This window comes from Mycobacterium sp. 3519A, assembly GCF_900240945.1.
In the GTDB taxonomy this organism is placed as follows: domain Bacteria; phylum Actinomycetota; class Actinomycetes; order Mycobacteriales; family Mycobacteriaceae; genus Mycobacterium.
The window spans coordinates 1,483,881-1,541,551 of record NZ_OESG01000013.1; the positions used below are offsets into that span (position 1 = coordinate 1,483,881).

55 protein-coding genes (2 of these 55 cut by a window edge) are annotated in these 57,671 nt (G+C 65.9%); 33 read left to right on the forward strand and 22 right to left on the reverse strand.

Annotation, left to right across the window (positions count from 1 at the left end; all coding sequences use genetic code 11):
- The 4 genes in view from C1A30_RS15030 to C1A30_RS15045 are tightly spaced (at most 8 nt apart) and all read right to left on the reverse strand, a layout consistent with a single transcriptional unit that may run on beyond the window.
- Positions 1-336 carry the beginning of an acyl-CoA synthetase gene (locus C1A30_RS15030; protein ID WP_101949045.1) on the reverse strand. Its footprint begins 1,323 nt before the window's first position, so 336 of the gene's 1,659 nt are visible here — the first part of the coding sequence; the start codon lies at positions 334-336; its stop codon lies beyond the left edge, outside the window.
- Positions 337-344: 8 nt separating this feature from the next.
- Positions 345-959, reverse strand: a complete 615-nt coding sequence (locus C1A30_RS15035; RefSeq protein WP_101950214.1) for a PaaI family thioesterase — start codon at positions 957-959, stop codon at positions 345-347.
- Complete coding sequence (locus C1A30_RS15040) at positions 956-1,567, reverse strand: cysteine hydrolase (protein ID WP_101949046.1); 612 nt, start codon at positions 1,565-1,567, stop codon at positions 956-958. The genes C1A30_RS15035 and C1A30_RS15040 overlap by 4 nt, the downstream gene beginning before the upstream one ends.
- The gene (locus C1A30_RS15045) at positions 1,564-2,562 is read right to left on the reverse strand and encodes a Rieske 2Fe-2S domain-containing protein (RefSeq protein WP_101949047.1); all 999 of its coding nucleotides are present in this window, start codon (positions 2,560-2,562) and stop codon (positions 1,564-1,566) included. Before C1A30_RS15045 ends, C1A30_RS15040 begins: the two co-directional genes overlap by 4 nt.
- Positions 2,563-2,780: 218 nt before the next feature.
- Between C1A30_RS15045 and C1A30_RS15050 the strand changes: the two genes are divergently transcribed.
- Positions 2,781-3,701: an acyl-ACP desaturase gene (locus C1A30_RS15050; protein WP_101949048.1), complete on the forward strand. Its 921-nt coding sequence runs from the start codon at positions 2,781-2,783 to the stop codon at positions 3,699-3,701.
- Between the two features lie 103 nt (positions 3,702-3,804).
- On the opposite strand, the gene C1A30_RS15055 is transcribed toward C1A30_RS15050, so the two are convergent.
- The 4 genes from C1A30_RS15055 to C1A30_RS15070 are packed head-to-tail and all read right to left on the reverse strand — an operon-like array spanning position 3,805 to position 8,150.
- Positions 3,805-4,587 (reverse strand): IclR family transcriptional regulator, encoded by a 783-nt coding sequence (locus C1A30_RS15055; protein ID WP_101949049.1) that lies wholly within the window; start codon positions 4,585-4,587, stop codon positions 3,805-3,807.
- Positions 4,588-4,596: 9 nt separating this feature from the next.
- Positions 4,597-5,535: a hydroxymethylglutaryl-CoA lyase gene (locus C1A30_RS15060; RefSeq protein ID WP_101949050.1), complete on the reverse strand. Its 939-nt coding sequence runs from the start codon at positions 5,533-5,535 to the stop codon at positions 4,597-4,599.
- A complete protein-coding gene (locus C1A30_RS15065) occupies positions 5,532-6,743 on the reverse strand; it encodes a CaiB/BaiF CoA-transferase family protein (RefSeq protein ID WP_101949051.1) in 1,212 nt (403 codons plus the stop codon). The genes C1A30_RS15060 and C1A30_RS15065 overlap by 4 nt, the downstream gene beginning before the upstream one ends.
- A 15-nt stretch (positions 6,744-6,758) precedes the next feature.
- Positions 6,759-8,150 carry a GntP family permease gene (locus tag C1A30_RS15070; RefSeq protein WP_101949052.1) on the reverse strand — a complete coding sequence of 464 codons (1,392 nt, stop codon included), beginning with the start codon at positions 8,148-8,150 and terminating at the stop codon, positions 6,759-6,761.
- A gap of 213 nt (positions 8,151-8,363) precedes the next feature.
- Here C1A30_RS15070 and C1A30_RS15075 point away from each other — a divergent pair, with 213 nt between their 5' ends.
- The 4 genes from C1A30_RS15075 to C1A30_RS15090 all read left to right on the forward strand — a co-directional run bounded on the left by C1A30_RS15075 (position 8,364) and on the right by C1A30_RS15090 (position 13,785).
- Positions 8,364-9,404 carry a TIGR03857 family LLM class F420-dependent oxidoreductase gene (locus C1A30_RS15075; protein WP_369974128.1) on the forward strand — a complete coding sequence of 347 codons (1,041 nt, stop codon included), beginning with the start codon at positions 8,364-8,366 and terminating at the stop codon, positions 9,402-9,404.
- Between the two features lie 347 nt (positions 9,405-9,751).
- Positions 9,752-11,248: an aldehyde dehydrogenase family protein gene (locus tag C1A30_RS15080; RefSeq protein ID WP_235009914.1), complete on the forward strand. Its 1,497-nt coding sequence runs from the start codon at positions 9,752-9,754 to the stop codon at positions 11,246-11,248.
- 12 nt (positions 11,249-11,260) lie between these two features.
- Positions 11,261-12,724, forward strand: coding sequence for a cytosine permease (locus tag C1A30_RS15085; protein WP_101949053.1), 1,464 nt, complete (start codon positions 11,261-11,263; stop codon positions 12,722-12,724).
- A gap of 8 nt (positions 12,725-12,732) precedes the next feature.
- On the forward strand, positions 12,733-13,785 hold the full coding sequence (locus C1A30_RS15090) for an alcohol dehydrogenase catalytic domain-containing protein (protein WP_101949054.1): 1,053 nt from the start codon (positions 12,733-12,735) through the stop codon (positions 13,783-13,785).
- A 136-nt stretch (positions 13,786-13,921) separates the two neighbouring features.
- Here C1A30_RS15090 and C1A30_RS15095 read toward each other — a convergent pair whose 3' ends face one another.
- A complete protein-coding gene (locus tag C1A30_RS15095) occupies positions 13,922-15,418 on the reverse strand; it encodes an acyl-CoA carboxylase subunit beta (RefSeq protein ID WP_101949055.1) in 1,497 nt (498 codons plus the stop codon).
- Positions 15,419-15,592: 174 nt separating this feature from the next.
- Here C1A30_RS15095 and C1A30_RS15100 point away from each other — a divergent pair, with 174 nt between their 5' ends.
- Together C1A30_RS15100 and C1A30_RS15105 are read left to right on the forward strand one after the other, a co-directional pair.
- Complete coding sequence (locus C1A30_RS15100; protein ID WP_101949056.1) at positions 15,593-16,639, forward strand: LLM class F420-dependent oxidoreductase; 1,047 nt, start codon at positions 15,593-15,595, stop codon at positions 16,637-16,639.
- An 11-nt stretch (positions 16,640-16,650) separates the two neighbouring features.
- Positions 16,651-17,871, forward strand: a complete 1,221-nt coding sequence (locus C1A30_RS15105; protein WP_101950217.1) for a cytochrome P450 — start codon at positions 16,651-16,653, stop codon at positions 17,869-17,871.
- Between the two features lie 1,216 nt (positions 17,872-19,087).
- On the opposite strand, the gene C1A30_RS35620 is transcribed toward C1A30_RS15105, so the two are convergent.
- Both C1A30_RS35620 and C1A30_RS15120 read right to left on the reverse strand, forming a co-directional pair.
- Positions 19,088-19,804, reverse strand: a complete 717-nt coding sequence (locus C1A30_RS35620) for a chitin-binding protein (protein WP_101949058.1) — start codon at positions 19,802-19,804, stop codon at positions 19,088-19,090.
- Positions 19,805-19,908: 104 nt separating this feature from the next.
- A complete protein-coding gene (locus C1A30_RS15120; RefSeq protein ID WP_101949059.1) occupies positions 19,909-21,201 on the reverse strand; it encodes an amidohydrolase family protein in 1,293 nt (430 codons plus the stop codon).
- Between the two features lie 161 nt (positions 21,202-21,362).
- Here C1A30_RS15120 and C1A30_RS15125 point away from each other — a divergent pair, with 161 nt between their 5' ends.
- Entirely contained in the window at positions 21,363-22,763 is a 1,401-nt protein-coding gene (locus C1A30_RS15125) for an adenylate/guanylate cyclase domain-containing protein (RefSeq protein WP_160112751.1), read from the forward strand.
- Positions 22,764-22,770: 7 nt separating this feature from the next.
- On the opposite strand, the gene C1A30_RS15130 is transcribed toward C1A30_RS15125, so the two are convergent.
- The 5 genes from C1A30_RS15130 to C1A30_RS15150 form a co-directional block, all read right to left on the reverse strand.
- The gene (locus C1A30_RS15130) at positions 22,771-22,962 is read right to left on the reverse strand and encodes a YbdD/YjiX family protein (protein ID WP_101949061.1); all 192 of its coding nucleotides are present in this window, start codon (positions 22,960-22,962) and stop codon (positions 22,771-22,773) included.
- Positions 22,908-25,199, reverse strand: coding sequence for a carbon starvation CstA family protein (locus tag C1A30_RS15135; RefSeq protein ID WP_101950218.1), 2,292 nt, complete (start codon positions 25,197-25,199; stop codon positions 22,908-22,910). Before C1A30_RS15135 ends, C1A30_RS15130 begins: the two co-directional genes overlap by 55 nt.
- A 92-nt stretch (positions 25,200-25,291) precedes the next feature.
- Positions 25,292-26,839: an ATP-dependent DNA ligase gene (locus tag C1A30_RS15140; RefSeq protein WP_101949062.1), complete on the reverse strand. Its 1,548-nt coding sequence runs from the start codon at positions 26,837-26,839 to the stop codon at positions 25,292-25,294.
- Positions 26,840-26,860: 21 nt separating this feature from the next.
- On the reverse strand, positions 26,861-27,223 hold the full coding sequence (locus C1A30_RS15145) for a glutamyl-tRNA amidotransferase (protein WP_101949063.1): 363 nt from the start codon (positions 27,221-27,223) through the stop codon (positions 26,861-26,863).
- Between the two features lie 102 nt (positions 27,224-27,325).
- Positions 27,326-28,882 carry a molybdopterin-dependent oxidoreductase gene (locus C1A30_RS15150; RefSeq protein WP_101949064.1) on the reverse strand — a complete coding sequence of 519 codons (1,557 nt, stop codon included), beginning with the start codon at positions 28,880-28,882 and terminating at the stop codon, positions 27,326-27,328.
- A 136-nt stretch (positions 28,883-29,018) separates the two neighbouring features.
- On the opposite strand from C1A30_RS15150, the gene C1A30_RS15155 reads away from it, so the two are divergent.
- Together C1A30_RS15155 and poxB are read left to right on the forward strand one after the other, a co-directional pair.
- Complete coding sequence (locus tag C1A30_RS15155; RefSeq protein WP_101949065.1) at positions 29,019-29,786, forward strand: SDR family NAD(P)-dependent oxidoreductase; 768 nt, start codon at positions 29,019-29,021, stop codon at positions 29,784-29,786.
- A gap of 23 nt (positions 29,787-29,809) precedes the next feature.
- On the forward strand, positions 29,810-31,546 hold the full coding sequence (gene poxB / locus C1A30_RS15160) for a ubiquinone-dependent pyruvate dehydrogenase (protein WP_101949066.1): 1,737 nt from the start codon (positions 29,810-29,812) through the stop codon (positions 31,544-31,546).
- Positions 31,547-31,631: 85 nt separating this feature from the next.
- Here the strand turns inward: poxB and C1A30_RS15165 are convergent, their stop codons facing one another.
- On the reverse strand, positions 31,632-32,306 hold the full coding sequence (locus tag C1A30_RS15165) for a helix-turn-helix domain-containing protein (protein WP_101949067.1): 675 nt from the start codon (positions 32,304-32,306) through the stop codon (positions 31,632-31,634).
- 102 nt (positions 32,307-32,408) lie between these two features.
- On the opposite strand from C1A30_RS15165, the gene C1A30_RS15170 reads away from it, so the two are divergent.
- Positions 32,409-33,236, forward strand: a complete 828-nt coding sequence (locus C1A30_RS15170; RefSeq protein ID WP_101949068.1) for a class I SAM-dependent methyltransferase — start codon at positions 32,409-32,411, stop codon at positions 33,234-33,236.
- 12 nt (positions 33,237-33,248) lie between these two features.
- Positions 33,249-34,316, forward strand: a complete 1,068-nt coding sequence (locus C1A30_RS15175) for a phosphotransferase family protein (protein WP_101949069.1) — start codon at positions 33,249-33,251, stop codon at positions 34,314-34,316.
- Here C1A30_RS15175 and C1A30_RS15180 read toward each other — a convergent pair.
- Positions 34,313-35,062: an IclR family transcriptional regulator gene (locus C1A30_RS15180; protein ID WP_101949070.1), complete on the reverse strand. Its 750-nt coding sequence runs from the start codon at positions 35,060-35,062 to the stop codon at positions 34,313-34,315. The genes C1A30_RS15175 and C1A30_RS15180 overlap by 4 nt on opposite strands.
- Positions 35,063-35,131: 69 nt before the next feature.
- Between C1A30_RS15180 and pcaH the strand changes: the two genes are divergently transcribed.
- Genes pcaH through C1A30_RS15210 form a run of 6 tightly spaced genes read left to right on the forward strand, consistent with a single transcriptional unit; the run spans position 35,132 to position 40,076 of the window.
- Entirely contained in the window at positions 35,132-35,878 is a 747-nt protein-coding gene (pcaH, locus tag C1A30_RS15185) for a protocatechuate 3,4-dioxygenase subunit beta (RefSeq protein WP_101949071.1), read from the forward strand.
- Positions 35,875-36,432 (forward strand): protocatechuate 3,4-dioxygenase subunit alpha, encoded by a 558-nt coding sequence (pcaG, locus tag C1A30_RS15190; RefSeq protein WP_101949072.1) that lies wholly within the window; start codon positions 35,875-35,877, stop codon positions 36,430-36,432. Before pcaH ends, pcaG begins: the two co-directional genes overlap by 4 nt.
- The gene (gene pcaB / locus C1A30_RS15195) at positions 36,429-37,631 is read left to right on the forward strand and encodes a 3-carboxy-cis,cis-muconate cycloisomerase (RefSeq protein WP_101949073.1); all 1,203 of its coding nucleotides are present in this window, start codon (positions 36,429-36,431) and stop codon (positions 37,629-37,631) included. The genes pcaG and pcaB overlap by 4 nt, the downstream gene beginning before the upstream one ends.
- A complete protein-coding gene (gene pcaC / locus C1A30_RS15200) occupies positions 37,628-38,773 on the forward strand; it encodes a 4-carboxymuconolactone decarboxylase (RefSeq protein ID WP_101949074.1) in 1,146 nt (381 codons plus the stop codon). The genes pcaB and pcaC overlap by 4 nt, the downstream gene beginning before the upstream one ends.
- Complete coding sequence (locus C1A30_RS15205; RefSeq protein ID WP_101949075.1) at positions 38,770-39,438, forward strand: 3-oxoacid CoA-transferase subunit A; 669 nt, start codon at positions 38,770-38,772, stop codon at positions 39,436-39,438. The genes pcaC and C1A30_RS15205 overlap by 4 nt, the downstream gene beginning before the upstream one ends.
- Positions 39,435-40,076: a 3-oxoacid CoA-transferase subunit B gene (locus tag C1A30_RS15210; RefSeq protein WP_101949076.1), complete on the forward strand. Its 642-nt coding sequence runs from the start codon at positions 39,435-39,437 to the stop codon at positions 40,074-40,076. The genes C1A30_RS15205 and C1A30_RS15210 overlap by 4 nt, the downstream gene beginning before the upstream one ends.
- A 4-nt stretch (positions 40,077-40,080) precedes the next feature.
- Here C1A30_RS15210 and C1A30_RS15215 read toward each other — a convergent pair whose 3' ends face one another.
- A complete protein-coding gene (locus C1A30_RS15215; RefSeq protein ID WP_101949077.1) occupies positions 40,081-40,836 on the reverse strand; it encodes a sulfite exporter TauE/SafE family protein in 756 nt (251 codons plus the stop codon).
- A 95-nt stretch (positions 40,837-40,931) separates the two neighbouring features.
- Between C1A30_RS15215 and C1A30_RS15220 the strand changes: the two genes are divergently transcribed.
- Entirely contained in the window at positions 40,932-42,440 is a 1,509-nt protein-coding gene (locus C1A30_RS15220) for an MFS transporter (protein WP_101949078.1), read from the forward strand.
- Here the strand turns inward: C1A30_RS15220 and C1A30_RS15225 are convergent.
- Positions 42,348-43,103 carry a 2,3-diphosphoglycerate-dependent phosphoglycerate mutase gene (locus tag C1A30_RS15225; protein ID WP_235010075.1) on the reverse strand — a complete coding sequence of 252 codons (756 nt, stop codon included), beginning with the start codon at positions 43,101-43,103 and terminating at the stop codon, positions 42,348-42,350. The genes C1A30_RS15220 and C1A30_RS15225 overlap by 93 nt on opposite strands.
- Positions 43,091-43,546, reverse strand: coding sequence for an RpiB/LacA/LacB family sugar-phosphate isomerase (locus tag C1A30_RS15230; RefSeq protein ID WP_101949080.1), 456 nt, complete (start codon positions 43,544-43,546; stop codon positions 43,091-43,093). The genes C1A30_RS15225 and C1A30_RS15230 overlap by 13 nt, the downstream gene beginning before the upstream one ends.
- Before the next feature lie 125 nt (positions 43,547-43,671).
- On the opposite strand from C1A30_RS15230, the gene C1A30_RS15235 reads away from it, so the two are divergent.
- The gene (locus tag C1A30_RS15235; RefSeq protein ID WP_101949081.1) at positions 43,672-43,992 is read left to right on the forward strand and encodes a 2Fe-2S iron-sulfur cluster-binding protein; all 321 of its coding nucleotides are present in this window, start codon (positions 43,672-43,674) and stop codon (positions 43,990-43,992) included.
- A gap of 2 nt (positions 43,993-43,994) precedes the next feature.
- On the forward strand, positions 43,995-45,248 hold the full coding sequence (locus C1A30_RS15240; RefSeq protein WP_101950219.1) for an NAD(P)/FAD-dependent oxidoreductase: 1,254 nt from the start codon (positions 43,995-43,997) through the stop codon (positions 45,246-45,248).
- A 67-nt stretch (positions 45,249-45,315) separates the two neighbouring features.
- On the opposite strand, the gene C1A30_RS15245 is transcribed toward C1A30_RS15240, so the two are convergent.
- On the reverse strand, positions 45,316-46,227 hold the full coding sequence (locus C1A30_RS15245; protein WP_101950220.1) for a 4,5-dihydroxyphthalate decarboxylase: 912 nt from the start codon (positions 46,225-46,227) through the stop codon (positions 45,316-45,318).
- A gap of 86 nt (positions 46,228-46,313) precedes the next feature.
- On the opposite strand from C1A30_RS15245, the gene C1A30_RS15250 reads away from it, so the two are divergent.
- From C1A30_RS15250 to C1A30_RS15305, 12 genes are all read left to right on the forward strand, one after another.
- Positions 46,314-47,438, forward strand: a complete 1,125-nt coding sequence (locus C1A30_RS15250) for a zinc-binding dehydrogenase (protein WP_101949082.1) — start codon at positions 46,314-46,316, stop codon at positions 47,436-47,438.
- Positions 47,435-48,133, forward strand: a complete 699-nt coding sequence (locus C1A30_RS15255; protein WP_235009915.1) for a 4-carboxy-4-hydroxy-2-oxoadipate aldolase/oxaloacetate decarboxylase — start codon at positions 47,435-47,437, stop codon at positions 48,131-48,133. The genes C1A30_RS15250 and C1A30_RS15255 overlap by 4 nt, the downstream gene beginning before the upstream one ends.
- On the forward strand, positions 48,130-49,149 hold the full coding sequence (locus C1A30_RS15260; RefSeq protein WP_101949084.1) for an amidohydrolase family protein: 1,020 nt from the start codon (positions 48,130-48,132) through the stop codon (positions 49,147-49,149). The genes C1A30_RS15255 and C1A30_RS15260 overlap by 4 nt, the downstream gene beginning before the upstream one ends.
- Before the next feature lie 4 nt (positions 49,150-49,153).
- A complete protein-coding gene (locus C1A30_RS15265; protein WP_101950221.1) occupies positions 49,154-50,140 on the forward strand; it encodes a 4,5-dihydroxyphthalate decarboxylase in 987 nt (328 codons plus the stop codon).
- Positions 50,141-50,326: 186 nt separating this feature from the next.
- Positions 50,327-51,433 carry an ABC transporter substrate-binding protein gene (locus tag C1A30_RS15270; RefSeq protein ID WP_142392613.1) on the forward strand — a complete coding sequence of 369 codons (1,107 nt, stop codon included), beginning with the start codon at positions 50,327-50,329 and terminating at the stop codon, positions 51,431-51,433.
- Between the two features lie 42 nt (positions 51,434-51,475).
- Positions 51,476-52,543 carry a cupin domain-containing protein gene (locus C1A30_RS15275; RefSeq protein ID WP_101949086.1) on the forward strand — a complete coding sequence of 356 codons (1,068 nt, stop codon included), beginning with the start codon at positions 51,476-51,478 and terminating at the stop codon, positions 52,541-52,543.
- Positions 52,534-53,436 (forward strand): AAA family ATPase, encoded by a 903-nt coding sequence (locus tag C1A30_RS15280; protein WP_101949087.1) that lies wholly within the window; start codon positions 52,534-52,536, stop codon positions 53,434-53,436. Before C1A30_RS15275 ends, C1A30_RS15280 begins: the two co-directional genes overlap by 10 nt.
- Positions 53,437-53,455: 19 nt before the next feature.
- Positions 53,456-54,559, forward strand: a complete 1,104-nt coding sequence (locus C1A30_RS15285) for an extracellular solute-binding protein (protein ID WP_101949088.1) — start codon at positions 53,456-53,458, stop codon at positions 54,557-54,559.
- Positions 54,560-54,597: 38 nt separating this feature from the next.
- Positions 54,598-55,458, forward strand: coding sequence for a dienelactone hydrolase family protein (locus C1A30_RS15290; protein ID WP_101949089.1), 861 nt, complete (start codon positions 54,598-54,600; stop codon positions 55,456-55,458).
- 30 nt (positions 55,459-55,488) lie between these two features.
- Positions 55,489-56,118, forward strand: coding sequence for an isochorismatase family protein (locus tag C1A30_RS15295; RefSeq protein WP_101949090.1), 630 nt, complete (start codon positions 55,489-55,491; stop codon positions 56,116-56,118).
- Positions 56,119-56,181: 63 nt separating this feature from the next.
- Entirely contained in the window at positions 56,182-57,210 is a 1,029-nt protein-coding gene (locus C1A30_RS15300) for a cupin domain-containing protein (RefSeq protein ID WP_101949091.1), read from the forward strand.
- 342 nt (positions 57,211-57,552) lie between these two features.
- Positions 57,553-57,671, forward strand: the start of a protein-coding gene (locus tag C1A30_RS15305) for an ABC transporter substrate-binding protein (RefSeq protein ID WP_101949092.1). 988 nt of this gene lie beyond the right edge of the window; 119 of the gene's 1,107 nt are visible here — the first part of the coding sequence; the start codon lies at positions 57,553-57,555; the stop codon falls past the right edge of the window.

Sequence of the window (57,671 nt, forward strand, 5' to 3'; positions counted from 1 at the left end):
ATAATGCAGTTCGTTCTTGACGTACCGGTAGTTGACGTTGAACGGGGCCACCCTGGCCCGCCATGAGCCGAGCATCCCCTCGACGTACTGCGGCCCGTTGTAGGCGTAGATGCCCAACAGATCCTGGCCGACCTCGTGGCCCGCGAGTTCCGAGCGCTCGGTGTGACAGCCCAGCCCGCGGGAGTGCAGGTAGGCCGCGAGGCGGTTGGAGCGTTCGACGATCTGCGCGAAGGTGTACCGGCGATCGCCTTGAATGATGAACTCCCGATCGCCGATCGCTGCGGCCACCGCGTCGGCGGCGGCCGGGACGGTGAATTGCGTCGTGGACTCAGACATCGTGCCTCTCAGGGCTGGTGCGGGAGCAGTTTGATCATCAGGCCGTTGGCCTCGGATAGTACGTTGCCCGCCGAGTCGGTCATCGCCGCCCTGACGACCAGCTTGCGGCCCTCTGCGCGCTCGATCCACGCCCGAGACGACAACACCTCGTCAGTGGGGGTTACCCGCCGGTAGTCGACGTGCAGGAATGCGGTTCGGCTGTCGGGTCGCCCGGCGGCGGAAACCACCATGCCGAAATGCCAGTCGTAGAAGAGCGGGATGACCCCGCCGTGCACTGCGCCGTTGCCGCCGACGTGGAAGCGGGTGAAGTGCCCGCGCATGGTGACCTCGTCGGGGCTCGACTCGACGACCTGCCACGGCGGCATGAGCGGATGTCCGTTGCCGGGAAGGTTGGTGGCCCGTCCCGCGGGTGCGACGCCCTCGGGTGCGCGGTGCTTCTCGAGTCGGGCGCAGACATCTTCGATTCGGCCCGCCGCGTCATTCCACACCGACCTGTCGGGATCCGTGGCTACCGCGATGTCTTGCAGTCGGCGCATCGCCGCCATGAACCGGTCCATTTCCGGTGTCGCCAGCAGCGGTGTGACTTTTGCGAATTCGCGGATGCCGTCCTCGGTATCGGTCATGTCCACGCCTCGATGAGGTCGTCGGTGGTGGTGAGGGTGGCGAGCAGCGACAGCGTGTTGTCGATGATCGATGTCGCGTACTCGGTGGGGATTCCCGCGACCGCATCGCGTGGTACGACGACGCGGTAAGCGAGGTTCACCGCGTCCATGACGAGATTCGTGATCGCGATGTTGACCGAGACGCCGACGGCGACGATCGTCGAGACGCCCAGATTGCGCAGCGTCGCGTCCAGGTCCGTGCCGCCCATCGGACCGATGCCGTGGGACCGCCGCAACACCACATCGGTTGGCGCAGGGCCGAGTTCGGGCAACAGGGCGGCACCGGGACTGCCCGGCGCGATGTCGACACCGCTTCCGATGGTGAAGATCTTCGCGTTGTGATTGGCGCCCAGTCCGTCGGGCCGCCGCCGCACCAGGCAGTGCACGATCTTCACGCCTGCGTCGCGGGCGGCGGGCAACATGCGTGCGATGTTGGGCACGGCTTCCCGACGCGCTTCCTGCGCAAGCACCGCAAGCCCGGCGTCGGGGCCGACTACCGCGCCTTGACATTCCTGCGTGACGATCGCGGTGTGTGCCGGCGCCGCGATCTCGGCGAGATTCTTCGTCATGCGGTGGCGGGAACTTCGTAGAACTGTGTGGCCCACTTGCGCATGGCCATATACGGTTTCGCGTCGACTATGGACAGGGCGGGGTGCTCGACGTACTCCTGATGACGCCAGATGTTGAGGTCATCCCATACGGTGCCCATGAACTGGCGCTCGACCTGTGCGCGCACCGGATCGGGCGGCACCTCCGACGTGTCGCCGGGCAGCCGTGGCCACCAGATCGAATAGAACATGTCGGAGAACCCGTCTTCGACGGGCGTGCAGGCGAAGATCAGACGATGGTTCGACGAGCCCTCGAAAGCGCTGATCGCGAAGCCGAGGCCGGAGAAGTGACTGTGGATGTAGAGCGCCATCTTGCCCGGATCGTCGCTGCGCACGTCGGGCCAGCCGGTCAGGAATCGCCATTCCTCGTCGACCGCTTCCCACTCGAGACACACCGGCGTCACCGTCGCGCCGTGCACGTAGTGGAAATGCGCGCTGTCGGGGCCGTTTTCGGCGACGATCTGTGGGTGCACCGGTTCGCGCTCCGCGCGGCTGGAAAACTCCGGATACGGGCGGTAGTACGCGTCGGGGTCCGTCGGGAACTGCGGGAACTTCGCGAACAGATCGGGCATGTCCCACCGCGGTTCGGCCCCGTCCGGGTGATGCCAGACGAACACACAGCCGTACTGCTCGACGAGCGGATACACCCGAAGTCGCAGCGCCTTGTTCGGCCGGTCCGGCTGATAGGGGATGTACCGGTTGGTGCCGTCGGGTCCCCACCGCCAGCCGTGGAAGGGGCACTCCACGCAGTCACCGACCACCTTGCCGCCATGGCCGATGTGCGCGCCGAGGTGCCGGCAATGACCGGATAGCACGTGCAGTTCGCCGGACTCGTCGCGATAGGCGACCAGGTCCGCACCGAAGTACCGAAGCGGCCGCACGTCGCCGACACCGAACTCCGCCGACCAGCCGACCATGAACCAGCCGGTTACCTTCCAGGTAAAGGGGACTTTCACGGGCGGCCGCCTCTGGGTTCCGTCGGATACTAAATTGATTACAGTATAGATTTCCGCACGGGGCAAGCAGGGCGGGCGGTGGGTGGGCCCCACCGTGGCCGCGACGGGTCCGTCGTGAAACAGGCTGCCGGTCAGCAAAATTGGACGCACCACTTGATTTTCGCCCGACCTACGGTAGCGTAGGTTACGCAGTCGTAGGTAAGTGACGGAGAGTCTCGATGACGACAACGCAAGCAGCATTGCTCACTGAGCTGGAACCAGTGGTAGAGGCCAATCTGAATCGCCACCTGGAGAAGGCGAAGCCCTGGAATCCGCACGATTACATCCCGTGGAGTCGCGGGCGCGATTTCGCGCTACTGGGTGGGCAGGACTGGACGCCTGACGATTCCCAACTCGACGAGGTTGCCAAGGCCGCGATGCTCGTGAACCTGCTGACCGAAGACAATCTGCCGTCCTATCACCGCGAGATCGCGGTGCGCTTTGGGCGCGACGGCGCCTGGGGGCAGTGGGTCGGTCAGTGGACGGCCGAAGAGGGCCGCCACAGCATCGCGATCCGCGACTATCTCGTCGTCACCCGAGGTGTCGACCCGGTGGCCCTCGAGCACGGTCGCATGGTGCACACGGCCGCCGGTTACGACTCGGGTGACAAATCACCGATCGAGGCGCTGGCTTATGTGTCCTTCCAGGAACTGGCGACGCGAATCAGCCACCGCAACACCGGCCGGGCGTCTGGGTGTCCGATCGCCGAACAACTTCTCACGCGCATCGCGACCGACGAGAACCTGCACATGGTGTTCTACCGGAACCTGGTGAACGCCGCGCTCGACATCGCACCGAACGTGACGATGAAGGCGATCGCTCGCGAAGTGATCAACTTCCAGATGCCGGGCAGCACCATGCCGGGCTTCGCGGAGAACGCGTTGGTGATTGCGAAAGCGGGGATCTACGACCTGCGTGCACATCTGGACGATGTCGTGCGCCCCGTGTTGCGCTTCTGGCGGGTGTTCGATCGCGAGGATCTCGACGGCGAAGGCGCTCGCGCCCGGGACGAACTGGCGGCGTTCCTCGATCTCGTCGAGGAGAAGGCCGCTTACTACGACCGGCGTCGCGAGGATCGACTGGTCGCCTCGGCGGGGTAGCTCGGCACCCTGCTGCGGTCGGACACTGTGTCCCGGTTGGCATTCCCGGTGGACCTGTTAGTGAGCGACCCCTCGGCGCCACCGGCGCGTTTTCTGCGCGGGCTCAGCGCGGAAGCCGGCCGCCGATCGTGCGGGTGACCTGCTCGGCATAGCCGACCAGCAGGTCGATCCACGCCTCGCATTGCGATTGCGGCATGCGCACCGTCGGCCCGCTGATCGTGATGGCGCCGAGAATGTCTGCCGCCGCGTCGAAGACCGGGGCGGACAGACCGGACGCCGAATCCTCGCGCTCGCCTGCCGTGATCGCATAGCCGTCGGCCTTGGCCTGCGCGATCAACTTCTGCAACTCATCGGGACTGGTGACCGTCCCATCGGTCATCGGTTCGAGCGGGGCGGCCAGAATCTTGTCGGCCAGATCGGGATTCCAGGCCAGCAAAATCCGGGATGCCGATCCGACGTGCAGCGGAATGACCTTGCCCACGTACATGTCCCGGCGCAGCGCATGACGCGTTTCGGCCACCGCGACGCATACCCTGAAGTTCTGTTCGACCTTGAAGAAGCAGGCGGTCTCACCGGTCTTGTCCCGGATCTCCTTGAGCACAGGGTTGACCACCGCCAGCACGTCGAGGTCCTTCAACGCGGTGGCGGCCCAGTACGACATCCGCACACCGATCCTGATCCGATCACCTGTCCTGTCGAGCAGACCCTGCGCGACCATGTTGCTGACCAGGCGCTGGACGGTCGAGGTGGGCAGGCCGGTCGCCTGCTGGATCTCGCCGAGCGACATATCGGGATGGGTCAGCGAGAAGGCATCGAGGATCTCGGTGATCTTGCCGAGCACCAGCAGTGGTTGCTGCTTGGTCGACGCGGCGTCTTCGGTTGCCATGACGAGAATCTACCCGCGGTCGATGACCCATTCGAACGCCTTGGCCTTGGAACGCGCGCCCTGCGCGGTCCGCGACCGGTTCGGTTCGCCGAGTTCGGCGAGCAGTTTGTCGGAGATGTCCACGATGGACGCCAGCGTGGCAGGCGTGAACCAGTCCGGGCGGATCGCGAACAGCAGGTCTTCGCTGCTGGTGTTGCCGCTGGCGCCGGGTGCGAACGGGCAACCGCCGAGACCGCCGAGAGAACCGTCGACCATGGTGGCGCCTGCATCGATCGCGGCGAGCGTGTTCGCCACGCCGAGACCCCAGGTGTCATGCCCGTGAAAGACGATGCGGCGCTGCGGAGTCCATGCCTTGAGCGTCGCGATCAGATCAGTGACCTGCGTGGGGATGGCCTGCCCGACGGTGTCGCACACGACGGTGTCGTCCGCCCCCGCGGTGCGCGGGTCAGCGGCAATGCCGATCACTCGTTCGGGACTGATCAGGCCCTCGAACGGGCACGTGAACGCCGTCGCGATACACAACTGGATGCTGCCGCCGACCTCCCTGGCGATCCGCACGGCATCGGGCATCGCCGCGACGCTGTCCTCGGTGCTGCGCCCGATGTTGGCCTTGTTGTGAGAGTCCGACGCGGAAAAGCAGTACTGGAAGTTCCGCGCGCCGGCGGCCGCCGCCTTCTCCACGTGCCGCGGCGTCGCCACCCAGATCCAACAACGTTCGAGTTCGTCGGCGGTCAGTGCCGCGACGACGTCGAGCGTATCGGCAAGCGGCGGAACGAGGTCCGGTCGCGCCATCGACCCGATCTCGAGCGCGGGAACTCCGAGCGCCAGCAACTCGCGGACGATCTCCACCTTGCGCTCGGTGGGGAGCTTTTTCGCGGTCAGTTGCAGTCCGTCGCGCAATGTCACGTCGCGCAGTTCGGCGCGCGGGGTGTATGGACGTGGTGTCATGTCAGCGCTCCTATCTCGTCGTCGCTGAGGCCGAGCACCGAGGAGAGCACCTCACGGGTGTGCTCGCCGAGGTCGGGTCCGACGTTGCGGATCGGCAGCGACGCGCCACCGATCACGGGGACGATGCCGGGAAAGCCGACCGACTTGGGCTGTGCCTCGCCGGTGTCGACGTCGAAGTGCTGGATCATGTTTCGCGCCTCGTACTGTTCGTCGGCGCAGATGTCGGCGGCGGTGTAGATGGGTCCGGACGGCACCCCCGCCTCGTCGAGCAGCTTGAGGGCTTCGTCGCGGCCGTGCCGGCCGGTCCACTGCCCGATCGCGGCGTCGAGTTCGTCCCGGCGGCGCCAGCGCCCCGCATTGGTCTGCAGGTCGGGATCGTCGGCGAGGTCGGGCCTTCCGATGGTATGCATGTAGCGCTGGAATATCGCGTCGCCGTTGCCTGCCACGATGATGTTGGTGCCGTCGGCGCAGGGGTAGGCGTTACTGGGCGCAATACCCTCCATCCGCCCGCCGACGCGTTCGCGTGTGACGCCGTAGGCGAGGTAGTCGGGAACCAGCGATTCCATCACCGAGAGCACGGACTCGTTCAACGCGACGTCGATGATGCGTTGTGGGAGTGGGGCTTTGACGCGTTCACGCTGAAACAGCGCCATCACGGTGCCGAAGGCGGCGTAGATGCCTGCGATCGAGTCGCCGATGGACACCCCGGTACGCACCGGAGGCCGGTCCGGGTCGCCGACGAGTTCCCGCAGCCCGCCGAAGGCTTCGGCCACCGCGGCGAACCCCGGCCTTTCCGCTAACGGACCGGTCTGGCCGAACGCGGAGATGCGGGTGATCACCAGGTCGGGGTTGACGCGATCGAGTTGCTCGGGGCCGAGCCCCCACTTTTCCAGCGTGCCCGGACGAAAGTTCTCCAGCAGCACGTCGCAGTGCCGGATGAGGTCGAGCACGAGCTTCCTGCCGTGCTCGGTCTTGAGGTCCAGCACGACGGACTTCTTGTTGCGGTTGATGGTGCGGTAGAGCATCGAAGTGTTGCCCGAGTACAGCCTCCAGTTGCGCAACTCGTCGCCGGTCAGCGGGCGCTCCACCTTGATGACCTCGGCGCCGAAATCGGCCAGCATCCGGCCCGCGGTCGGGGCGGCGATGTAGTTGCCGAGCTCGAGCACCCGCACGCCGGCGAGTGGGCGAATGTCGTTGGTGTTCAATATGTTCCTCGATCAGGGTCAGAACAGGACGCTCATCGGCAGGATGAGCAGGATGGCCACGACGGAGGCGACCGATACGCCGACCGTGACGGTTTTCAGCGCACCGCGAGTCGACTGCCCCAACAGGGATTGCAGAAGCCAGAACGTATTGCTGGTGACGTGCACCGCGAACAGCGATCCGGCGCCCGCGGCCAGGGCGATCAATACCGGATCCAGCCCGATGATCGGAGCGACCGGTGCCAGGATGCCCGCGGAGGTGATCGCCGAGATCGTCACGGAACCCACCGCGACGTGCAGTGCGGCCGCGATCACCCAGACCACAAGCAGCGGTGCGGCGGTGCTGGCGGTGAAGTATTCGCCGAGGATGTCGCCGAGTCCGGCGGCTTTGATGGTGGCGGCCAGCGAGCCACCGACGCCGGTGAGAATCAGGATCTGCCCGCTCTCTTTGAATCCGGTGGCGATCGCGCGCTGAATGGGTTCGGTGCCAAGGACATAACGGCCGACGAAGCTGGTGCCGATCAGTCCGATCAGCAGCGCGATGACAGGGGAGGAGAGGAACTTGACGATCGGATTGTGAACGTCGGCGGCGTCGAGAATCGCGCCGGTGGCGATCAGCACCAGCGAGGTCAGCATCGGGGCGAACAGCACGATCAGCGGTGTCTGGGTCCGGGTGACCGTCGCAGTTGTGGTGGCGACTCCACCGCCTGCATCCGATGTGCTTGTGTCGTCGTCAATTTCGTTGTGCCCTGCTTCTTCACCGAGGAACTCTTGTTCGTCGCGCTCCGGGTTCCACCAGCCGTGGTTGAACAGGAAGGACATGATCGCCACCGAGATCGCGACGGTGGGGATGACCAGGAGCACGCCGAACAGCAGGTACTTGCCCAGTGGCACCCCGAGCAGGCCCGCCAGAGCAAGGGCGCCGACACCGGGAACTGTCAACACGATTCCGCATTCCAGGCCGATGGCCATCGCGGTCGCCATGCGGGCGGTGCCGTTCTTGCCGATCTTCTTCGCGAGGCTACGTCCCAGCGGTGCCGAAATGACAAGCAACACATCGAGAAAGATCGACTGGAGCAAGGTGGCGATCGTCAGTGACATCGCGTAGGGCATGCGGTTGGCACCGAAGATCTTCAACAGTGTCTGCACCAAACGCTGGATCGCGCCGGTCTGTTGCAGTATGGCGCCCATCAGCACGCCGAACGCAATCAGCAGGCCGACTTCGGCCATGATGTCGCCGAACCCCGTCATGATGGCGTCGATGGTCTTGTCCACGCCGAGACCGGCGGCCAGGCCGAGATATGCGGAGCCAACCACCAACGACACGACCGGGTTGAACTTGAATCGCACGATCATGACGACGACCGCGATGATCGCGACCGCGGTGTTGATGACGACGGCGGTATGTGACATGGGTACGGCCCCTTTGCACGTTCGGCTTGGTATGTCACGGCTGGTCACGGGAGATGTGATCCAAGACTCATCCATATTATGAGCACAGACCCACGATATAAGCAAGCACGGACGTCTTTGGTCCGTTCAGCAGGGCATATGTCCCAAAAGTGGCGGGTTACCGTCAAGATGTTTGTGAGCTCAACGGTTGCGGCGACAGCAAGGGGTTTGGCAGTGAGACCTGTACTCGACGAACTGGGCTACTACTTGTTGGCCGGTGCCGGCGGCGAGGGTCCTGCCACGTTGATGGACGAGGCTCGGCGCGGCGAAGAAATGGGCTTCGGCACCGCGTTCATCTCGGAGCGATGGAACGTCAAGGAAGCGTCATCGCTCGTCGGCGCCGCCTGTGCGGTCACCAACCGGATGCAAATCGCCACCGCCGCAACGAATCACAACACCCGACACCCGCTGATCACGGGTTCGTGGGCGACCACCATGCATCGTCTCTCCGGCGGACGGTTCACCCTCGGCCTTGGCCGCGGTATCGCGGCGATGTACGCGGCGTTCGGCATCTCGGCGGTGACCACGGCGCAGATGGAGGACTTCGCCAACGTCATGCGCCGACTGTGGCGCGGCGAGGTGATCTTCAACCACGACGGGCCGATCGGCAACTACCAGGTGCTGTTCCTCGATCCCGATTTCCGCGAGGACATCCGGTTGGCGCTCGTGGCGTTCGGTCCTCAGACTCTGGCGCTGGGCGGGCGGGTCTTCGACGACGTCATCCTGCACACCTACTTCACGCCCGATACGCTGCAGCGCTGCGTGAAGACGGTGAAAGACGCCGCGGAGAAAGCGGGCCGCGATCCCGACAGCGTGCGGGTGTGGTCCTGCTTCGCGACCGTCGGTGATCATCTGCCCGAGGAACTGCGGTTGAAGAAGACCGTGGCCCGGTTGGCGACCTATCTGCAGGGCTACGGCGATCTGCTGGTGAAGACCAACGGCTGGGATCCCGCTGTGCTGCAACGCTTCCGAGAGGACTCCGTCGTCACCTCGATTCCCGGCGGCATCGACCACAAGGCCAGCGCAGAGCAGATCGAGCACATCGCCGGATTGATCCCTGACGAATGGTTGGAGCCGTCAGCCACCGGGTCAGCGCAGCAGTGCGTCGAGCGGATCCGCAAGGAGTTCGACTACGGCGCAGACGCGGTCATCATGCACGGCGCCACTCCCGACGAACTCGAACCGATCGTCGACGCCTACCGCGTGAGCCGGTGATTTGTGTGATGCCTGAGCCGTGGGTGCCGTTGATCCAAACGATCACGAACCGACGCTATCTTTCCGTCGACTTGCCCTCGAACGGCTAACGGCCACCAGACGATAGAGCACCCTTTTCTTGCCTTGGAACGTCCTGAATTTCGACTGCGCAACGTCGGCCACGGCGTTGCAGCAACGACGCTGCCGCAGTTCGCCACGGGCGTAGCCCTGCCCTTGGACCCGCTCGGCCACAGCCGCCCGAATCGTAGATTGAGCCAAAAAAGTCCACTCAAGATTGGCTGTCGGCGACATAGGGGGGTGCAGCCCGCCTCACTAGCGTCTCACCTCATCTCAGAGAAGGGGTTGCGGTGGCCGAAGTCAGCATGCCGGTGCGAGTCAAGGAGTTCCTCGAACAAGAGCAACAGCTCTACATCGGCGGCGGCTTCACCGACTGCTCGGGCGACGTACGTGTACCTGTGCTGGACCCCGCATCCGGTGAACAGATCACCACCGTTGCAGAAGCCACCGCCACTGACATCGATGCTGCGGTCGACGCAGCGCGCAAAGCGTTCGAGTCGCCCGAATGGCGTCAGATGTCTCCGTCAGAACGAGGGCGCATCATCTGGAAGCTCGCCGACCTCATCGAAGAGCACGCCGAGGAGTTCGCCTTCCTCGACTCTTTGGACAACGGCAAACCGATCAGCCTGACGAGGACAGCCGACGTTCCGCTGTCGGTAGACCTGTTCCGCTACATGGCCGGGTGGGCGACGAAGATCGAGGGCAACACCATAGACCACGGTGTTCCGTATGCGCCCACAAGCAAATTCTTCACTTACACCCGCAAGGTCCCGGTAGGGGTTGTCGCACAAATCATTCCGTGGAATTACCCGCTGATGATGGCGGCCTATAAGCTCGCGCCCGCGTTCGCGGCCGGCTGCACCGTTGTGCTCAAGCCGGCTGAGCAGACGCCGCTCTCTGTCCTGTACCTGGCGGATCTGGTCCGTGAGGCAGGGTTCCCGTCGGGCGTGTACAACGTGGTCACTGGCTACGGCGAGTCGGTCGGGGATTATCTGAGTCGCCACCCCGGCATCGACAAGGTCGCCTTCACCGGGTCGACCGAGGTCGGGCGCCTCATCGTCCACAATGCCGCGGAGTCGCTCAAACGGGTTTCACTGGAGCTGGGCGGCAAATCACCGAACATCATCTTCGACGACGCCGACCTCGACGTCGCGATCCCGAAGGCAGCCCAAGCGATCTTCTTCAATCAAGGCCAGGCGTGCTGCGCTGGCTCGCGGTTATTTGTGCACCGCAGCGTGTTAGACGAGGTGGTGGAAGGCATTTCAAAGCTCGCCGCGGCAATGCCGATGGGACGTGGACAGGACGATGAGGTCGAACTCGGGCCGCTGATATCGCGTGAGCAGGTCGATCGGGTATCTCAGTTCGTCGCCACGGCTAAGACCGACGGCGGGATGGTGACCGGCGGTGACCTCGTCGAGCCCGGCTACTTCATGCGCCCGGCAGTCATCACTGACCTGCCGAACACTTCGAAGGCGGTGCAGGACGAGATCTTTGGGCCCGTGGTGGCCGTGATCCCGTTCGACACCGAGGAAGAGGTCATCCGCGAGGCCAACAACACGTCTTACGGGCTGGCTGCCGCGATTTGGACTCGCGACGTCTCGCGGGCGCACCGCGTCTCTGACGCACTTGACGCCGGCACGGTCTGGGTGAATACCTACCACATCTACGATGCTGCGTTGCCCTTCGGCGGGTTCAAGCAGTCCGGATGGGGACGCGAGATGGGTCACGAAGTCTTCAACTCCTACACCGAGACCAAGACCGTCTGCATTGAGCTTCATCCACGCTGAGGGACAACAGCCTTGAGCAACGAGCACCTGCTCGAGCAGCAGACCATCCAACCGATCCCATCCGATAAGCGTCATGGGCATCCGCGCGATCTCTTCCGGCTGTGGTTCGGTGTCAACTTCATGCCCCTCACCGTGGTCACTGGCGCACTGGGGACAACCATCTTCGGGTTGAGCTTCGCGTGGTCACTCGTCGCCGTAGTGGTCGGCAACGCTATCGGCGCGGTGTTCATGGCGCTGCACTCGGTGCAAGGCGCGGTGCTCGGCGTCCCGCAGATGATTCAGAGCCGTGGTCAGTTCGGCATGAAGGGCTCCGCGCTTGTCGTAGTGATCGTGCTGATGATGTACATCGGTTTCCTTGCCTCGATCGTCACTCTTGGCGGACAGACCTTGAATCAAGCCTTCAAAGGCCACATTTCGGTTGATTCCGGCATCGTGGTCACCGGCGTTCTCACAACGGTCATCGTGATCTTCGGGTACCGCCTGATACACGTCTTCAACCGCATTGTGCTCCCGCTGTTTGTGCTCGGCGTCATCGTCATGTTCGTCTGGATGCTTCTGGTCGAGCGAGTGCCGTCGAGCGCGTTCAGCAACGGCGGGTCCACACTGGCCGGGTTCCTCAGCATGACCTCGGTCGCGGCGGTGTGGCAGATCGCTTACGCGCCTTATGTTTCGGACTACTCGCGTTACATGCCCGTGGACATCAACCCGCGCCGCACCTTCTGGTTCTCCTGGGGAGGGACCGCGCTCGGCGGATCGATCCTGATGCTCGCGGGAGTCCTCGCCGGTGCCATCGCGCCCAGCGGAGATCCGCTCGGTGTCATCACCGATTACACCGGCGGGATCGCCTGGCTGATCATGGTCATCTTCTTCATTGGCGCGGTTGATGCGTCGGTCATCAATCTCTACGGGCCAGCACTGTGCTTCGTGACTCTGGTTCAGACTTTCAAGGCCGACTGGCTGCCCGGGGCGCGGGCGCGCGCTCTCGTGACGCTCATGTGGATGGCCATCGCGCTCTACTTGGCGCTGTTCCTTGCCGACCAGTTCCTGGGGAACTACTCGAACTTCGTACTCATGCTGCTATACGTCCTGGTGCCATGGTCGGCCATCAACTTGATCGACTACTATCTGATCAAGCGCGCGCATTACGATGTGCCGTCGTTCTTCGACGCCAGGGGCGGGATCTACGGTCAGGTGATCTGGCCGGCGATGATCGCCTACGTCATCGGGGTTTTGGTACAGATCCCGTTCTTCACGTTGAGCTTCTACACCGGGCCTGCTGCCACCGCTCTCGACCATGTCGACGTTGCTTGGCTGGTGGGGCTTGTCGTGACCTTTGTTGTCTATTACCCGATGGCTAAGGCCAAGTCCCAGTCCATCGTCGCTCCCGGGCGAACGGATATCTCGACTGGAACGGCTGAAGGCGATGGCTTGGGGCGCGCTGCATCAAGCTCTCCTGCCAGCGATCTAGGAGTTTGAGGAGAAGAATGAAGGCAGCAGTGCTCGAAAAGACCCGTAAGCCTCTGGCGCTCATGGAGATAGAGGAGCCGAAGGCCGTTCCTGGGTCGGTCGTGCTGAAGGTAGAAGCAGAGGGCATCTGCCGCACCGACTGGCACGTCTGGAACGGTGACTGGGGCTGGGTTGGGATGAGCCCGGAGTTGCCGCTGGTGATGGGGCACGAGTTTGGTGGCACCGTCGTCGAGGTGGGCGAGGGTGTCAATTCCGTCCGTGTGGGCGACCGCGTCACCACGCCGTTCCACGAGGCGTGCGGCAGGTGTTCCTATTGCCTCGTCGGGCACTCCAACCTCTGCGACGACCTGGAGTTCATCGGGCTCACGCACTCAGGGGGCTACGCGGAGTACACCGAAATCCGCAACGCAGACTTCAATTGCATTCAGCTTCCCGACAATGTCGACGCCCTCAGTGCGGCGGCCATCGGATGCCGTTACATGACGGCTTTCCACGCCGTGACGCGACAGGGGCGTATGGAGCCTGGAGACTGGGTCGTGGTCTACGGGGCAGGGGGCGTCGGGCTCTCGGCAGTTCAGATCGCGAGTTCCCTGGGTGGACAGGTGATCGCGGTGGATCTCGCAGACGACAAGCTGGCGAAGGCGACAGCAGAGGGAGCCGCACACACCATCAATGCCGGGTCGCACGATGCGCCCGCAGCGGTGCGCGAGCTGACTGGCGGCGGCGCTAATGTCGCAATCGGGGGACTGGGTTCGCAAGTCGTGGTAGACGCCGCGTTGATGTCGCTACGAAAGGGCGGCCGCCTCGCTCAAGTCGGCCTGACAAGCCAGGCCGAACAAGGCCGCGTCTCGATCCCGATCGACCACATCATCGAGACCGAGATCGAGCTCGTGGGCAGCGTCGGCAACCCGCACTCCGATTACCCACGTCTGCTGAACCTGGTCCGTCGGGGCATCCTGCAGCCGGCTCGCATCGTCGGCCAGCAGCTTGGGCTTCAAGAGGTGCAGGGCGTCCTCGATGCAATGGACACATTCGAGACGGTCGGGTTCTCTGTCATCACGGAGTTTTGAGAACGCCGGAGGCGCAATCACCCACGGCTAAGGAGGGTGCCGATCGTCGATAGGGCGCCGAGGTTGCAGACGTTAATCGAAGGTGAAACCGGAGAGTCGCCCGACTGACGAACGAGACGGAGGCGTGGCGCACAGATCACGGAAAAATGAGGGTGCGGGACACCGGTTCCGCGGCCGCCTGCCTGGCGTAGATGCCGCGTTGCAGCGCTGACAGCAGCGCGTTGCGGGTCTCTTCTGGGTGAATGAGGTCGTCGAAGCCGAGGTGACCTGCCGACCGGAACGACGCCTCCACCTCGGCTTTGCGTAGTCTCGCTTCGACGTCTTCGGCGGCATGGGACGCCTTGCTCAACGCGGCGGCGCTCATCGCGCCCATGGTGGCGCCGGGGTAGGCGAACGTCGCGCTCTGGTTGTCGAACCCCAACAGCGACATCACCATTGACCCGAAGCCGTAGGCCTTCCGCAGCGTCACATGCAGCTTGAGTGTCGTCGCAGCGGTCTGCGCGGCGAACATTCTGGCGCCACTGCGCAACACGCCGCTTCGCTCGGACCGACTGCCGGGCAGCATCCCCGGGTTGTCGGCGAGGAACACGATCGGCAGGTGAAACGAGTCGGCAACCATGATGAAATGCGCTGCCTTGTCGGCGGCGTCGGCGTCGATGGAGCCGGCGATCACCTTTGGCTGGTTGGCGACCACCGCGACGGGATGTCCGCCGAGATGGGCGAGCGCGCAGATGATGGCCGGCCCGAACTTGGGTTGCACCTCGAACCAGCCGCGCGCGTCGAACACCACGTCGAGGACCGCGCGCATGTCGTAGACGCGGCGGTTGCCGCGGGGGACGATGTCGAGCAGTTCGGGTGTCGAACGCGGTTCGGCCGCTTCGTCTTCGGGTAGCGACGGTGGATACGACCATGCGCTCGGCGGGAAGTACGACAGGTATCGGCGGATGTCGTCCAGCACCGCTTCGTCGTCCTCGGCGAGGTTGTGGATCACGCCGCTGGCCAGCGCGACGTTCGGTCCACCCAGGTCCTCTTTTGAAATGTCTTCGCCCGTAGACTCTTTGACCACCGGCGGTCCGGCGGTGAAGATCGCGCCCTGCCGACTCATGATGGTGAAGTCGCACACCGGAGCCACCAATGCGCCGTGTCCTGCCGAGGGGCCCAGTAGCCCTCCGATCATCGGCACCTTGCCGGAGCACCGCGCCTGGGCCAGCAGGTCGGTGGGGGTGCGGCCGTAATGCTCACCGCTGGGCCGGAAGCCGGCGCCCTCGAGCAGCATCACCAGCGGGATCCGGTCGCGCAGTGCGAGTTCGGCTAGCCGGTAGCGCTTGGCGTTTCCGCCAGGCCCGATGCTGCCCGCCAGGGTGGTGAAGTCCTCGGCGCCGACCATCACCGGCGAACCGTTGATCAGCCCTGAGCCGGCGACGATCCCGTCGGCCGCGATATCGCCGCCGACGAGCGTGCCGAACTCACGAAACGAGCCCTTGTCGAGAAGGTGCTCGAGGCGGGCGCGGGCGTCGAGTTTGCCCTTGCCGTGATGTTTGGCGAGTCGATCGGTGCCGCCCATCGCACGGGCGTGTTGACGGCGGCGGGTCAGTTCATCGAGCGTGCTGTCCCAATCGTCAGCCTTCGTCATGCCTCGACTCCTCTTCGTCCCCTGCCCTTCGGGCGTGGGCCCAGCGGGCCTCGCTCGTTCCTCACTCGTTGTCGTCTTCAGATGTCACGCGCCACTCCTGTCGTCAGAAGGCGATCGTCGCACCGGCATGTTCGCGTTGACCATACTGAATTGCTTACTGTAGCGTCGGCGGCTATGGGTAGCGACGGCGGCCTCAGGGTCGACGCGGCCGTTGCCAGCGGACTCACCCGCGTCGCGGAGGCGGCAGGCACGCTCGAGCGACGGGGCTACGACGGTTGTTGGACCGCCGAGATCAACCACGATCCCTTCTTGCCGTTGGTGCTCGCCGCCGAGCACACCACCCGAATCGAGTTGGGCACCAGCATCGCCGTGGCCTTCGCGCGCAATCCCATGACAGTGGCCAACGTCGGATGGGATCTGCAGGAGTACTCAGGCGGTCGGTTCATACTCGGACTCGGCTCACAGGTGCAGGCCCACATCGAGAAGCGTTTCAGCATGCCGTGGGGCCAGCCCGTGAAACGGATGCGCGAGTTCGTACTGGCGTTGCACGCGATCTGGTCGTGCTGGCGTGACGGCACGAAGTTGAGCTTCGAGGGTGACTTCTACACCCACAAGATCATGACGCCGATGTTCACCCCCGAGCCGCAACCGCACCCGTTTCCAAAGGTGTTCGTCGCGGCAGTCGGTGAGGCGATGACCGAGATGTGCGGCGAGGTCGCCGACGGTGTGCTCGCCCACGCGTTCACCACCAAGCGGTACTTCGAAGAGGTCACCATCCCCGCGTTGATGCGTGGCATCGACCGCTCCGGACGGCAGCGCCGTGAGGTTCAACTATCGGCGCCCATGTTTGTGGTGACGGGGGAGACCGAAGAGCAGTTGACCGCGGCGTCGGCAGGCACGCGCAAGCAGATCGCGTTCTACGGCTCGACGCCGGCGTACCGCAAGGTCCTCGAACTGCACGGGTGGGGAGATCTGCACACCGAGTTGCACCGGCTGAGTCTGCAGGGTGAGTGGGACGCGATGGGTGCGCTCATCGACGACGAGATGCTCGAGGCGTTCGCGGTGGTCGCGCCGCTCGACACGGTGGCGAGCAAGATCCGCGAGCGGTGCGACGGGGTGATCGACCGCGTGCTGGTGGGATTCCCATCGTCGGTGGCCGAGGACACCGTGATCGCCCTGCTCGACGAGATGCGCGGCCAGTCTGTGCGGAGTCGCCCGTGACCGTGCCGACGATGGACGAAGCCGCCAAGGTGTTCGCCGACCCGCTGGCGTACACCGACGAGGCGAAACTGCATGCAACGCTGGCGCATCTGCGTGCCCACGCCCCGGTGGCGCGGGTCGAGGTGCCGTCCTACCGGCCGTTCTGGGCGATCACCAAGCACGCGGACGTCATGGCCATCGAGCGCGATAACGCATTGTTCACCAACTCGCCACGACCGGTGCTGATGACGGAAGAGGCCGACGAACAGCAGGCGGCGATCGGCATCAACACACTCATTCACATGGACGACCCGCAACACCGGGTGGTGCGGGCGATCGGCGCGGACTGGTTCCGGCCGAAGGCGATGCGCGCGATGAAGGTTCGCGTCGACGAACTCGCCAAGCGGTTCGTGGACGGCATGGCGCAGGCAGGCCACGAGTGCGACTTCGTCCAGGAGGTCGCGGTGAACTACCCGCTTTACGTGATCATGTCGATGCTTGGCCTGGCCGAAGAAGACTTCCCCCGGATGCTCAAGTACACCCAGGAGATGTTCGGCAACGACGACCCCGAACTGCAGCGTGGTACCACCAAAGAAGAGCAGATGGCGTCGCTGCTCGACATGTTCGCGTACTTCACCGCGGTGACGGCGTCTCGCCGCGAGCGTCCGACCGAGGATCTGGCGTCGGCCATCGCCAACGCCACGATCGACGGCGAACCGCTGAACGACATCGAGACGGTGTCGTACTACGCGATCGTCGCCGCCGCGGGCCACGACACCACCAGCGCGGTGATCTCCGGTGGGCTACACGCGCTGATCGAGCATCCCGACCAACTCGCCCGACTCAAGGCCGACATGGATCTGATGCCGTTGGCCACCGAGGAGATGATCCGTTGGGTCACGCCGGTCAAGGAGTTCATGCGAACGGCTCAGGAGGACACCACCGTTCGCGGTGTGCCGATCGCCGCGGGTGAATCGGTGCTGCTGTCATACGCGTCGGCGAACCGCGACGAGGAAATCTTCGACGACCCGTTCGCATTCGACGTCGGCCGTGATCCCAACAGACACAACGCGTTCGGTTACGGGGTGCACTTCTGTCTTGGTGCGGCGTTGGCCCGGATGGAGGTCAACAGTTTCTTCTCGGAGCTGGTTCCGCGACTGGAGTCGATCGAACTGACCGGCGATCCCCAACACATCGCGACGATCTTCGTCGGCGGACTCAAGCACTTGCCGATTCGCTACGCGCTGAGCTGATTGCGCTTACGTTGGCAGCGGGATCCAGATCCCGAAGAACCAGAAACCCCATTGTTTGCGCACCGGATCCCAGACTGGTTGCACATTGAAACCGTAGTAGTCGAAGTCTGGCGGAGGCGGTGCGTCGTACAGTGGCAGCGGCCCGAGGTATGGCGGCCTCGGGGGCGGGCCGTGACCCCATGGCGGCAGACCGTCACCCCATGGAGCGCCGTGAAAATGACCGTGCCAGTCGCTGTCATTCGGGTTCCACGGTGGCTGCCAGTTGTGCCCGTCGTCTGCACCTGATCCGTGATGGTCAGGCCCTGCTGGTGCTCCGGGGTCGTGTGGTGTGCCAGCAGGCGCAGGCCCGGTTGGCGCGTCCGGCCTGCCAGGTGTGGCAGGGGTGTCAGGCCCGTTAGGCGCCGTGGGATTCGCGGGGCCGCTTGGGGTTTCGGGCCCGACCGGCCCGGCGGGTGCCGCTGGCGCCGCGGGCGCCTCAGGTCCGCTCGGTGCTGCGGGCGCCGCTGGTGCGGCGGGTGCGTCGGGTCCGCTCGGTGCTGCGGGTGCCGCTGGTGCGGCGGGTGCGTCGGGTCCGCTTGGCGCCGCTGGTGCAGCCGGTACGGCGGGTGCACTTCCGCCGCCGCCGGTGTCGCTGGGAAAAAACGGACTGGCGCCACCGCCGAGTCCGCCACCAAGAGAGGGTTTTTTTTTCCAAGCAAAAGAGGCCATACGAAATGGGGGCCCGTCTGTTGGGCCCGGAGGTGTGTAAAAGAACCAGACCCGCCTCCGCCACTGGAGCTGCCACCTCCGCTGGAGCTGCCACCTCCGCTGGAGCCGCCACCTCCGCCGCTCGAGCCGCCTCCGCCCCCGGCAAGGGGCGGACCGCCAGGACTGCGGAGTCCGGCGGGATCAGGCATGGCGCTCGCCACGTTTGACCCGAAGCCGATTCCGGTTGCGGTCAGAACGCAGGTGATTGCTGCCCCAGTCACGATGTGCACGAGCTTCACGGCTGGCCTTTCTCCGAGTCCTTAGTCGCTTTCGCGTCACACGCAAAGGTAGGAACGCGGATTATGAGCCAGCTATGCGCTCGATCTCAGTGTGCTGCCAGGCCGATTCTCGCGGCCATGAACTTGACAGGAAACCCCAAGGCCGCCAAGGGATTCTTTTCAGTTGCGGCGAAGCGGAGAGCCGAAGGAGCGGCCGCCCCGGGCACAGGGGCGGCCGCCCTCCCTTCGGGTCAGATCGGGAGTGGAATCCAGATCCCGAAGAAATAGAAACCCCATTGGTTGTAGCCGGGGTCCCAGATCGGCTGCTCCTGGAAGCCCCAGTAATTGATCGGTGGCGGCGGTGGCCCAAACGGATCCGGTAACGGTCCGTCCCACGGAGGAGGTGGCGGGGCGCCCCATCCCCAAGGAGGCAGATCATTGCCCCAGGGCGCGTTGTGGAACCGGCCGCGCCAGTCGTTGTCTCCCGGATTCCACGGTGGTCGCCAATCGTGGTTGTCCGGTCCGCGGAAGCCGGGGCCGCCGGGATTGTGGAAGTCGCCCGGGCCTCCGGGTCCACCCGGTCCGCGGAAATCACCGGGGCCGCCCGGTCCGCGGAAATCGCCGGGTCCACCCGGTCCACGGTCCTGTGGCGGCCCGCCGGGTCCGCGGAAATCGCCTGGCGGCCCGCCGGGTCCACGGTCCTGTGGCGGCCCGCCGGGTCCACGATCCTGTGGCGGCCCGCCGGGTCCACGATCCTGTGGGGGACCACCGGGTCCACGGTCTTGCGGTGGCCCACCGGGTCCACGCTCGGGCGGGCCGCCTGGACCGCCACCCGGACCGCCGCCGCATTGCGCTCCTGGCACCGGACTGCACGGTGCAGCGTTCGCAACGCCTGCGCCTAGACCGATTCCGGTGATGCCGAGAGCACAGCCGATCGCTGCGCCAGCGATCGCTTGTTTGAAGTTCATTCCTGGCCTTTCGCGCGTCGAGAGACGCCCCAACCCGAACGCGAGGCTAGGCAGGCACCCTAAGAGCGAGCTATGCGGCGAGTAGCAATCTGCTGGGCGCCACCTCAGCGTGGCGCATTGGTCCTGTCCAACTGCGCCTGCAGCGTGTTGGCGCCAAGGCTGGAGTCCTTCTTGCCGTGGGAGAGGGCGCGGATGGAGACGTCGTGGCCTTCGGCGGCTTTGCGGAGTGCGCCGACGGTGGCTTGTTCGCGGCTGATGTGGGTGAACGGGTCCCAGTGATACCAGCGCATCGCGTTTTCGTAGGTCATCTTGTTGACCTCGTCGTCGGGCACGTTGTTGGCGGTCAACACCTCATGCAGCTGCTCAGGCGCCCCCGGCCACATGCTGTCGGAGTGTGGGTAGTCGGCTTCCCAGCAGATGTTGTCGATACCGATCTCGTTGCGCAGCTTGACCCCCACCGGATCGGAGATGAAACAGGTCAAGAAGTGCTCCCGGAACACCTCCGAGGGCAGCTTGCCCTTGAAGTCCTGGCCGGTCCAGGTGGAATGCATCTCATAGGTGCGATCCGCACGCTCCAAAAAGTAGGGAATCCAGCCGGTACCACCCTCACTCAACGCGACCTTGAGATCGGGGTACTTCTTGATCGGCTTGGACCACAACAAATCCGCCGCGGCCTGCACGATGTTCATCGGCTGCAAAGTGATCATCACATCCATCGGCGCATCCGGCGCGGTGATCGCCAACCGGCCCGACGACCCGATATGCACATTCATCACCGTGTCGGTATCCACCAACGCCTCCCACAACGGCGTCCAGTAATCATCATGAAAACTCGGATACCCCATCGCGGCCGGATTCTCGGTGAACGTCAACGCATGCACACCGCGTTTGGCGTTGCGGCGCACCTCGGCCGCGCACGCTTCGGCGTCCCAGATCACCGGCAGACACATCGGAATGAACCGCGCCGGATACTGCCCGCACCACTCCTCGACATGCCAATCGTTGTAGGCCTGCAACAACGCCAACGAAAACTGCGGATCCTCAGTGGCGAACAACCGGCCGGCGAAACCCGGAAACGACGGAAAGCAGATCGAGCCCAGAATGCCTCCGGCGTTCATGTCCTTGACCCGCTCATCGACCTTCCAACACCCCGGCCGGATCTCATCCAAACCCTGCGGCTCCAGCCCGTACTCCTCCTTCGGCCGACCCGCAACCGCATTGAGCGCCACATTCGGGATCACCACATCACGGAACTGCCAAGTATCCGAACCATCCGGGTTATGCACCAACCGCGGCGCCTCATCCAAATACTTCTTCGGCAGATGATTCTTGAACATGTCCGGCGGCTCGACCACATGGTCATCCACGCTGATCAGAATCATGTCCTCTTTATTCATAACTTCGACTCCTCGTCGCCTTGCCATCAACGTACGGCCGCGACGCGTGACGATGTCCCGATTCGAATCATCTGCGGCGTCAATTTCGTTGTGCCGCTGAAACTTGCGTTTAACGCGGGATGGCGAGCCCATCGCGACGCCACACGCTAGGCTTCTGTCTCGTGGCCTGGGGGGGACTCGAGCGGCTGCACGCGGAGATACGGGCGCGCGCAGCGTTGGTCGACGCCGGGTCGGCGGCGGTCGCCGCTCGGCCCGACCATCGGTTGCGCTGGTTCGGGTTGCGCTTCGCCAGCCACGAGACCGAGGGCCAGTACCGCAAGTGGCGTATCGCGACGGCGACACCGTTCGCACGCGTTGGCTACATCGGGTCGATCCCGAGCTGGTGCCTGTTGCTGGTGGCGGTCATCGTTCTCGACGTCGACTCCGCGGGCAAGGCGGTGCCGCCGATCGTCGGCTGGGTCGTACTGCTCATCGTGCTCACCGCGTTGACATTCCCGGAGGCACTGCGTCCGTCGGTGATGCCGCTCGCAGCGCTCGCCAACTGTCTGGCGGGATTCCTGATCGTCTGGCTGTTGTCCGATGTACTGGTGACCTCGGAGGGGCCGGCGTGGCGGGCCGGCGCCATGACCGGCGGCATGCTGATCGTGATGTTCTTCGGCTTCGCGATCTTTCGAGTCCCGCCCATGCTCGCGGTGGCGGGGGTGACGCCGTACGTCGCTTTCGCCTCCTATCGCCTCTACGACAGTTACGACGCCGGCCGGATCAGCGCCGTCGAGGCGGGCGGGCTGGGCGCGATCCAGTGGATCGCCTACCTGGGCTGCCTGCTGGTCTGCATCGTCATCGAGATCGTGTCGCGCCGCTCGTTCTGCAAAGACCAGATCATCGGCGCGCAGCAGCGCGACCTGCAGCGCAGCGCCGAGACGATCCGGCGTTACGTACCAGCCGCTGTCGCCAAGCACATCGTCGCCGGCGACACCGCGGGCATCGGGGAGCCGTCGCGGCGACGCGTCACCGTCCTGTTCATCGACCTCGTCGGATTCACGATGTTGGCCGACCGTGTCGAGGCGGAGGTGCTCACGCTCATCGTCAACGACTACATGTCGGCGATGACCGAGATCGTCGACGACTTCGGCGGAACGGTCAGCGAATTCGGCGGCGACGGGTTCATGGCGATGTTCGGCGCGCCCGACGAGATGGACCCGGAGGAGCAGGCCGTCCGCGCCGTCCGCGCCGCCCAGGCGATGCAGGCCCGACTGCCGTCCTTGGAGGAAGGCTGGCGCAAACTCGGTGCGACCGAACCGCTGAAGATGCGCGCCGGCATCAACAGCGGCGTGCTGAGCGTGGGCAGCTTCGGCTCGAACGGCCGGATGATCTACACGGCCATCGGGCTGCAGGCCAACATTGCGGCGCGACTCCAGACCAAGTGCGAGCCCGGCGGGATCCTGCTCAGCGATGCGACCTGGCACCTGGTCAAGGACAGGATCTGTTGTGAGCCGCAGGGGGAGGTCGAGTGCAAAGGCGTGCACTACCCCGTACGGGTGCACGTGCCGCTTGCCGAATGAGCCGCTGCTAGCAGCAGCGCGGGTTGGGGTTCGACTCCGTCGCGTCGTGCCGCATCCGCCAATACTCCCGCTCGGACATCACCGGTTCGCCCGGGTGCGTACGCCTGCGATGCTCGACGTAGCGCCGGTAATGGTTGTCACCCATCAATGTGCCCCAGTACCAACCGATCTGGCGTGCGACTTCGGTAGCGCGTCCCATTGCTTTTGCACCTCCCGTTCCGGCTTGGTGGGAATGAGGCCCGATGGCGCGAAGATCCGCGACGGCACCGGTTCGTCCTCGGTCAACGGTGTGGCCGTGCCGCGAAGTGATTTGAGCACCACGACGATTCCGGCGACGAACACGATGACGACGACGGACGCGAACACGATCGACAATGTCCCCTGGATGAACGTGTTGCGGACGATCTTGTCGACGTCGGCCGGGGTCTTGGCGCTCAGGCACAGTTTGCCCGCCGCCTGCGCCGCTTCGCAGATGCTGTGCTGCTTCCAGTAGCCGACCTTCGGGTCGGCGGAGAAGATCTTCTGCCACGATGCGGTCAAGGTGACGACGAGATCCCAGAACAACGGAAGTGCCGGTATCCACGCCCATTTCACGAGTCCGCGCTTGACGACCACGACGGTGACCACCGTCAGCGCAATCGCGGCCAACAGTTGATTGGCGATGCCGAACAACGGGAACAGTGTGTTGATGCCGCCGAGCGGATCGGTGACGCCCATCAGCAGGATGCTGCCCCACGCGGCGACGACGATGACGCTGCAAATCCACGCGCCCACACGCCAACTCGGGTTCTGCAGCTTCTTCATCGGCCCGCCGAGATTGCCGAGACCGTCGGAGAGCATGAACCGCGCGACGCGTGTGCCCGCGTCGACAGTGGTGAGGATGAACAGCGCCTCGAACATGATCGCGAAGTGGTACCAGAACGCTTTGAGCGCTTGGCCGCCGAACACCTGGTGCAGCACCTCCGACATGCCGAACGCGAGCGTCGGCGCCCCGCCGGTGCGCGACACGATGCTCTTCTCGCCGACGGCCTCTGCCGCCTGGGTGATTTCGCCCGGGGTGATCGGATTGCCGGAAAGGCCAAGACCGTTGACGTAGTCAGCCGCGGTCTGCGCGGTGGTGCCGGTCTGCGCCGCAGGCGCATTCATCACGAAGTACAGATGCTGGTTGATGATGGCCGCGGTGATCAACGCCATGATCGCGACGAACGACTCGGTGAGCATGCCGCCGTAGCCGATCAGCCGCATCTGGCTTTCCTTCTCCAGCAGCTTCGGCGTGGTGCCCGACGAGATGAGCGCGTGGAAGCCCGACAGCGCCCCGCAGGCGATCGTGATGAACAGGAACGGGAACAGTGAACCGGCGAACACCGGGCCGGTGCCCTTCGTGGCGAACTGGGAGATCGCGGGCGCCTCCATGATGGGGCGGGCCAACAGGATGCCGATCGCCAGCAGCGCGATGGTGCCGACCTTCATGAACGTCGACAAGTAGTCGCGAGGCGCGAGCAGCAACCACACCGGCAGCACCGACGCGCAGAACCCGTAGATGATGATGCACCACGACAGGGTCACCTTCGACAGCGTGAACCAGTCTGCACCCCACGAGGTTTCAGCGACCCAGCCGCCCGCGACCACGGCCAGCAGCAACAGCGCGACGCCGATCAGCGACACCTCGGAAACCCGGCCTGGACGCAGGAACCGCAAGTAGATACCCATGAAGATCGCGATCGGAATCGTCATCGCGATGGAGAAGACGCCCCACGGGCTTTCGGCGAGCGCGCCGACGACCACCAGCGCCAGCACCGCGAGCAGGATCACCATGATCACCAGCACGCCGATGATGGCCGCGGCGCCGCCGATGGCGCCGAGTTCGTCGCGCGCCATCTGGCCAAGGGAGCGGCCGCGTCGACGCACCGAAATCGACAACACCAGATAGTCCTGCACGCAACCGGCGAGTACGGCGCCGATGATGATCCAGATGGTGCCGGGCAGATAGCCCATCTGCATCGCGAGTACGGGGCCGACAAGCGGTCCCGCGCCTGCGATCGCAGCAAAGTGATGACCGTAGAGCACCCGCCGGTCGGTCGGCATGTAGTCGGTGCCGTTTTCGAAAAGCTCAGCGGGGGTGGCGGTGTCGTCACGCGGACGCACGATCTTCATTTCGATCAGCCGCGCATAGAAGCGGAAGCCGATCACGTAGGTGCAGATCGCGGCGATGACGAACCACACCGCGTTCACGGTCTCCCCGCGGAAGAACGCGATGATCGCCCACGCGATCGCGCCGAGCAGCGCGACGATCCCGAAGATGATCTTGTGTTTGGTGGTGATCGGGGACCGGTCGATGATTGCTACCGGCGGCAGATCCTTTTCGGTGCGGATATAGGTGACGTCGCCGTCTTGCTCCTCGATGCGGTCCGATGGTGCGGCGGTGGGTGTTGCCACGGTCTCTCCCTGAAACATCGCTGTTCTACCCGGTGCAGTGATCCTTTCACCGCACGAAACGGCGTTGGGCCGATTCCCAGGTTTCACTTCGGTTATGACCCACGTTCATACAGGGCGCGCACAGTCTCGACGGTGTCGGCCTCTGCCGGGCTCTTGTCGTCCCGATAGCGCAGAACGCGGGCGAATCGCAAAGCCATCCCGCCCGGATAGCGCGACGAGCCCTGAACGCCGTCGAACGCGATCTCGACGACCTGCTCGGGCCGCACCTTGACGACGTAGCCGTCGGTGGGCCCGTCGGCCAACTCCGTGAACCGGGCGGTCTGCCACTCGAGCATCGCGTCGGTCATGCCCTTGAAAGTCTTTCCCAGCATGACGAATCCGCCCGTCGCGGGGTCGCGCGCGCCGAGATGAATGTTGGAAAGTTTGCCTGTGCGGCGGCCGGACCCCCATTCGACTGCGAGGACCACCAGATCGAGAGTGTGCACCGGCTTGACCTTGAGCCAACCCGCGCCGCGCCGACCCGCTTCATAGGGCGCGGTAAGCGACTTGGCCATCACCCCTTCGTGACCCGCGTCGAGGGTGACGTCGAGAAACCGTTGCGCGGCCTCGGCGTCGTCGGTGATCAACCGGTCCACCCGGTGGGCGGACGGCACGATGGCGTCCAACGCGGCGATCCGGTCTCTGGCAGGCAGGTCCAGCAGATCCTCACCGTCGAGGTGCAGCAGGTCGAAGACGAACACCGACAACGGTTGTGCGTCTCTGGCCGCCGCGATGTCGACCGAGCGGCCGAACCGTGACGCGGTCACCTGGAATCGGTGCGGCCGACCGTCGGGTCGCAGCGCGATGGCCTCGGCGTCGGCGATCAGGTCGGTGACGGGCAGTGCCAATGCCGCTTCGACGACCTCTGGTAGCCGTTCGGTGACGTCGTCGAGGCTGCGGGTGTAGATCGAGACGTCGTTGCCTGCGCGATGGACCTGTACCCGCGCACCGTCCAGCTTGGCCTCGAAAACGCCTGTGCCACCGAGGCGTTCGAGTGCTTCACGAACACCGGTGGCGGTCTGGGCGAGCATCGGGCCGACGGGTTGTCCGACTTTGAGGGTGAACCGGTCGAGCGCGGTTTCGTCCCCGGTGAGCGCGGCGGCCGCGACCGCGGGCAGGTCGCCCCCCAGCATCGCGGCTCGGCGCACGACGGGTGCGGCGATGCCGGCGGCCTTTGCGACGGCGTCGGCCATCACGCCGACGAGAGCGCCCTGGCGCAGTTCGCCGCCGAGCAGCCTGCGCAGGAAGGTCTGCTCGGATTCGGTGGCCGCGGCGAACAGTCCGGTGACCAGGCCGGCCCGACGGGCCTGCGAACCCTTGCCCGCGACCTGGCCGATCTCGCTGAACGCCGCATCGACCTGCAGCACGGTCAGCGTCGGCTGATCGGCCGCAGGCGGCAGCGAGCGCAACGCCGCCCAGCCGACCCCGATCTGGCGTTGCGGCAGCTCGCCGGACAACCAGGACACCACGACCGCGACCTGCTTGGGGTCCCCCTCGGCGCCCGCCACCCGCAGCAGGTCCGCGATGCGGGTGATTTTGGCCAGCCGTGCGGAGATCGCGCCAACTTCGGCCGACGCGGCGGCCACGTCACTCAGCTGCACGGCCCCAGCCTGGCACGGCCGTCAGACATCTCCCAGGAACCCGGCCAGCACGGCCGCCTCGGCGTGCAGCGTGGTTGCGCGTTCGGGGTGTGTCGCAGCGACGGAGCGGGCAGCAGCGAGGCGCTCGTCGATCTCGCCGTGCAGCAGTTCGCGGATCTCGGCGTCGGACAGCTCGCGACGCGCGGCCTCCGCGGCGCCCAGTCCGGCGACGGCGTTGGCTATCGCGCCGCGGGACAGTCTGTCCGGCAGGGCGGGTACGGCTTCGGCGTTGTCGATCGCACTCAGTGCGCAGCGCAACGCCGAAACGCGGGTGGCGTCCCGGTTCTTTCGTGCGGCAAGCAGCTCGTCGCGCAGCTTGGCTCGCCAGAGAGTTGCGTGCGACATGGCATGCCAACCTAGGCGCGAGAGACCGCATTTGCACATGATTTTCCGGCGTGTCGACGTTCAGACGCGGTCACTCGGGGGGGGGGGGCGGGAGCTACCGGGTTACCGCACCGCGAACTGCACCGAGTGCCACCCGGTGGCGCCGTCGGGAACCGGGTCGGCGATGTCGGGCGTCTGCACCGCGCCGGTGTTGTCGGTGGCGCGCACGGTGATGGTGTGCAGGCCGGACTCGGTGGCCTGCCAGTTGAAGCTCCACAGCCGCCAGGTGTCGTTGGAGTACGACGCGCCGAGGTCGGCGGGCTGCCAGGCGCCCTGCGTGGTCGGCCCGTCGATGCGGACCTCCACCGCCCGCACGCCACGGTGCTGCGCCCACGCGATGCCGCCGAACGTCACGGGACCCTTGGCGACGTCCTGCCCGCTGCGTGGCACATCGATGCGGGACTCCGTCTTGATGGGCCCCTTCGCCGACCAGCCGTGCTGCGTCCAGAACGCCTCGGCCTCGTCGAACCGCGTCAGCTCCAAGTCGACCACCCACTTGGTTGCCGACACATAGCCGTACAGGCCGGGCACCACGAGTCGGGCCGGATAGCCGTGCTCGGTGGGCAGCGGCTGACCGTTCATCGCGACCGCCAGCAGCGCGTCACGCGTGTCGGTGAGCGCCTCGACAGGTGTGCCTGCGGTGAACCCGTCGATCGACGTCGACAGCACCATGTCGGCGTCCGGATGCACACCGGCCTCAGCCAGCAGGTCACGCACCCGGTATCCCGTCCACGCGGCGTTCGAAATGAGGTCGCCGCCAACGGGATTCGACACACATGTCAGGGTCACCAGCTTCTCGACGGCGTCGAACCGGTCGAGGTCCTCGAAGTGGAAGGTGATCTCGCGGTCCACCATGCCGTGAATCTTCAGTTGCCACTCGGAGCGAGCCAGCTGCGGCACCGTCAACGCGGTGTCGATCCGGTAGAAATCGGCGTTGCTGGTGACAAACGACGGCAGCGCAACACCTTTGGGCTGCACTGTCGGCGGCACCGGCGGGGCGGCCACGTCGACGCGCGGCAGTGCGAAGGAGTTGCGATCACCCGACACCGACGACAGCATCCGCGTCAGCACCACGCCTGCGACGCCGCTGAGCGCTCCGGCGCCGAGAAATCCCATCGTCACCAACGACAATCGGCGACCGCGGTCGGGGGCGTCAGAGTCGCGGGAGTCACCGGACTCCGATGCGTCGGCGAACCGCCCGGAGACGAGCAGCCGCAGCACCGCGACACCGCACACCGTGCCGATCACAGTGGGCACGATGTCTGCCGGCGTCGCGCCCGCACGCGAAAGCACCGCCGCGCACCCGAGGATGCCCGCGACGACGATGGCGATGCTGCCCACCGGGACGCGTCGCGTCTCCCACCGCGCGGTCACCGCCGCGATGAGCGCGATGACCCCGAGGATGAGGACCGACAGGAAGAGCTTGTCCGCGGTGCCGAAGGTCTGAATCGTCCACTCTTTGACCGGACCCGGCGTCAGGTCGATGATCGCCGACCCGACCGCGGTGCGCGCGTCGGCCTGCGGGCCGAACGCCACCGCGATCAATTGGGTGACACCGAGGGCGACGGCAGCGGCCGCGATGCCGGCCATCATCCGCTTGTCGGCCGCAGGTTCGGACATAGCCAAAACCTACCTGCGCGACCCGGCGGCAGACCTTACGAAGTCGTGACGGCGACGGTGCGCCCGAAAGCCTTACCGAATGCGCGATGAGCTAAGTTGCCTTTACGGTTTGACCACCTTTTGGAAAGGCAGCTGAATGGAGATCGAGGGCAAGAAGGCCGTCATCGTCGGTGGGGCGTCCGGCTTCGGAAAGGCGACCGCCGAATTGTTGGCCAAGCGCGGCGCCAGTGTGGCGGTGCTGGATCGGCCGCAGTCGAAGGGCAAGGACGTCGCCGACGCCATCGGTGGTTCGTTCTTCGAGGTGGACGTCACCGACTTCGACGGTACGGAGACCGTGCTGCAGCAGGCGGTGGACGCACTCGGCGCCCTCCACATCATCGTGACCACCGCCGGTGGCGGAATCGGCGAGCGCACCGTCAAGAAGGACGGGCCGCACAGCCTGGAGTCCTTCCGCAGAACCGTCGACCTCAACCTGATCGGCACCTTCAACATCAGCCGGCTGGCGGCGTGGCAGATGAGCAAGCAGGACCTCGTCGACGACGAGCAGGAAGAGCGCGGCGTCATCATCAACACGGCGTCGATCGCCGCGTTCGAGGGCCAGATCGGCCAGGTCGCCTACACCGCGTCCAAGGCCGCGATCGCGGGTATGTGCCTGACCATGGCGCGTGATCTGGGCAGCCTCGGCATCCGGGCACTCGCGATCGCGCCGAGCCTGTTCGCCACCGGACTGACCGAAGGCATCCCCGACGATTTCGCCAAGGCGCTCACCAAGGACGCCGCGTTCCCCAAGCGGCTCGGCAAGCCGGAGGAGTACGCCAAGCTGGTCGCGGCGATCGTCGAGAACCCGATGCTCAACGGCCAGTGCCTGAGACTGGACGCGGGCCAACGTTTCGCTCCTAAGTAGGGCAGCCGCGCTACGCTGCCCACGTGGCGACCGTTGCCGATCACATCATCTCAGCACTGTCGATCAGCGGCGTTCGCCGCGTGTACGGGCTGCCGGGGGACAGCCTCAACGGGTTCACCGACGCGATTCGACGATCCGGTGAAATCACTTGGGAGCACGTACGCCACGAGGAGACGGCCGCATTCGCCGCCGCCGCCGACGCGGCGCTCACCGGACAGCTCGCGGTCTGCGCGGGCAGCTGCGGGCCGGGCAACCTGCATCTGATCAACGGGCTGTTCGACGCCCAGCGCAGCCGAGTTCCGGTACTGGCCATCGCGGCTCACATCCCGCGCACCGAGATCGGCTCGGAGTACTTCCAGGAGACCCATCCGCAGGAACTGTTCCGCGACTGCAGCGTCTACCGGGAACTCGTCAGCACCCCGGAGATGGCGCCGCGCATTCTGGAGATGGGGATGCGCGCCGCAATCGAGGAACGCGGTGTCGCCGTCGTCGTCATCCCGGGCGAGATCTTCCTGCAGCGCGCCGAGACGTCGGCCTTCCTGACGCGGCCGGTCATCCCGACGAGGTCCGTGGTGCGTCCCGACGACGCGTCGCTGCGCCGAGCGGCCGACATCCTCAACGCCGCAGAGGCCGTCACGATCCTCGGCGGGGCGGGCGTCGAGGGCGCCCACGACGAGTTGATGACCGCGGCCGCGACGCTGAACGCACCCGTCGTACATGCGTTGCGCGGCAAGGAGTTCATCGAATACGACAACCCGTTCGACGTCGGTATGACCGGTCTGCTCGGGTTCGCGTCGGGATACAAGGCCATCAAAGAGTCCGACACGCTGCTGATGTTGGGCACCGACTTTCCGTATCAGCAGTTCTATCCCGACCACGCGAAGGTGATTCAGGTCGACATCCGCGGCCGCAACCTCGGCCGTCGCGTACCGCTCGAACTCGGCCTCGTCGGCACGGTCAAGGACACGCTGGCCGCGCTGCAGCCGCTGCTGCGGCAGAAGAATCAGCGCGAGCATCTGGACCGCTCGCTGCGCCACTACGGCAAGACCCGCAAGACGCTGGACGATTTAGCCGTCAACGACCGCGACCGTTCTCCCATCCGACCGGAATATGTTGCGGGACTTGCCAATCAGCTTGCCAGCGACGATGCGGTGTTCACCGTCGACGTCGGATCGCCTGTGGTGTGGGCGGCGCGCTACGTGAAGATGAACGGACGCAGGCGACTTGTCGGGTCGTTCAACCACGGCACGATGGCGTGTGCGCTGCCGCACGCGATCGGCGCGCAGACTGCCAACCGCAACCGCCAAGTGGTCGCGCTGGCCGGCGACGGCGGTCTGACGATGATGTTCGGCGAGCTCGTCACGTTGATCCAGAACCGACTGCCGGTGAAGGTGATCGTGTTCAACAACTCGTCGCTGAACTTCGTCGAATTGGAGATGAAGGCGGCGGGCATCGTCAATTACGGCACCGATCTGGTGAACCCGAACTTCGCCGACGTCGCACGGGCGATGGGGATCTTCGGCCGTCGTGTCGAGAAACCGGCCGAGCTGCCGCAGGCGTTGAGGGACGCGTTCGCACATGACGGTCCTGCGCTCGTCGATGTGGTGACCGCCAGGCAGGAGTTGTCGATCCCGCCGGCGATCACAGTGGAGCAGGCCAAGGGGTTCTCGCTGTATGCGATCCGCACCATCATGGCCGGCCATGGCGACGAGTTGCTCGACCTGATCACCACCAACGTCGCGCGCCGCATCCTCGACTGATCTTGACCGCCCGTGACGGTTGAGTGGCCACTTGTGACACGCTTCGACGCGATTGGCGTGCGATAAGTGGCCACTGGACGAGAAATCAGGCCGGGCGCGGCACGCTGGCCAGCGCGCTCTGCCCGATCCACCCCGGGATGGCCCTGCGCACGTCGGCCGGACCGGACACGGCGACGCTGCCGTCGAGCAGCGCGTGTTGCCAACTGGTGTCGCCGCGCCAGATCCGGGTGAGCGTGCGCAGGCTGGTTTCCACGGTTCCCGCCACCTCGTGGCCGGGGTCGAAATCGCACACATCAGCCTCGCCGTCGGCGACGACCAGCCACCAGCGCGAGGCCTTGGGCGCCACCCCGTCCAGGCGGAACGCCAGCGTGGTGCGGGTCCGCGGCCATTCCTCGATAGGAATGGTGCGGCGCATATCCCACATCAGCAGATGCGGATCGAGGTCCTCCTCACCGAGTTCGCCGATCCAGCGCACACCCCACGCGCCCAGCGCCTCGACCACGTCGGTGAGCTCCTTGCCGCACTCGGTCAGCGAGTACATCGTCCGGCCGTCGACCTCCTCGCGCGCGACGACGCCCGCGCGGGTCAGCGACTTCAGCCGCTTCGACAGCAACGCGGGCGACATCTTCGGCACCCCACGGCGCAGCTCGTTGAAGTGCCTGCTGCCCAGCAGCAGCTCCCGGACGACGAGCACCGTCCAGCGCTCGTCGAGCAGCTCCATCGCCTTGGCCACCGGACAGAACTGGCCGTATCCGGACATCGCGTTACCTCCCCGGTCCGCACCCCAGTACAGATATGGAACCAGCCCCAGTACAGATCTGTGACTAGTTTCGCCGCGATGTGACGACCGACGATGTCAGGCATGAGCAACTTGACCGCGGCTGTTGACCACAGCCAGATCGCCGCCAAACACCGCGCCATGTGGGCGTCGGGGGATTACCCGAAACTCGCCGCCGACCTGGTCGCCCCGCTGGGACCCGTGCTGGTCGAAGCCATCGGAGTGGGTCCGGGGGACCGCGTCCTCGACGTCGCCGCCGGCACCGGCAACGCCGCCATCCCGGCGGCACGGACCAAAGCCAGCGTGATCGCCAGCGACCTGTGTCCCGAGCTGTTGGAAAGCGGCCGCGCGCTCGCCGCCGAACAGGGTGTGCAGCTCGAGTGGCGCGAGGCCAACGCCCACGCACTGCCGTTCGGCGACAACGAGTTCGACGTGGTGATGTCGTGTATCGGCGTGATGTTCGCCCCGTTCCACGAATTGGCAGCGGGCGAGTTGGTCCGGGTGACCAAACCGGGCGGCAGGATCGGCCTGATCAACTGGACGCCCGAGGGGCACATCGGCAAATTGTTCTCGACCATGAAGCCGTACATGCCCGCTCCGCCGCCGGGTGCGCAACCGCCGCCGCTGTGGGGACAGGAGGACCACGTCCGCGAGCTGTTCGGCGACCGCGTCACCGACCTGCAGATGGAACGCCGGATGCTGCCCGTGCACCACTTCGCCGACGGCGCGGCGTTCCGCGACTACTTCAAGGCCACCTACGGGCCCACCATCGCGGCGTACCGCAACATCGAGGGTGACGCGAACCGGGTGGCGGAACTGGACGAGGCGATCGCCCGCGTCGGCGACGCAGTCCTGCACGGCGACAACACCATGGAATGGGAGTACCTGCTCGTGACGGCGCGCAAGGCCTGACAACATGTCGGTGTGCCCAACGACGCCCAGCAGCTTCCGACTCTGACCGACGAAGCCCAGGCTGCGCTGCAGCGCTGGGTGCGAGAACAGGGCCTCGGGTCCGAGGTCGCCGATGTCCAACCGTTGACCGGCGGCACGCAGAACATCGTGGTGCGGGTGCACGTCGACGGTCGCCCAATGGTGTTGCGCCGTCCGCCACTGCATCCGCGGCCGACGAGCAACAACACCATGCTGCGCGAAATCGCGGCGCTGCGAACGCTGGCGGGCACCACCGTGCCGCACCCGGGTTTCATCGCGGGCTGCGACGACCTCGACGTGCTCGGGGTGGTGTTCTATCTGATGGAAGAGGTCGACGGCTTCAATCCCGGCGACAGCATGGAGCAGGCATACGTCGACAACGCCGACTGGCGGCACCGGGTCAGCCTGTCGTATGCGGCCAGCCTCGCGCAACTCGGCAACGTCGAGTGGGAGGGCAGTCCGCTCGCCGAGTTGAAACGGCCGGGTTCGTTTCTGCAACGGCAGGTGCCGCAGTTCCTGCGGCTGCTGGAAAGCTATCGGCACGACCGCTATTCGCCCGAATCGCTGGCCGTCACCGAGTTGGCGGACTGGCTGGAGACCAACCGGCCGCCGGACGGCAAGCCCGGCATCATGCATGGCGACCCGCATCTGAGCAACGTGCTGCTGCGCCGCGACAAGCCGGAGTTGGCCGCGTTCGTCGACTGGGAGATGTGCACGGTCGGCGATCCGCTGCTGGACCTCGGCTGGATGTTGATCTGCTGGCCGCTGGAGACCAACACGATCACCGCAGGCGCGCAACTCGCCGCGCTCGGTGGGTTGGCCAGCAGACGTGAACTGCTGGACGCCTATCTGGCCGCGGGCGGCCGCGAAACATCAAGCCTCAATTGGTATGTCGCGATGGCGTGCTTCAAACTCGGCATCGTCATCGAGGGCACATGGTCGCGCTACCTCATCGGGCAGGCGAGCAGGGACGCCGGCGAGCGACTGCACTCCAACGCCCAGAACCTGATCGACGTCGGCACCCAGGTGGCCAAGGGCGACAGTCCTTTTGGCGTCGACTAGAGCAGCCTGCTGATCCCGCGCGCCGCCACCTGCAGCGCGCCGAGCAGCCGCTGCCTGTCACGTTTGAGGGTCGCGACGACGACACCGATCGCCGCCACCACGGCACCGTCGGAGGACTGCACCACCGGAACCGCCAACGAGCAAGCGCCAAGCGACATCTCCTCAGTGGTGGTTGCGACGCCGTCGCGCCGAACCCGCTCGAGTTGCGCTTCGAGTAGCTCAGGCCGGGTGATGGTGTACGGGGTGATGCGCGTCAAGTCGGCCAGCACCCGGTCGCGGACGTCGGCGGGGGAGTGCGCCAGTAGCACCTTCCCGACACCGGTGGCGTGCATGGGCAGTCGGGTGCCGACGGTGCTGACGATCGGCACCGATGCCCGGCCCTGCATCCGGTCCAGGTACAGCACCTCATCGCCGTCGCGCACCGCAAGATGCACGGTCGCCATCGTTGCCGCGAAGACGTCGTGCAGAAACGGTTCGGCCACCTGTCGCAGGCTGCCCTGAACCGGCGCCAGCAAGCCGGCCTCCCAGACCAGTCGCCCGATCACATAGCGGCCGTCGTCGAGACGGTCCAGCGCGCCGCCCGCGACGAGTTCGCGGGCCAACCGGTGAGTCGTTGGCAGCGGGAGATCGGCGCGCCGGGCGATCTCCGACAGGGTCAGGCTGCGGTGGTGCTCGCCGAACGCGCCGAGCACCGCCAGCAGTCGGGAGGTGACGGTCGCTCCCGGCACCGACGTGTTCCCGGCCATTTGAACACCCTTTCGCTGAGTGGAAGCCTAACCTTCATACCGCGCGTTGTCGCCGGTACGGTGCGGGCTATGACAGGGCAGGCGGAGATCACCGCGGAGATCGCGGCGATCCACACGGACTATCACCGGGCAGGCGTCGAGGAAACCCAACCGCGGCTGCACTATCCGCCGTACCGCAGCAGTACGCTGCGCCATCCGCATCACGACCTACATCAGGTTGACCCGGAAGCGATCGAGCTGTGGGCGCCGTGCTTCGGCCGAACCGACGTGGACCCGCTCGAGGCGGATCTGACGATCCAACACACCGGCGAACCGATCGGCGAGCGCACCGTGATCACCGGACGAATCGTCGACGGCGACGGCAGACCGGTGCGCGGCCAACTCGTCGAGATCTGGCAGGCCAACGCCGCGGGACGGTATCTGCACCAACGCGATCAGCATCCCGCGCCACTGGACCCGAACTTCACCGGCGTCGGGCGATGCCTGACCGACGGCGACGGCACCTACCGGTTCACCACGATCAAGCCCGGGCCGTACCCGTGGCGCAACCACCACAATGCGTGGCGGCCCGCGCACATCCATTTCTCGTTGTTCGGAACGGATTTCACCCAACGGATGATCACCCAGATGTACTTCCCCGGTGACCCGCTCTTCGCATTGGATCCCATCTACCAGTCGATCACCGACCAGAAGGCCCGCGATCGGCTTGTCGCCACCTACGACCATGACGTCACCAGCCACGAATGGGCCACCGGTTACCGGTGGGACATCGTGTTGACCGGCGCCGCCGGGACACCGTTCGAGGACGCCCGATGAGCACCATGACCGCGACGCCGGGCCAGACGATCGGGCCGTTCTTCGGCTATGCGCTGCCGTTCGACCGGGGCAACGAACTCGTCCCGCCCGGCTCGCCCGGCGCCATCCGGTTGCGCGGCGTCGTCACCGACGGCGCGGGCACCGCGGTGCCCGATGCGCTGGTGGAGATCTGGCAGGGCGACGCCAACGGTGTGGTGCCGACGGCGGCGGGTTCGTTGCGACGCGACGGGTGGACCTTCACAGGGTGGGGGCGCGCAAGCACCGACGCCGACGGGCACTACAGCTTCACGACGGTCAAACCCGGCCCGGTGCAACCCGATTCGGCACCGTTTTACGCCGTCACAGTGTTCGCCCGCGGCCTGCTGAACCGGCTCTTCACCCGTGCGTATGTACCCGACGACCGGCTTGGGTACGACGGACTGCTCAACTCGGTGCCGCCGGAGAGGCGGCACACCCTGATCGCGGTGCCTGACGATCACGGCCTGCGATTCGACATCAGGCTGCAAGGCGCCGACGAGACGGTGTTCCTGCGCTACCGGGGCCAACACCGATGACCGACCTGTACTGGCCGGGCGATCACCGCGCCGGTTCGTTGTTCACCGATTCGGCGTTGCTGATGGCGCTGGTGTCAGTCGAAAGCGCTTGGCTCGCCGCACTTGTGGATGCCGGGGTCGCGCCGGCCGCCGCGCGGGCCGACCTGACCGCCGTCGTCTCCGCTGGGGACGCCGAGACGATCGCCGTCGCCGCCGAAGCCGACGGCAACCCGGTGCCCGGCCTACTCGCAGTGCTGCGCCAGCGAACCGGCGGCGAACCCGCGCGCTGGCTGCACCGCGGTCTGACCAGCCAGGACGTCATCGACACCGCGCTGATGCTGTGCACCCGGGATACGCTGTCGGCGGTGCATCGTGAAATCGTCTCGCAGATAGGCACTTTGATCACGCTAACCGAACGCCACCAACGTGACCCGATGGTGGCGCGCACGCTGACTCAGCCCGCGCTGCCCAGCACGGTCGGCATGAAGATCGCGAATTGGCTGTCCGCGGTGCTGGACGCCGCGGACACCGTCGCGGCACTGCCCCCGCTGCCGGCCCAGGCGGGCGGGGCCGCAGGCACGCTCGCCGCGACGACGGAACTGACCGGATCGCCTGCCGATGCCGTATCGCTGTCGACGCGACTCGCCGCGGCGCTGGATCTGGCGTACACCGGGCCGTGGCACACCACCCGTTCGGTGCTCACCCGCATCGGCGATGCGCTCGTGACATGTTGCGACGCATGGGGACACATCGCTGCCGACATTGCGACCGGCAGCAGGCATGAAATCGGTGAGCTGGCCGAGGGCAGCGGCGGTGGTTCGTCGACCATGCCGCACAAGAGCAATCCGGTGTTGTCGATACTGGTTCGGCGGGCCGCGCTGGCCGCCCCCGCGTTGGCGGCCACCCTGCACACCGCCGCGGCGGCCAGTGTCGACGAACGCTCCGACGGGGCGTGGCACACCGAGTGGGCCACGATGCGCACGCTCGCGCGACGCACGGCGGTCGCCGCCGCCCACACCACTGAACTGCTCGAGGGACTTCGGATCGACACCGACCGCGCGGCGGCGAACCTGAGGGCCGCGGGTGACCTGCGGGCCGAGCAGCGGTCGATGTCCGAATTGACCGGGCGCCCCGCACTTTCGAACTACACCGGCGCGGCGGACTTCCTGATCGACGCGACACTGCAACGCGCACGCCAGCACCTGAAGGAGGCGATATGACCGTGCCGGAACTCGTCGGCACCGATTTCGGCGGACCACGCGGCGCCGCCCTGCTGCTGCTCGGACCGTCGGTGGGCACGTCGGCCTCCGCACTGTGGGGCGCCTGCGCCGAACTCCTTGCCGAACATGTGCACGTGGTCGGCTGGGATCTACCGGGACACGGCCGCAGCCCGGCGAGTGGGTTCCGGATTCCGGACCTGGCCGCAGGCGTGCTGGCGCTCGCCGATCAGATCGCGCCGCGCAGCGCCTTTCACTACGCAGGCAATTCGATCGGCGGTGCTGTCGGCCTGCAACTGCTGCTCGATGCTCCGCAGCGGGTGACGACGGCCGCGTTGGCATGCACCGGCGCGGTCATCGGCAGGCCTGAGGACTGGGCATCGCGGGCGGCTACCGTGCGCGCGTCAGGCACCGACGCCGTCGTCGAACTCGCGACGCAGCGCTGGTTCGGCGCCGGTTTCGCCGAGCGGCGACCCGACGTCGTCGCCACCCTCGTCGGCGCGTTGCGGGCCACCGACGACGAGTCCTATGCCCAAGCATGTGAGGCGTTGGCGGAGTTCGATGTCACCGAACGCCTCGGCGAGATCACCACACCGGTGCTGGCGATCGGCGGCGCCGACGACGTTCCGACGCCGCCTGATTTGTTGGGACGGATCGCCTCCAGCGTCAAGGACGGTCGGATGATCGTGCTCAACGGTGTCGGTCACCTCGCGCCCGCGGAAGCCCCAGGCCGGATCGCCCGCCTGATCATCGGCCACCTGGCACCGAAGGATCCCGTCTACAACGCGGGCATGGCGGTACGCCGCGAGGTGCTCGGCGACGCCCACGTCAACCGCGCGATCGCGGGCACCACCGAGTTCACCGCCGAATTCCAGGACCTGATCACCCGCTACGCGTGGGGCACCATCTGGACGCGGCCGGGACTGGACCGCCGCGCCCGGTCGATGATCACGTTGACCGCCATGGTGGCCCGCGGCCACCACGAAGAGTTGGCGATGCATGTGCGCGCCGCGCGTCGCAACGGCCTCAGCACCGACGAGATCAAGGAGGTGCTGCTGCAGTCCGCGATCTATTGCGGTGTGCCGGACGCCAACACCGCGTTTCGGATCGCGAACAAGGTGCTCGCCGAGGAGGCAGGCGCGTGAGTCGCACCGTGATCTGCGAGTCGGCCGCCGAGGCGGTCGACGGTATCCGCGACGGATCAACGGTTCTGGTGGGTGGATTCGGCATGGCCGGGATGCCCACCACGCTGATCGACGCATTGATCGAACAGGGCGCCCGCGATCTCACCATCGTCAGCAACAACGCGGGTAACGGCGACACGGGTCTGGCCGCACTGCTGGCCGTGGCGCGTGTGTCCAAGGTGATCTGTTCCTTTCCTCGCCAATCGGATTCGCACGTGTTCGACGCCCTGTACCGGCGCGGCGAGGTGGCCCTCGAAGTGGTGCCACAGGGCAGCCTCGCCGAACGCATGCGCGCCGCGGGTGCAGGCATCGGTGCGTTCTACTGCCCGACGGGTGTCGGCACACTGCTGGCCGAGGACAAGGAGGTCCGCACCATCGACGGCAGGGACTATGTGCTGGAGTATCCGATTCGCGGCGACGTCGCGCTGATCGGCGCCCACACCGGCGATCGGGCAGGCAATCTGGTGTACCGCAAGACCGCCCGCAACTTCGGTCCGGTGATGGCCACCGCGGCCACGCTGACCATCGCGGAGGTGTCACACGTCGTCGACGTCGGTGCGATCGACCCGGAAACCGTCGTCACCCCAGGCATTTTCGTCGACCGCATCCTGGAGGTGCACCGGTGAGCGCGCACGGCGAACCGCTCGGCCGCGAGGAACTCGCCGCCATCATCGCCCGCGACATCCCGGCAGGCTCGTATGTCAACCTCGGCATCGGCCAACCCACCCGTGTCGCCGACTACCTGCCCGCCGACGCCGGTATCGTGCTGCACACCGAGAACGGGATGCTCGGAATGGGCCGTGCGGCAACCGGTGACGAAATCGATCCTGACCTGATCAACGCAGGCAAGATCGCCGTCACGGAGACGCCAGGCGCGTCCTACTTTCACCACGCGGACTCGTTCGCGATGATGCGCGGCGGTCACATCGACGTCTGTGTACTCGGCGCGTTCCAGGTCAGTGTGCGCGGCGACCTGGCCAACTGGCATACCGGTGCACCCGGTGACATCCCCGCTGTCGGCGGCGCAATGGATTTGGCGATCGGCGCGAAGAGCGTCTACGTGATGATGAACCTGTTCGCCAAGGACGGCGCGGCCAAACTCGTGCCGGCCTGTACGTACCCGCTGACCGGGTTGGCGTGTGTCCGGCGGGTGTACACCGACTACGCGATCTTCGAGATCGGGGAGTCCGGGGTGCGCGCGCGCGAGACGTTCGGCATCGGCATGGACGAATTGGCAGACCGGATGAGCATCGAATTGCGTTAGCTGCCTAGGCGTAGGCGTCGATGCCGAGCTTGACGGCCAGCGCGACGCCCGCGATGCCGATCACGGCGCGCAGCGGCGTCGCAGGCGCATGCCGCACCACGATCGGACCCAGGCGTGAACCGACCAGGCATCCAACGCCTAGCGCGAGCACCGCGGCCCAGTGCACGGGGGCCAGCGCCGCGAACACCAGCGCCGCCACACCGTTGGCGATCCCGAGGATCACGTTCTTGCCCGCATTGGCGTGCGCCAGTGTGGCGTGGCCGACACGCAACAGCAGCGCGAGCAGCAGCACACCCGCGGCAGCGCCGAAATAGCCGCCGTAGATACAGATGACAAAGATGGCGCCGGCCTCGAGCAGCGTCGCGACCGTGTGGCGCCGGTGATCGGCGATGCGGGTCTGCTGATTGCCGCGACGCGGAATCAGGATCGCAAGCGACGCCAACCCGAGGAGGATCGGCACCACCTTCTCGAAGCCGTCCGCCGGAGTGGACAACAGCAGCGCGGCGCCCGCCGCGCCTGCGAGTGCGGCCACCGGCGCGATGCGGGCGATCCACTTACCCTGACCCTCGAGTTCCGGTCGCGATCCCAACACCGACCCGACACCGTTGAACACCAGCGCAACCGTGTTGGTGACGTTGGCCGCCACCGGCGGCAACCCGACGAGCAGAAGCGCCGGATAGGTGGCCACCGAGGCGAGGCCGGCGATGCTGCCGGTGAGCCCGCCCAGCACGCCCGCTCCGCCGAGGAATAGCCAGTCCACGGCAGATACCTGACTATGCGTGCGCGTCCAATGTCAATTCGAGAACTATGGACCGACAATTGGTCCATCAGCCCATCGCGGTTACCATCGGAGGAATGGTGTTGAGCCGCCGGCGGAAGTTTCTGGTGCTCGGCATCTGCTGTATGAGCGTGCTGATCGTCAGCATGGACACCACGATCGTCAACGTCGCGTTGCCGTCGATCAGTGAAGAGTTCGACGCCCCGATCTCCGCGTTGCAGTGGACCATCGACGCGTACGTCGTCGTGCTCGCCAGTTTCCTGTTGCTGTCCGGGTCGACCGCGGATCGGGTCGGTCGGCGCCGCACCTTCCAGATCGGGCTGACGATCTTCGTCGGCGCATCACTGCTGTGCAGCCTGGCCCCGTCGGTGGGTTGGCTGGTCGCCTTCCGGATGCTGCAGGCGCTCGGCGGATCGATGCTCAATCCGGTGGCGATGTCGATCATCACCAACGTCTTCACCGAACCACGCGACCGTGCCCGCGCGATCGGCCTCTGGGGCGGCGTGTTGGGGATCGGCATCGCTGTCGGTCCGCTTGTCGGCGGCATGCTCGTCGAACTGGTCGACTGGCGGGCCATCTTCTGGATCAACTTGCCGATAGGAGCGGTCGCGCTGGGCGCCGCGGCGCTGTTCGTTCCGGAATCCCGCTCACCGCGACCGCGCCGGATCGATCCGATCGGCCAGGTGGCGATGGTGGTGCTGTTGGCCAGTTGCGTCTACGCCATCATCGAGGGGCCGCATGCGGGTTGGGCTTCTGTGCAGACGCTTTCGCTGTTCGGCCTCGCTGTCGCCGCGCTCACCGTGCTGTTGATCCACGAACCGCGGCGCACCGACCCGCTGATCGAACTGCGGTTTTTCCGCAGTGTGCCGTTCGCCGGTGCGACGCTGATTGCGATCTGCGCCTTCGGTGCGTTCGGCGGTTTCCTGTTCATGAACACCCTTTACCTGCAGACGATTCGCGGGTTGTCGCCGATGCAGGCGGGCCTGTGCACCGTGCCGCTCGGCCTGACTGTGCTGCTGTGTTCGCCGTTGTCCGGCCGTGCCGTCGGCAGATTCGGCCCTCGGCCATCCTTGCTGCTTGCCGGAACGATGATCTGCATCGGCGCGACCATGCTGTTGTTCCTGCGCGTGCACACTCCGCTGGGTTTCGTGCTGGCCAGCTACCTCGCCTTCGGTGTGGGGCAGGGCACGGTGAACGCGCCGATCACCAACACCGCGGTATCGGGGATGCCACGCAGCCATGCAGGGGTGGCCGCCGCGGTCGCGACGACGAGTCGCAACATCGGCACCAGCCTCGGGGTCGCGATCGTCGGATCGATTCTGAGCTCGCACATTTCGGCTATGAACGCGTCGGCGTTCATCGCCGCGACCCGTCCGGCATTGGTTGTGATCGTCGGTTTCGGTTTGATGGTCTTCGTCGTCGGCGCGGCCACCACCGGTGCGAGGGCGCGGCGCACGACACAACGGATCGCCTATTTGTTCCCTGAGGGTGAGTCAGCGTGTGCCCTGGGCGGCGACCTCGGCGATACCCGCCGCGGCGCGCACCGGATCGAGGTAAACGCCGCCGGGCACCAACGGCCGCAATGAATCGTCGAGGTCATAGCGCAGCGGGACTCCAGTGGGAATGTGCAGCGCGCTCACCTGCTGCGGTGTCAGACCGTCCAGATGCATGCACATCGCCCGAAGCGAATTGCCATGCGCCACTACCAGGGTGGCGTGTCCTGCCGAGAGATCCGCGGCGATCGCGTCCTGCCAGTACGGCACGAGCCTGCGGCGCACCGCCGCCAGCGACTCGGTGGCGGGCAGTTCGTGCGCAGGCAACGCGGCATAACGCGGGTCCTGGCGGGGATGCTGCGGATGATCAGGGCTCAGCGCGGGCGGGGCCAGGTGATACGACCGTCGCCAGTCGGCGTAGATCTGTGCGCCGAACTCCCTGCGGACGTCGCTGCGGCGCCTGCCCTGCAACGCGCCGTAGTGGCGCTCGTTGAGTCGCCAGCTCCGTCGCACCGGAATGCCCGAATCGATCTCGGCGACAACGATATCGGCGGTCTCGACCGCGCGGGTCAGCAACGAGGTGTGCACGGTGCCGACGGAGATGCCCGCATCGCGGATCAAAGTGCCCGCCGCGGCGGCCTGATCACGGCCACGGTTGGTCAGCCCGAAGTCGAGCCAGCCGCCGAACACGTCGTCGGCGTTGGCGGTGCTCTCGCCGTGCCGGAGCAGCACCAGAACGCGGCTCATACCAGTGATTCCCCTCGTTCGAGTGCGCTGATCTGATCCACCCGCAACTGGTGGCGGCCGCCTTTGAACGCGGTGGTGAGCCACACCTGCAGGATGCGCTCGGCCAGGTCGGGGGCGACCACCTTGGCGCCCATCACCAGGACGTTGGCGTCGTTGTGGGCCCGCGCGATCTCGGCGGTGAAGACGCAGTGACACAGGGCGGCCCGCACGCCGGCAATTTTGTTCGCCGCGATCTGTTCACCGCAGCCGCTGCCGCCGAGGATCACGCCGAAGTCGTCGTCGCCGCCGACCACTCGGGATCCGACGTCCGCGCACAGCGGTGGGTAGTCGGCGATCTCGCCGGCGTCGTGTACTCCGCGATCGTCGACCTGGTGCCCGCGTTCGCGCAGCCACGCCGCAAGGCGCGACTTCATCGATACGGCGTTGTGGTCGGCGGCGATCGCGATGCGCATGTGTCGGTCCTAGAGGTCGCAACATCCAAGCAGTGGCCTTATGGTAACACCATAGGCCTTGAGCTACCCGTCCGTCGTCAGCTAAGGTAGAATGGTTAGACCATCACTTCAGTCCTGGAGATTGCATGCCGAAGGTCGTCTTCATCACCCTCGACGGTGCCCAGCGCGTCGTCGACGCCAATGCCGGTGAGTCGGTCATGTCCGTCGCCGTGCGCAACGGTATCCCCGGCATCATCGGCGAATGCGGGGGCAACTGCAGTTGCGCCACCTGCCACGTCTACGTCGACGACGAGTTCGCGTCGAGAGTCGGTGGCGCGAAGGACATGGAGGACGACCTTCTCGACCTCGGCGTCGCGGACCGACGGCAGACCAGCAGGCTGTCCTGCCAGATCGCGGTAACCGACGCGCTCGACGGCCTCACCGTCCACGTGCCCGCGGAGCAGTGACGATGCCGGCGGGCACCCTGATCATCGGGGCCAGTCAAGCGGGGCTGCAATTGGCGGTGTCGCTGCGCGATGCGGGTTCGACCGACCCGATCACCCTCGTCGGCGCCGAACCGTACGCGCCGTATCAACGGCCGCCGTTGTCGAAGGCCTATCTGCACGGCAACACCGAACTCGAGCAGCTGTGGCTGCGGGCCCCGGAGGTGCTTGCCGGGCAAGGCATCACGTTGATCACCGGCGAACGCGTCGAGAAGGTCGATCTGTACGCCGGTGGCCCACCGGGAACGGCGAGGACCGCCAGCGGGCGAGTACTCGACTTCGATCGGCTGGCGCTGACGGTCGGCGCGCGACCGCGGCAACTGACCGTGCCCGGTGCCAATCTCGACGGCGTCACCTATCTGCGCACCGCCGACGACGCGACGGTGCTGCGTGCGCTGCAGTCCGACGCCGAGTCGGTGGTGGTGATCGGCGGCGGCTTCATCGGACTCGAGGCCGCCGCGGTCGCCCGCACGCAGGGGAAGACGGTGACCGTCGTCGAGGCGGCCGACCGGCTGATCGGTCGCGCGGTGGCGCCAGTGGTGTCGGAGTTCTACCGCGACGCCCACATCGGCCGCGGCGTCGACGTCCGGATCGGCACGAAGGTGATTTCCCTTGGCGGCAAGCACAACCGGGTGCAGGTCGTCACGCTGGCCGACGGCAGCCAGATCCCCGCGGATCTGGTGATCGTCGGCATCGGCGTCGAACCGTGCACCGAACTGGCGCACCAACTCGGGCTCGCGTCCGCGGGCGGCATCGTCGTGGACAGGTTCGCCCGCACGAGCAATCCCACCGTGGTCGCCGCGGGCGACTGCACGGTACAGCCCCACCCACTCACCGGCGAGGGCCGGGTGCGGCTGGAATCGGTGCAGAACGCGATCAGTCAGGCCAAGACCGCGGCGGCGACCCTGATTGGCCAACGGGTACCGAACGAGGCCGTGCCGTGGTTCTGGTCGGACCAGTACGACCTCAAACTTCAAATCGCAGGCCTGTCAGCGGGACACGACGAGTACGTGGTGCGCGGCGACATCGCAGGCGAGTCCTTCTCGGTGCTGTACTACCGCGACGGCGCGCTCCTGGCGGTGGACGCCGTCAACATGCCGGGTGACTACATGGCGGTCCGCAAGGCGCTCAGCGTGGGCGCGACCATACATGCCGGCGCCGCGGCGGACAGCACGGTCGCGCTGCGTGAACTGATCGTTCCGCAGGCGATCGGCGCCTAGCCGGCGCGAGGCTGTAGTTACCGCGAGGAAGTGCGAGTGAGTCGCACGCTAACTACAGCCTCGCGGATCACTCGACGTCGGCGAACATCTCGTCGAGGTGGACGGGACGGGTCAAGATCCGTTGCGCCATGGCGAATTCCATCAACTGCTCGAGCATCGGGCGGTTCGCTTCGACGCCGTAGGGCAGCGGATCGGCTCCGGTCAGTTGCAGCACCGGCGAAAGCACGCGATCGGTGACGACGCCGTCGCGCAACTGGGCGACGTAGCGTTGTTTGGCCTCGCTAAACGCGTCGAACACCGCGCGCGCCACCTTCGGATAGCGCTGCAGCACGGAGTCTTTCACCACGATCAGATGGTTGATCGGGTAGAAGGCGCGCTCACGCAGGGCGCGGATGGCGGCGTCGTCCGGGTCTGGAATCAGCGGTGCGACGTCGGGGTGCTGCACGTCGACACCGATCACGGCGTCGATCTCGTTGTTGATCAGCATGTCCGCGAGGTCGCCGGTGGCCGGTTCCACGTTGGCGGGCGGCACGTACGACGCCACATGCTCGTCGCCGGACAGCACCCACCGCACACTCTGCAGGTCGACGCCGAACTCGCTGGCGAGGATGCCGCGGGCCCAGACGCCGGTGGTCACGGTGTAACCCCGGTTGACCCCGACGCGGCGACCCTCGAGGTCCTTCGGGTCGCGGATGCCCGACTTGGTGTTGTACCGGATCGCGCCGTGGTGGAAGCCTCGCACCAGGAAGATCGGCAGCGCCGTGAACGCGACGCCGTGCTCACGCGCGGTCAGATAGGTGGTCAGCGCCATCTCGCTGACGTCGAATTCCAGCGAGCGCACCATCCGGCGAAACCCCTTGACCAACACCGGAATCTCCTCGAAGGCAAACGAGAAGCCCGTCGGGGTCACCGAGCCGTCCTTGAGCGCCTGGTTGGCCCCCTGGGTTCGGGTGACTGTGGTCAACACAGGTTCAGCCATCGTTGGCCCTCCGTCCCTGGTCGTCGCGACCGCGGTTTGGTACATTGGCATGACCATAATGCCATACGGGCCGACGAAGGAGACAGATGGCACCGAGTGTTCTGGCCGCCGTGCGGGTCGCCCCCAGCACCACCGAAATCAGAGAGCTCCCGATGCCCGAGCTGTCCGACGATTCCGCCTTGCTCAAGGTCGAGGTCGCCGGCATCTGCGGCACCGATGTGAAGATGTACGCCAAACCGCCCTTCGACGATCCGGTGATCATGGGTCACGAGAACGTCGGCACCATCGCGGCGGCGGGGGAGAAGTTCAAGCAACTGCACGGCGTCACCGAAGGCGACCGCGTCTTCGTCGAGCACTATGTGGGCTGCTACAACTGCGAATGGTGCCGCATCGGTGAATACCGGCACTGTGAGGCCACCGACTGGCGCACGAACGCCGATGCCCGCCGGTACGGCTACACCTCGGCGGAGAACCCCGGCACGCTGTGGGGCGGCTTCTCCGAATACATGTACCTGCCGTGGAACGCCGTGCTGCACAAGGTTCCGGACAGGGTGAGCGCCGAACTGGCCGGCCTGGTGACCCCGCTGTCGAACGGCATCGAATGGGCGCTGCTGGCCGCGGGTGTCGGGTACGCCGACACGGTGCTGATCCAGGGGCCCGGTCAGCAAGGCCTCTCACAGGTGGTGGCCTGCAAGCAGGCGGGCGCGTCGAAGATCATTCTGACCGGCACGACGCGCGACAAGGCACGCCTCGACCTCGCCCTCGAACTCGGCGCCGACGACGTGATCGACATCGAGCAGGTCGACCCGCGCGAGGCCGTCATGGATCTCACCGGCGGCCGCGGCGTCGACTTCGTGCTGGACTGCACCTCGCGTGCCGGTGTCGGGCCGGTGCTGCTCGGCATCGATGTGCTCAAGCGCCGCGAGGGCACACTGCTGATCCAAGGTGAGCTGGCGGCGTTCCCCGACTTTCCGATCAAGCTGCTCACCGAGAAGGCGATCACCATCAAGAGCGCCCGCGGACACAGCTACCGCGCCTGCGAATTGGCGTTGCAGCAACTGGATTCGGGCCGCTTCCCGCTCGAGCGGCTGTCCACACATCAGTTCGGCCTCGACCAGGTGGACCGTGCGATCCGCGCGCTCGCCGGTGACACCGCAGACGAGGACGTCATCCACATTTCGCTGATGCCATGGCTGGGGAAGGACAAGTGAGCACGCCGACCGTCGTCCGCAATCCACCCCGACCCGACCCCGACGTCCGTGACGCCCTCGGCCAGTACGGGGTGGCCACGATCCACGAGGCGCAGGGCCGCACCGGTCTGGTCGCGCCGTACATGACGCCCATCTACACCGGAGCCAGGGTGTGCGGAAGCGCCGTCACAGTCAGCCTGCCGCCCGACGACAACTGGATGATCCATGTCGCCGTGGAACAGTGTCAGCCAGGCGACGTCCTGGTGGTCGCACCCGAATCACCCTCGGAATACGGTTATTTCGGTGAGTTGCTGGCAACGACGTTGGCGGCTCGCGGGGTGCGCGGCCTGGTGATCGACGCCGGCTGTCGCGATATCGCCGAGTTGACGGAGATGAAGTTCCCGGTGTGGTCCAAGTGCGTATCCGCGCAGGGCACGGTCAAGAAGCGCCTCGGCTCGGTGAACATCCCGGTAACGTGCGCAGGCGCCGCGGTCGAACCCGGCGACGTGATCATCGGCGACGACGACGGCGTGGTGGTGGTGCCGCGCGCGAAAGCCGCCGAGGTGCTGGCAGCGGCCAAGGCCAGAGAGGAGAAGGAGGCGCGTTCGCGCGAGCGCTATCAGCGCGGCGAGCTGTTCCTCGACATCAACGACATGCGAGGCGAACTCGAACGTCTCGGCCTTCGCTACGTCGACTACGAGCAGGCGTCGCAATGATCATCGACGTCCACGGCCACTACACAACGGCGCCTGCCGAACAGCAGCGGTTCCGCACCGATCAGCTCGCCGCGTTGGAGGACCCGTCGCTGCCACCGCCCGCCCCGGCGCGGATCACCGACGACGAGATCCGCGAAAGCATCGAGCGCAACCAACTGCGGCTGCTGCGTGAGCGCGGTGGAGATCTGATGCTGTTCTCGCCGAAGGCTTCCGGCATGGAGCACCACGTCACCGACCAGGCGACCGCCGTCGAGTGGGCCAGGGCGTCCAACGACCTCGTGCACCGGGTCGCCGAACTGTTCCCCGACTCCTTCGTCCCGGTGGCGCAGCTGCCGCAGACCCCCGACGGGGACCTCGGGCCTGTGGTCGACGAATTGCGGCGCTGTGTCGAGGAACTCGGCTTCGTCGGATGCAACGTCAATCCCGATCCCTCGGCCGGTTACTGGGCCACGCCGCCGATGACCGACGAGTACTGGTATCCGCTGTACGAGGCGATGGTGGAGCTCGAAGTGCCCGCCATGGTGCACGTCTCGACGTCGTGCAACCCCAACTTCCACACCCTCGGTGCGCACTACCTCAATGCCGACACCAGTGTCTTCATGCAATTCGTCCTGGCGGACCTCTTCGTGAAGTATCCGAGTTTGACCTTCGTCATTCCGCACGGGGGCGGGGCGGTGCCGTACCACTGGGGCAGGTACCGCGGGCTGGCGGAGCGGCTGGGCAGACCCGACCCCGCCGAGCTGCTACGCAACGTGTACTTCGACACCTGCGTCTACCACCAACCCGGAATCGATTTGCTGGCCAACGTGATTCCGGCGGAGAACATCCTGTTCGCCTCCGAGATGCTCGGCGCGGTACGAGGTGCCGACCCGGAGACCGGGGTGGCATGGGACGACACTTTGGTCTACGTCGAGAACCTCGCGCTGACGGACATCAACCGGCAAGCGATCGTCGAATTGAATGCCCGCCGCGCATACCCGCGTCTGCATCGGCGGCTCGCCGCCGCAGGAAGGTGAGTGGATGTCCAATCTGCATCTGACGTTCGCGTGCGGTGACTACGACCGCACCCGCGCGCTCGAGGACGGCAGCGTGCGTGCCGACGGCATCGACCTCACCTATCTTCGGCTGCCGGTGGAGGAGACGTTCTTCCGGATGCTGCGGCACCGCGAATTCGACGTCGCGGAGATGTCGCTGTCCACCTATGTCGCGACGCTGGACCGCGACGCGCGCCCGTTCGTCGCGCTTCCGGTGTTCACCTCGCGGATGTTCCGCCACGGCGGGGTGTACATCAACGCCGACGCCGGCATCTCGGTGCCATCGGACCTGCGCGGTAAGCGGGTGGCCTCCCCGGAGTTCCAGTTGACGGCGGGCGTGTGGATCAGAGGCATCCTCGCCGAACACCACGGCGTGCCAATCGATTCGGTCACCTACTTCACCGGCGGACAGGAGACACCGGGGCGTATCGAGAAGGGCAAGGTGGACACCGGACTCGACATCCGCCCGATACCGACAGGTGCCACACTTGCCAGGATGCTCGCCGACGGGGAGATCGACGCGTTGTACACGCCGCGGGTGCCCAGTCCGTTCCGCGACGGTGACAAGCGGGTCAAGCGGTTGTTCGAGGACGTGGTCGCCGTCGAGAGAGAGTACTTCGCGGCGACGCGGATCTTCCCGATCATGCACGTCGTCGTGCTCCGCGCCGAACTCTACGAACGGCATCGGTGGATCGCCCAGTCGCTGTACAAGGCGTGCCTGCGGGCGCGCGATCTGGCCTACGAACGCATCTACGATTCGTCGGCACTGCGGTTCATGGAGCCATGGCTGATCCAGCATCTCGAGGAGTCGCGCGAGTTGCTGGGCCGCGACTACTGGTCCTACGGCCTTGCTGACAACGAACACGTGCTCGACGCGTTCCTCGGCTATCACCACGCGCAAGGACTGTCCCGCAACCGGTATGAGCCCGCCGACCTGTTCGCACCGGAGACGACGGAAGCGTTCGTCATCTGATGCGTTCGACCGCCGAACGTGAACTTGTGCGCGAAAAACTCGCCAAATTTCGAGCGGTAACGAACGTTCGCGCGGAAAGGGTGGGCGAAAAACGGGGGGTTCACAGGAACGCGCCGGCATGATAGAAATCACACTGATGGTCTGAATGTCAGTCCATTCACAGTGGCAGATCATGAGGAGTGAGCCGTGAGAATCCGTTCGGCTAGCTATGTAGTGGTGGCTCTGGTGTTGCTCCTGACCGCGGCGTGCGGTAGCAGCCCGACCGCGTCCAACACCGGTTCCGCGCCGGCGGGCGCGACCGCGGCGCAACAGGTCTACGACCAGATCAACGGGCTGACCGGGGAGGAGCGCAGCAAGACGCTGCTCGACCTCGCCAAGAAGGACGGCACGCTGTCGCTGTACACGTCGAACACCGATATGGACGACGTCGTAAAGGCCTTCGAGGACAAGTACGGGCTGAAAGTCGAAACGTACCGGGCGAATTCGGAGACGGTGCTGCAGCGTGTGCTACAGGAGGCCAGCGCAAACTATCAGGGCGCGGACCTGGTGGAGACCAATGCAGGTGAGCTCAACGCCATGCAGCAACGGCAGCTGCTCTACCCGTACAAGGGCGAACTGCGGGACAAGGTCCGGCCGGAGGGCCGCAAGGACGGCTGGACGGCGGACCGCTTCAATGCGTTCGTGATCGGCTGGAACACCGCCAAGGTGCCTGCGGGCACGGAACCACAGTCGCTGCGCGACCTGACGGCACCGCAGTGGAAGGGCCGCATCGGCCTGGAACTCGGTGACGTGGACTGGTTCGCCGCGATGTACGAGTTCTACAAGTCGCAGGGCCAGTCCGACGACCAGATCATGAGCTTCTTCCACCAGCTGGGCGCGAATGCCAAGATCGCCAAGGGCCACACTGTGATGGGCGAACTGCTGGCCGCTGGCCAGTTCGACGTCGCGGTGTCGATCTACTCGCACACCGTCGACAACGCCGCCGAGAAGGGCGCGCCGGTGACTTGGCGAAAGGACGGCAAGCCGGTGCAACCGGTGGTGCTGCGGCCCAACGGCGCCGGTTTGATGAAGTCGGCCAAGCATCCCGCCGCTGCGCTGCTGTTCTTCGACTTCCTGCTGACCGACGGACAGAAGGCCATCGCCGGGGCGAACCGAATCGGTGCGATCCCGACTGCCGAGGACCCGCTGGCCGGCGTACAGACGGTCACCACGCCCGAAGAGGAACTGCTCAACAACGCCCAGAAGTGGAGTGACACGTACAAGAGCGTGACCGACGCGGGCGGCAAGACGTAACTCGCGAAAACGCAAGGGCAACACCACAACGGAAAGGTTGACGTGACCACGCATACCACCACGAAGGTCTCGCACTATCACGTGCAGAAGAAGCGACGGGCCGACTTCATCGAGGAGTGGCGCAGCTACCAGAAGACGGTTGTCGCCCTCGAAGACGTGACCATGGTCGAGACCGAGCGGGGGACCCGCATCGGTGTGTATGTCGGTGCCGACGGCGATCGGCCGACCCGCTCGATGGACGCCCTCGCCCACGAGTTCGACCCCGGCGTGGTGTCCACCATCCATCGGCATTCGTGGGACGCCATGGTCCTGGTGGTGGCAGGTCACGGCTGGACCGAGATCGACGGTCAGCGAATCGACTGGGGCCCAGGCGATTCGCTGCACATACCCGCGTGGGCCTGGCACCGGTCCGGCAACGACGGGGACGTCACCGCGCGTTACCTGACGTTCTCCAGCGAGCCGCTGCTGGAGACGATGGGCATGTCGGTCATCGAGGACGCCGGACACACGCCGGTCAGCGAATTGCCGGGCCGGCCGGCCTATTCCGCGGAGGTCACTGGCGACGACCCGTACGCCCGGCGGATCCGCAGGCTGGCCCGCGATCAGCGGGCCCGCCGCTCGGGACGGCTGCATACCGACTGGGACGAACTCGAGTTGCTGCCCACCCCGCGCGGCACCCGCACGACGTTCCTGCTCGACCGCGCGAACGGCTATCAAGCGTCGGGCATCTCGATGGCGATGTTCGAAATCGGGCCCGGCCGCGGCCAGTCGATGCACCGGCATGCCGGTGAGGCGTGGCTGTACGTCCTCGAAGGCGCCGGCCACAGCTATCTCGGCACCGAACCCGAAGGCGGCACGGACTACCCGTGGAAGAAGGGCGACCTCATAGTCGTCGACCACTTCCTGTGGCACCAGCACTTCAACGATGATCCGGAGAAGACCGCGAAAGTCGTGCGGATCCACATGTTCGACAGCCTGCTCGACACCATGCGGGTGCTGATGGATCCAATGGTGCTCTTCGAGGAGCCGCCGGAGCACATCAGGGATGCGCAAGCCGGTGACATCAGCACCGTCGACTGGCCGGAGGTGAGGCGGCCGACATGGCCGTGACGCCAAAAGCGCTGCCGCCCGGGGTGTTGTCCGTCCACGTGCTGCCCGCCGATCATCACGACGGGCCGTGGGACCACATCCTCACCGCACCTGGTGTGAAGGAGCGCTTGCTCAACCACGCGCTGCTGACGCTGCTGCATGGGCCCGCACTGGCCACCCTGGCCGGGCTGCCACACGGTCTGATCATCCTGTCCGGTCCGCCGGGTACCGGTAAGACGACGTTGGCCCGCGGGCTCGCGCAGATGGCGGCGCGGTCGGTGGCACCGCGCGGTGCGACGACGTACGTCGAGATCGACCCACACGCCTTTCCCAGCGAGCTGTTGGGCGAAAGTCAGCGCAATATCACGCAATTGATGACGGACACGATTCCGGAGCTCGCGGCGCGGCGCCCGCATACGATCGTGCTCATCGACGAGGTGGAGAGCTTCGCGGTGCGCCGGTCGGCCGCGTCGTTCGGCGCCAACCCGGTCGACGTGCATCGCGCCACCGATGCGCTGCTGGCCGGGATCGACGCCGTCGCCGCCGATCTGCCGCGAGTGTTGTTCGTCGCGACGACCAATTTCACCGACGCCGTCGACGAGGCGTTTCTGTCGCGCGCGGATCTGGTGCTGCGGCTGTCGCTGCCGGACACCACGACGATCGGGCAGATCATTCGGCACAGCCTGCAGGAGCTGGCGGTGCTGTGGCCGGGAGTGCGCCCGCTGGCCAACGACGACGGTCTGCACGCCAAGCTCGCCGACGCGTGCGCGGGTCTGGACGGGCGCCGGGTGCGCAAGCTGATGCTGTCGGCGTTGGCGCTGCGCCAGGAGGTCACGCGCGACCCGAACGAGCTCGCCGCGGACGACTTGCTCACCGCGGTCGAATACCTCACGACGGAGTCCGTCGACGCCTGAGTCAGGAAGGAACGAGCCGATGGGCCTTCGACATCGACCTGCACGGGGGATGGCGGTGGTTGCCATCGGTCTGGCGGCCACGCTGATCGCGGCATGTGGCGCACCGCCCCACTCCGGGTCTGACGATCGCCAGGCGGCGCCGACCACGAGCAAGCCGTGGGACGGGCTTACCGGGACGCAACGCGAAGACGCGCTCGTCGCGGCCGCGAAGGCCGAAGGCGAACTGACCGTGTACTCGGCGTTCAACGACGAGCAGGCGATGGCCGACGCGTTCACGAAGAAGTACGGCATCAAAGTCAACGTCTACAACGCGAACTCCGAGACCGTCCTGCAACGCGTCGTACAGGAGGCCACCGCGCACAAGCTGACCAACGATGTGCTGGTGGCGCCGGCCACCGATATGACGGCGGTGGAATCCAAGGGCCTGCTTGGTGATTACCGCTCGCCATACCGCGATGCGATGCCCGACGCGGGCAAGTCGACGGGATGGACCGGAGTGCGGCGGCTGGCGTTCGTTGCCGGCTACAACACCGGAAAGCTGACGGCCACCGATCTGCCCGCTGATTACGCCGGTTTCGCCGATCCGAAGTGGAACGGTCGAATCAGCATGGAGTACAGCGATATCGACTGGTACGCGACCGTGCGACGGTATTACCAGCAGCGGGGCATGTCGGACGACGACATCTCGACGATGTTCCGAAAGATCGCGGCGAACTCCAAGACCGCCAAAGGCCATACGGTGCAGGCCGAACTGCTGGCCGCGGGCCAGTTCGACGTGGCGCTGTCGGTATACACGCAGTCGGTCAACCGACTCGTCGACAAGGGCGCGCAGGTGGCCTTCGGTGAGGGCACCGGCCACATCGTCTCCCCGGTGGTGGTCAGATACGACGCAGGCGGCGTGATGGGCGGCACCGACAATCCCGCCGGGGCGGCGCTGTATCTGGACTTTCAACTCGGGCCTGACGGTGCCGCGGTCGACCAGCAGTTGCGCGCGCTGCCGCCACTGCCAACGGCGCACGATCCGTTGGCCGGCGCGCAGGTAATCGATCTGGACGTCGCCGACTTGGTGGCAAACCGCGCCAAGATCGCCGACGAGTACAACCAGTTGGTAACGGGATCCTGAGCAGGACAAGATGATCCGGTGAAAGAGGAACACAGCATATGTGTGTAGAGCCGAAAGGTGTCCCGCCCCTGCGCACCGCCGACGTGCGCGGGCCGAGTGATCGAATCCCGCCGGGCGAGCTGACCCGGTTGGGGTCGGACTCCTACGGTTGGGTGGCCATCCCCAACGACGTCGATGCGGCGCTGCCGATCGTCGTCATTTGCCATGAGCGCTACGGCGTCGTGCGCCACACCGTCGAACTCACCGAGAAGTTCGCAGGTGCCGGATTCGCCTCGGTGGCACCGGATTTCTTTGCCGACATGGACCTGTCCGGTGAACACGAGCGACTGCCCGACATCAGTGACGCCGCAGCGCTGCGTCACCTCGACGCGGCGGCGTCATACGTCCGCGGCCTCGATCCCCGTCTCAGCGGGACACCCATCGCCGTCGTCGGAATCTGTCGAACCGGCAGCTACGGGATCGTCGCCGACGCAGCTCGCGACGACGTCGCCGCCGCGGTGCTGCTCTACGGCGGCGCGCAACCACGGGAGTACGAGATCGGCGAACTGCGCACGACGCCGTATGTGGAGCTGATCAAGGCCGGTACAGCGCCGGTGCTGGGGATCTGGGGAGAAAAGGACCACACCATGTCCGTCGAGCACGTCCGGCGGTTGCGTGACGATCTCGAAGACGCCCGGCGCAGTTACGACTTCGCGCTGTACCAGGACCTGCCGCACGGCTGGCTCAACGACACGATGCCCGGCCGGTTCCGCGCGGAGCAGGCCCGCGAAACCTTCGAGCTGATGGTGTCGTGGCTGCGAACGGTCACCTCGAAGCAGCAATCAGGGCAGGTGCGCTGGCGCTTCACGTCGACCATCGCCGACGATTACGACTTCGCCAGCAACACGCGTCAACACTGAGTTCACAACATGTTTGGAGTTCGATAGCCAATGATTCACTACGATTACCGCGCCACCGGTCTTGTCGTGTTCGACATGCTGGAGGCCTACCGAGAGCCCATCGAGGCCGCCGGGTCCATCGGCCCGACGAAGCGGTTGATCGAGGCGTGCCGCACGGTTGGGGTGCCGATCTTCTACGCCCGTGCCGACCATCGCGCGGACGGCGCCGATTTCGCCCGAACCATCGCCGACACCGACAGCCACTTCCGGCCGTGGGGGCCGGACAACCCGTACCAACCGTTGCCTGCGCACGCCTCGGGGTCACCGGCGCTGTCGGTGCTGGCCGAGATCGCGCCGCAACCGGGGGACTACGACGTGCCCAAGCACCGTTGGTCGGCGTTTCACGGAACGCATCTGGAACTCTCGCTGCGCAGCCGCGACATCGACACGATCCTGCTCGTTGGTGGCTCGGTGCACGTCGGCATCGCGTCCACCGCGTACGACGCCCGCGATATGGATTTCCAGATCACCATCATCCCGGAGTGCTGTCACGGTTTCGCCGAGCAGCGGACCTTCTTCATGGAGAAGGTGTTCCCCAGGATGTGCAATGTGCGCCCGCTCGAGGACGTGATCGCCGGGCTGACGCCCGCGGTGCCTAGTGTGGCTGGACATCGGTTGTGACGCCGCTTACCATGCTAATGGTAAAACCATTCTACAGTTGAAGGTTCGTCGAAGGAGAACAGTATGGGGAAGAAGGGCCGCGTATTCGTCCGCGGACTGACCTCGCAGACCTATGGGCTCGGTGAATTCCGGCGCCAGCAACTGGAGGTCGAGCGGGTTCGCGACGATGCGTTCGTCGTCGACGACGCCAAGGTCGCCCACTCCGGAGACAGCGAACAATCACGGACCTGGTGGCGAATCGGCCCCGGTGACGAGGATTTCCTCACCCAGACCATCCAGGTTCACTTCGTGGAGCTTCCGCCGCAGTCGTCCAACCACGGCCACGGCCACCAGAACGAAGCGGCGTTCTACATCCTCGAAGGCCGCGGCTACGAGATCCACGACGACCAGCGCTACGACTGGGCCAAGGACGATCTGGTCTACGTGCACACCGACTCGGTGCACCGGCACTTCAACCCGTATGACGAGAAGGCGCTTGCCCTGGTCGTCAAGGCGAAGTGCACCTGGATGTTCATGGGCCTGATCCAGCAGGGCCGCAGCGGGCCGGTCGACAACGAGGCCGCGTTCGGGCCGCGCGAGGACTGGTCGCGGATCTGGACTCCTGGCGTGCTGGATCGCAAGAAGGTGATCAGCCCGGCGGACACGGTCTGGGAGCAGACCCCGTTGGGGCGGGTGCGGACCATCGCCTCGCCGGAGCGCACCGACGGCAGGATCTTCAGCATCGACGCCTTCGAACTCGAGATCGAGGCCGGTGGCCACTCCGGCAAGTACTGGAAGATGGCCGACGAGGTGTACTACGTGCTGTCCGGCGGCGGTTATGCGCTGCAGTGGGAGGTCGAGGCGGAGATCGCCGAGAAGTACTACGCGCGTATCGCTTTGGAGCCGAAGCGGTATGAGATCAAGCAGGGCGACACCCTGTACGTGCCGCAGAACCACGTGTGCCAGCTCTTCGCGGCAGACGGCACGCCGCTGCGGCTGTTCAACGCGCAGAACCGGGTGTTCAAGCACCTCGGCTACGACAACACGCACTTCTTCGAGCCCGCCTCTGCCGCTGACAAGCCGGCAGGCGAATTGGCGGACGCGACGGCCTGACCCCAGGCCTGATCCCCAGCTCGACCCGAGACTTCGGTCCGGCGGCTTGCCCTCACCGGCCGCCGGACCGAACTCCAACGCGCTGGTCGCCCTTGGGCGGCACAGTGCGTTTTCTGCTATCCAGAATTTGGTGGATATTTCTGTTCGTGCAGCAGACAATATTTCGGTGAAGGACTTCACAGGAGCCTTCTAACATGATAGGAATCACACTAATGGTCATACAATAAGTCCAGAGATTGCCGAAGACCCATCAGCCCAAAGCTCAGCGATCGACAGGCCGTCAACGGGGCCAGAATCCGGCGCAGGCGCCGGCGGACATTGAACAGTGAGGACTCGAGGCACATGACATTTCGACACGGTCATCTGGTGGCGGCCGTAGGCCTGACGCTGGCCCTTGTCTCATGCGGAGCGCCGCCGACCGCGCCGCCAAGCGGGTCGGGGCAGAACAACGGCGCCTCGAA

Coding starts and splice junctions, on each gene's coding strand:
- C1A30_RS15035 (WP_101950214.1), bottom strand. CDS start 959: ATGACCGATACCGAGGACGGCATCCGCGAATTCGCAAAAGTCACACCG.
- C1A30_RS15040 (WP_101949046.1), bottom strand. CDS start 1,567: ATGACGAAGAATCTCGCCGAGATCGCGGCGCCGGCACACACCGCGATC.
- C1A30_RS15050 (WP_101949048.1), top strand. CDS start 2,781: ATGACGACAACGCAAGCAGCATTGCTCACTGAGCTGGAACCAGTGGTA.
- C1A30_RS15055 (WP_101949049.1), bottom strand. CDS start 4,587: ATGGCAACCGAAGACGCCGCGTCGACCAAGCAGCAACCACTGCTGGTG.
- C1A30_RS15060 (WP_101949050.1), bottom strand. CDS start 5,535: ATGACACCACGTCCATACACCCCGCGCGCCGAACTGCGCGACGTGACA.
- C1A30_RS15070 (WP_101949052.1), bottom strand. CDS start 8,150: ATGTCACATACCGCCGTCGTCATCAACACCGCGGTCGCGATCATCGCG.
- C1A30_RS15090 (WP_101949054.1), top strand. CDS start 12,733: ATGAAGGCAGCAGTGCTCGAAAAGACCCGTAAGCCTCTGGCGCTCATG.
- C1A30_RS15095 (WP_101949055.1), bottom strand. CDS start 15,418: ATGACGAAGGCTGACGATTGGGACAGCACGCTCGATGAACTGACCCGC.
- C1A30_RS15100 (WP_101949056.1), top strand. CDS start 15,593: ATGGGTAGCGACGGCGGCCTCAGGGTCGACGCGGCCGTTGCCAGCGGA.
- C1A30_RS15105 (WP_101950217.1), top strand. CDS start 16,651: ATGGACGAAGCCGCCAAGGTGTTCGCCGACCCGCTGGCGTACACCGAC.
- C1A30_RS35620 (WP_101949058.1), bottom strand. CDS start 19,804: ATGAACTTCAAACAAGCGATCGCTGGCGCAGCGATCGGCTGTGCTCTC.
- C1A30_RS15120 (WP_101949059.1), bottom strand. CDS start 21,201: ATGAATAAAGAGGACATGATTCTGATCAGCGTGGATGACCATGTGGTC.
- C1A30_RS15130 (WP_101949061.1), bottom strand. CDS start 22,962: ATGGGACGCGCTACCGAAGTCGCACGCCAGATCGGTTGGTACTGGGGC.
- C1A30_RS15145 (WP_101949063.1), bottom strand. CDS start 27,223: ATGTCGCACGCAACTCTCTGGCGAGCCAAGCTGCGCGACGAGCTGCTT.
- C1A30_RS15150 (WP_101949064.1), bottom strand. CDS start 28,882: ATGTCCGAACCTGCGGCCGACAAGCGGATGATGGCCGGCATCGCGGCC.
- C1A30_RS15155 (WP_101949065.1), top strand. CDS start 29,019: ATGGAGATCGAGGGCAAGAAGGCCGTCATCGTCGGTGGGGCGTCCGGC.
- C1A30_RS15165 (WP_101949067.1), bottom strand. CDS start 32,306: ATGTCCGGATACGGCCAGTTCTGTCCGGTGGCCAAGGCGATGGAGCTG.
- C1A30_RS15170 (WP_101949068.1), top strand. CDS start 32,409: ATGAGCAACTTGACCGCGGCTGTTGACCACAGCCAGATCGCCGCCAAA.
- C1A30_RS15180 (WP_101949070.1), bottom strand. CDS start 35,062: ATGGCCGGGAACACGTCGGTGCCGGGAGCGACCGTCACCTCCCGACTG.
- pcaH (WP_101949071.1), top strand. CDS start 35,132: ATGACAGGGCAGGCGGAGATCACCGCGGAGATCGCGGCGATCCACACG.
- pcaG (WP_101949072.1), top strand. CDS start 35,875: ATGAGCACCATGACCGCGACGCCGGGCCAGACGATCGGGCCGTTCTTC.
- pcaB (WP_101949073.1), top strand. CDS start 36,429: ATGACCGACCTGTACTGGCCGGGCGATCACCGCGCCGGTTCGTTGTTC.
- pcaC (WP_101949074.1), top strand. CDS start 37,628: ATGACCGTGCCGGAACTCGTCGGCACCGATTTCGGCGGACCACGCGGC.
- C1A30_RS15220 (WP_101949078.1), top strand. CDS start 40,932: ATGGTGTTGAGCCGCCGGCGGAAGTTTCTGGTGCTCGGCATCTGCTGT.
- C1A30_RS15230 (WP_101949080.1), bottom strand. CDS start 43,546: ATGCGCATCGCGATCGCCGCCGACCACAACGCCGTATCGATGAAGTCG.
- C1A30_RS15235 (WP_101949081.1), top strand. CDS start 43,672: ATGCCGAAGGTCGTCTTCATCACCCTCGACGGTGCCCAGCGCGTCGTC.
- C1A30_RS15240 (WP_101950219.1), top strand. CDS start 43,995: ATGCCGGCGGGCACCCTGATCATCGGGGCCAGTCAAGCGGGGCTGCAA.
- C1A30_RS15245 (WP_101950220.1), bottom strand. CDS start 46,227: ATGGCTGAACCTGTGTTGACCACAGTCACCCGAACCCAGGGGGCCAAC.
- C1A30_RS15250 (WP_101949082.1), top strand. CDS start 46,314: ATGGCACCGAGTGTTCTGGCCGCCGTGCGGGTCGCCCCCAGCACCACC.
- C1A30_RS15260 (WP_101949084.1), top strand. CDS start 48,130: ATGATCATCGACGTCCACGGCCACTACACAACGGCGCCTGCCGAACAG.
- C1A30_RS15265 (WP_101950221.1), top strand. CDS start 49,154: ATGTCCAATCTGCATCTGACGTTCGCGTGCGGTGACTACGACCGCACC.
- C1A30_RS15280 (WP_101949087.1), top strand. CDS start 52,534: ATGGCCGTGACGCCAAAAGCGCTGCCGCCCGGGGTGTTGTCCGTCCAC.
- C1A30_RS15285 (WP_101949088.1), top strand. CDS start 53,456: ATGGGCCTTCGACATCGACCTGCACGGGGGATGGCGGTGGTTGCCATC.
- C1A30_RS15290 (WP_101949089.1), top strand. CDS start 54,598: ATGTGTGTAGAGCCGAAAGGTGTCCCGCCCCTGCGCACCGCCGACGTG.
- C1A30_RS15295 (WP_101949090.1), top strand. CDS start 55,489: ATGATTCACTACGATTACCGCGCCACCGGTCTTGTCGTGTTCGACATG.
- C1A30_RS15300 (WP_101949091.1), top strand. CDS start 56,182: ATGGGGAAGAAGGGCCGCGTATTCGTCCGCGGACTGACCTCGCAGACC.